Source organism: Alcanivorax sp., assembly GCF_014762765.1.
Classification (GTDB): domain Bacteria; phylum Pseudomonadota; class Gammaproteobacteria; order Pseudomonadales; family Alcanivoracaceae; genus Alcanivorax.
The window spans coordinates 1-44,593 of record NZ_JABURH010000189.1 but is presented as its reverse complement, the minus strand read 5'-3'; the positions used below and the strand labels follow the sequence as shown (position 1 = coordinate 44,593).

General features: G+C 57.6%; 44 protein-coding genes, 4 tRNA genes and 1 pseudogene. 33 read left to right on the top strand and 16 right to left on the bottom strand.

Annotated features, from left to right (window positions below):
* Together mnmA and HUJ17_RS14625 are read right to left on the bottom strand one after the other, a co-directional pair.
* The coding region (mnmA, locus tag HUJ17_RS14630) for a tRNA 2-thiouridine(34) synthase MnmA (RefSeq protein WP_290511388.1) at nt 1–716 on the bottom strand (716 nt) is incomplete at its 3' end.
* Nucleotides 717–731: 15 nt separating this feature from the next.
* Complete coding sequence (locus tag HUJ17_RS14625) at nt 732–1,199, bottom strand: NUDIX hydrolase (protein ID WP_290511387.1); 468 nt, start codon at nt 1,197–1,199, stop codon at nt 732–734.
* Nucleotides 1,200–1,296: 97 nt separating this feature from the next.
* Here HUJ17_RS14625 and moaC point away from each other — a divergent pair, with 97 nt between their 5' ends.
* The 3 genes from moaC to HUJ17_RS14610 are packed head-to-tail and all read left to right on the top strand — an operon-like array spanning nt 1,297 to nt 2,518.
* Nucleotides 1,297–1,797 (top strand): cyclic pyranopterin monophosphate synthase MoaC, encoded by a 501-nt coding sequence (gene moaC / locus HUJ17_RS14620; protein ID WP_290511386.1) that lies wholly within the window; start codon nt 1,297–1,299, stop codon nt 1,795–1,797.
* Nucleotides 1,794–2,048, top strand: coding sequence for a molybdopterin converting factor subunit 1 (gene moaD / locus HUJ17_RS14615; RefSeq protein WP_290511385.1), 255 nt, complete (start codon nt 1,794–1,796; stop codon nt 2,046–2,048). The genes moaC and moaD overlap by 4 nt, the downstream gene beginning before the upstream one ends.
* Nucleotides 2,045–2,518, top strand: a complete 474-nt coding sequence (locus tag HUJ17_RS14610) for a molybdenum cofactor biosynthesis protein MoaE (protein ID WP_290511384.1) — start codon at nt 2,045–2,047, stop codon at nt 2,516–2,518. Before moaD ends, HUJ17_RS14610 begins: the two co-directional genes overlap by 4 nt.
* Here the strand turns inward: HUJ17_RS14610 and HUJ17_RS14605 are convergent.
* Entirely contained in the window at nt 2,421–3,044 is a 624-nt protein-coding gene (locus HUJ17_RS14605) for a pseudouridine synthase (protein WP_290511383.1), read from the bottom strand. The genes HUJ17_RS14610 and HUJ17_RS14605 overlap by 98 nt on opposite strands.
* Before the next feature lie 202 nt (nt 3,045–3,246).
* Between HUJ17_RS14605 and HUJ17_RS14600 the strand changes: the two genes are divergently transcribed.
* Both HUJ17_RS14600 and icd read left to right on the top strand, forming a co-directional pair.
* Nucleotides 3,247–5,469 carry an NADP-dependent isocitrate dehydrogenase gene (locus HUJ17_RS14600; RefSeq protein ID WP_290511382.1) on the top strand — a complete coding sequence of 741 codons (2,223 nt, stop codon included), beginning with the start codon at nt 3,247–3,249 and terminating at the stop codon, nt 5,467–5,469.
* Between the two features lie 312 nt (nt 5,470–5,781).
* The gene (gene icd / locus HUJ17_RS14595) at nt 5,782–7,044 is read left to right on the top strand and encodes an NADP-dependent isocitrate dehydrogenase (RefSeq protein ID WP_290511381.1); all 1,263 of its coding nucleotides are present in this window, start codon (nt 5,782–5,784) and stop codon (nt 7,042–7,044) included.
* 28 nt (nt 7,045–7,072) lie between these two features.
* Here icd and HUJ17_RS14590 read toward each other — a convergent pair whose 3' ends face one another.
* Nucleotides 7,073–7,339: a cold-shock protein gene (locus HUJ17_RS14590; protein WP_290511380.1), complete on the bottom strand. Its 267-nt coding sequence runs from the start codon at nt 7,337–7,339 to the stop codon at nt 7,073–7,075.
* Nucleotides 7,340–7,594: 255 nt separating this feature from the next.
* On the opposite strand from HUJ17_RS14590, the gene clpS reads away from it, so the two are divergent.
* Entirely contained in the window at nt 7,595–7,951 is a 357-nt protein-coding gene (gene clpS, locus HUJ17_RS14585; protein ID WP_052042425.1) for an ATP-dependent Clp protease adapter ClpS, read from the top strand.
* Between the two features lie 47 nt (nt 7,952–7,998).
* Complete coding sequence (gene clpA, locus HUJ17_RS14580; protein WP_290511379.1) at nt 7,999–10,263, top strand: ATP-dependent Clp protease ATP-binding subunit ClpA; 2,265 nt, start codon at nt 7,999–8,001, stop codon at nt 10,261–10,263.
* Nucleotides 10,264–10,387: 124 nt separating this feature from the next.
* Here the strand turns inward: clpA and infA are convergent, their stop codons facing one another.
* The 4 genes from infA to trxB form a co-directional block, all read right to left on the bottom strand.
* Nucleotides 10,388–10,606 (bottom strand): translation initiation factor IF-1, encoded by a 219-nt coding sequence (gene infA, locus HUJ17_RS14575; protein WP_008929746.1) that lies wholly within the window; start codon nt 10,604–10,606, stop codon nt 10,388–10,390.
* A gap of 133 nt (nt 10,607–10,739) precedes the next feature.
* Entirely contained in the window at nt 10,740–11,453 is a 714-nt protein-coding gene (locus tag HUJ17_RS14570) for an arginyltransferase (RefSeq protein ID WP_290511378.1), read from the bottom strand.
* Nucleotides 11,454–11,567: 114 nt separating this feature from the next.
* Nucleotides 11,568–12,311 (bottom strand): leucyl/phenylalanyl-tRNA--protein transferase, encoded by a 744-nt coding sequence (gene aat, locus HUJ17_RS14565; RefSeq protein ID WP_290511377.1) that lies wholly within the window; start codon nt 12,309–12,311, stop codon nt 11,568–11,570.
* A gap of 3 nt (nt 12,312–12,314) precedes the next feature.
* A complete protein-coding gene (gene trxB / locus HUJ17_RS14560) occupies nt 12,315–13,262 on the bottom strand; it encodes a thioredoxin-disulfide reductase (RefSeq protein ID WP_290511376.1) in 948 nt (315 codons plus the stop codon).
* Nucleotides 13,263–13,571: 309 nt separating this feature from the next.
* Here trxB and HUJ17_RS14555 point away from each other — a divergent pair, with 309 nt between their 5' ends.
* From HUJ17_RS14555 to cysG, 6 genes are all read left to right on the top strand, one after another.
* The gene (locus HUJ17_RS14555; protein ID WP_290511375.1) at nt 13,572–15,887 is read left to right on the top strand and encodes a DNA translocase FtsK; all 2,316 of its coding nucleotides are present in this window, start codon (nt 13,572–13,574) and stop codon (nt 15,885–15,887) included.
* Nucleotides 15,888–15,899: 12 nt separating this feature from the next.
* Complete coding sequence (lolA, locus tag HUJ17_RS14550; RefSeq protein WP_290511374.1) at nt 15,900–16,514, top strand: outer membrane lipoprotein chaperone LolA; 615 nt, start codon at nt 15,900–15,902, stop codon at nt 16,512–16,514.
* Nucleotides 16,511–17,842 carry a replication-associated recombination protein A gene (locus tag HUJ17_RS14545; RefSeq protein ID WP_290511373.1) on the top strand — a complete coding sequence of 444 codons (1,332 nt, stop codon included), beginning with the start codon at nt 16,511–16,513 and terminating at the stop codon, nt 17,840–17,842. The genes lolA and HUJ17_RS14545 overlap by 4 nt, the downstream gene beginning before the upstream one ends.
* Entirely contained in the window at nt 17,839–18,231 is a 393-nt protein-coding gene (locus HUJ17_RS14540) for a CrcB family protein (RefSeq protein WP_290511372.1), read from the top strand. The genes HUJ17_RS14545 and HUJ17_RS14540 overlap by 4 nt, the downstream gene beginning before the upstream one ends.
* 172 nt (nt 18,232–18,403) lie before the next feature.
* Nucleotides 18,404–19,696: a serine--tRNA ligase gene (gene serS / locus HUJ17_RS14535; RefSeq protein ID WP_290511371.1), complete on the top strand. Its 1,293-nt coding sequence runs from the start codon at nt 18,404–18,406 to the stop codon at nt 19,694–19,696.
* Between the two features lie 32 nt (nt 19,697–19,728).
* Nucleotides 19,729–21,120 carry a siroheme synthase CysG gene (gene cysG, locus HUJ17_RS14530; protein ID WP_290511370.1) on the top strand — a complete coding sequence of 464 codons (1,392 nt, stop codon included), beginning with the start codon at nt 19,729–19,731 and terminating at the stop codon, nt 21,118–21,120.
* Between the two features lie 133 nt (nt 21,121–21,253).
* Here cysG and HUJ17_RS14525 read toward each other — a convergent pair whose 3' ends face one another.
* From HUJ17_RS14525 to HUJ17_RS14505, 5 genes are all read right to left on the bottom strand, one after another.
* Nucleotides 21,254–22,255, bottom strand: a complete 1,002-nt coding sequence (locus HUJ17_RS14525) for a glycosyl transferase family protein (protein WP_290511369.1) — start codon at nt 22,253–22,255, stop codon at nt 21,254–21,256.
* Between the two features lie 67 nt (nt 22,256–22,322).
* Nucleotides 22,323–22,574: a hypothetical protein gene (locus HUJ17_RS14520; protein WP_290511368.1), complete on the bottom strand. Its 252-nt coding sequence runs from the start codon at nt 22,572–22,574 to the stop codon at nt 22,323–22,325.
* Nucleotides 22,575–22,584: 10 nt separating this feature from the next.
* Entirely contained in the window at nt 22,585–22,887 is a 303-nt protein-coding gene (locus tag HUJ17_RS14515) for a hypothetical protein (RefSeq protein WP_290511367.1), read from the bottom strand.
* The gene (tusD, locus tag HUJ17_RS14510; RefSeq protein ID WP_290511366.1) at nt 22,880–23,239 is read right to left on the bottom strand and encodes a sulfurtransferase complex subunit TusD; all 360 of its coding nucleotides are present in this window, start codon (nt 23,237–23,239) and stop codon (nt 22,880–22,882) included. Before tusD ends, HUJ17_RS14515 begins: the two co-directional genes overlap by 8 nt.
* Nucleotides 23,239–23,919 (bottom strand): Bax inhibitor-1/YccA family protein, encoded by a 681-nt coding sequence (locus HUJ17_RS14505; RefSeq protein ID WP_290511365.1) that lies wholly within the window; start codon nt 23,917–23,919, stop codon nt 23,239–23,241. The genes tusD and HUJ17_RS14505 overlap by 1 nt, the downstream gene beginning before the upstream one ends.
* 176 nt (nt 23,920–24,095) lie before the next feature.
* On the opposite strand from HUJ17_RS14505, the gene HUJ17_RS14500 reads away from it, so the two are divergent.
* Both HUJ17_RS14500 and HUJ17_RS14495 read left to right on the top strand, forming a co-directional pair.
* Nucleotides 24,096–24,845, top strand: coding sequence for a hypothetical protein (locus tag HUJ17_RS14500; RefSeq protein WP_290511364.1), 750 nt, complete (start codon nt 24,096–24,098; stop codon nt 24,843–24,845).
* 78 nt (nt 24,846–24,923) lie between these two features.
* Nucleotides 24,924–25,011 (top strand) — tRNA-Ser (locus HUJ17_RS14495).
* A gap of 221 nt (nt 25,012–25,232) precedes the next feature.
* Here the strand turns inward: HUJ17_RS14495 and HUJ17_RS14490 are convergent.
* From HUJ17_RS14490 to HUJ17_RS14480, 3 genes are read right to left on the bottom strand one after another with little or no spacing between them, the layout of a single operon-like run.
* Entirely contained in the window at nt 25,233–26,252 is a 1,020-nt protein-coding gene (locus HUJ17_RS14490; protein WP_290511363.1) for an ArsA family ATPase, read from the bottom strand.
* The gene (locus HUJ17_RS14485; protein ID WP_290511362.1) at nt 26,252–26,521 is read right to left on the bottom strand and encodes a cory-CC-star protein; all 270 of its coding nucleotides are present in this window, start codon (nt 26,519–26,521) and stop codon (nt 26,252–26,254) included. The genes HUJ17_RS14490 and HUJ17_RS14485 overlap by 1 nt, the downstream gene beginning before the upstream one ends.
* Complete coding sequence (locus tag HUJ17_RS14480; RefSeq protein WP_290511361.1) at nt 26,521–28,194, bottom strand: carbon starvation protein A; 1,674 nt, start codon at nt 28,192–28,194, stop codon at nt 26,521–26,523. The genes HUJ17_RS14485 and HUJ17_RS14480 overlap by 1 nt, the downstream gene beginning before the upstream one ends.
* 315 nt (nt 28,195–28,509) lie before the next feature.
* Here HUJ17_RS14480 and uvrY point away from each other — a divergent pair, with 315 nt between their 5' ends.
* From uvrY to HUJ17_RS14390, 18 genes and pseudogenes are all read left to right on the top strand, one after another.
* A complete protein-coding gene (gene uvrY / locus HUJ17_RS14475) occupies nt 28,510–29,163 on the top strand; it encodes a UvrY/SirA/GacA family response regulator transcription factor (RefSeq protein WP_290511360.1) in 654 nt (217 codons plus the stop codon).
* Nucleotides 29,164–29,250: 87 nt separating this feature from the next.
* The gene (gene uvrC, locus HUJ17_RS14470) at nt 29,251–31,074 is read left to right on the top strand and encodes an excinuclease ABC subunit UvrC (protein WP_290511359.1); all 1,824 of its coding nucleotides are present in this window, start codon (nt 29,251–29,253) and stop codon (nt 31,072–31,074) included.
* A gap of 245 nt (nt 31,075–31,319) precedes the next feature.
* A complete protein-coding gene (gene pgsA / locus HUJ17_RS14465; RefSeq protein ID WP_290511358.1) occupies nt 31,320–31,919 on the top strand; it encodes a CDP-diacylglycerol--glycerol-3-phosphate 3-phosphatidyltransferase in 600 nt (199 codons plus the stop codon).
* A gap of 161 nt (nt 31,920–32,080) precedes the next feature.
* A tRNA-Gly gene (locus tag HUJ17_RS14460) sits at nt 32,081–32,156 on the top strand.
* Nucleotides 32,157–32,251: 95 nt separating this feature from the next.
* Nucleotides 32,252–32,325, top strand: a tRNA-Cys gene (locus HUJ17_RS14455).
* 22 nt (nt 32,326–32,347) lie between these two features.
* Nucleotides 32,348–32,433: transfer RNA gene (locus HUJ17_RS14450), tRNA-Leu, on the top strand.
* 261 nt (nt 32,434–32,694) lie between these two features.
* On the top strand, nt 32,695–36,366 hold the full coding sequence (locus HUJ17_RS14445) for a response regulator (RefSeq protein WP_290511357.1): 3,672 nt from the start codon (nt 32,695–32,697) through the stop codon (nt 36,364–36,366).
* An 18-nt stretch (nt 36,367–36,384) separates the two neighbouring features.
* A complete protein-coding gene (locus HUJ17_RS14440; RefSeq protein ID WP_290511356.1) occupies nt 36,385–37,248 on the top strand; it encodes a protein-glutamate O-methyltransferase CheR in 864 nt (287 codons plus the stop codon).
* A 13-nt stretch (nt 37,249–37,261) separates the two neighbouring features.
* Nucleotides 37,262–37,744, top strand: coding sequence for a response regulator (locus tag HUJ17_RS14435; RefSeq protein ID WP_290511355.1), 483 nt, complete (start codon nt 37,262–37,264; stop codon nt 37,742–37,744).
* A complete protein-coding gene (locus HUJ17_RS14430) occupies nt 37,744–38,322 on the top strand; it encodes a chemotaxis protein CheB (protein ID WP_290511391.1) in 579 nt (192 codons plus the stop codon). The genes HUJ17_RS14435 and HUJ17_RS14430 overlap by 1 nt, the downstream gene beginning before the upstream one ends.
* 7 nt (nt 38,323–38,329) lie before the next feature.
* Nucleotides 38,330–39,466: a response regulator gene (locus tag HUJ17_RS14425; RefSeq protein ID WP_290511354.1), complete on the top strand. Its 1,137-nt coding sequence runs from the start codon at nt 38,330–38,332 to the stop codon at nt 39,464–39,466.
* A gap of 1 nt (nt 39,467) precedes the next feature.
* The gene (gene gspE / locus HUJ17_RS14420) at nt 39,468–40,970 is read left to right on the top strand and encodes a type II secretion system ATPase GspE (protein WP_290511353.1); all 1,503 of its coding nucleotides are present in this window, start codon (nt 39,468–39,470) and stop codon (nt 40,968–40,970) included.
* Nucleotides 40,971–40,985: 15 nt separating this feature from the next.
* Nucleotides 40,986–42,206, top strand: a complete 1,221-nt coding sequence (gene gspF / locus HUJ17_RS14415; protein WP_290511352.1) for a type II secretion system inner membrane protein GspF — start codon at nt 40,986–40,988, stop codon at nt 42,204–42,206.
* 8 nt (nt 42,207–42,214) lie between these two features.
* Nucleotides 42,215–42,640 carry a type II secretion system major pseudopilin GspG gene (gspG, locus tag HUJ17_RS14410; protein WP_290511351.1) on the top strand — a complete coding sequence of 142 codons (426 nt, stop codon included), beginning with the start codon at nt 42,215–42,217 and terminating at the stop codon, nt 42,638–42,640.
* 1 nt (nt 42,641) lies between these two features.
* On the top strand, nt 42,642–43,271 hold the full coding sequence (gene gspH / locus HUJ17_RS14405; RefSeq protein ID WP_290511350.1) for a type II secretion system minor pseudopilin GspH: 630 nt from the start codon (nt 42,642–42,644) through the stop codon (nt 43,269–43,271).
* Nucleotides 43,268–43,651, top strand: a complete 384-nt coding sequence (gspI, locus tag HUJ17_RS14400; RefSeq protein WP_290511349.1) for a type II secretion system minor pseudopilin GspI — start codon at nt 43,268–43,270, stop codon at nt 43,649–43,651. Before gspH ends, gspI begins: the two co-directional genes overlap by 4 nt.
* The gene (gspJ, locus tag HUJ17_RS14395) at nt 43,651–44,286 is read left to right on the top strand and encodes a type II secretion system minor pseudopilin GspJ (RefSeq protein WP_290511348.1); all 636 of its coding nucleotides are present in this window, start codon (nt 43,651–43,653) and stop codon (nt 44,284–44,286) included. Before gspI ends, gspJ begins: the two co-directional genes overlap by 1 nt.
* Nucleotides 44,287–44,309: 23 nt before the next feature.
* Nucleotides 44,310–44,593, top strand: a pseudogene (locus HUJ17_RS14390) (type II secretion system protein GspK); the annotation flags it as partial.

Here is a 44,593-nt window from a genome sequence, read left to right as displayed (position 1 = left end):
AGCCCGTCGTGGTCGCCGATCACATTGCCATGGTCATCCTCGATCTTGCCGGGCTGGGCGGGCAGGTACTGTTCGAGAAAATCCTTGAAGCGTCGCTCACCAATGAAACAGATCCCGGTGGAATCCTTCTTCTTGTGGTTGGCGAAGCCCTTTTCTTCGGCGATGCGACGGACTTGCGGCTTTTCCAGGTCACCCAGCGGGAACAGGGTGCGCTCGAATTTGCGGTGATCCACGGCGTGGAGGAAGTAGGTCTGGTCCTTGTTGGTATCCACAGCGCGCAATAAACGCCCCTTACCATCGTGGCTCACCTGCGAATAGTGGCCGGTAGCAATGTAGTCCGCGCCCAAGGTGATGGCATGGTCCAGAAACGCCTGGAACTTGATTTCCTTGTTGCAGAGGATATCCGGGTTGGGGGTGCGTCCGGCCCGGTATTCGGCCAGGAAGTGCTCGAACACCCGGTCCCAGTATTCCGTTGCGAAATTGGCGGTATGCAGCTCGATGCCCAGCACCCCGGCCACCTGCATGGCATCCATCAGGTCTTCCCGGGCGGTGCAGTACTCGGTGCCGTCATCTTCGTCCCAGTTCTTCATGAACAAGCCTTCGACGCGATAGCCTGCATCCAGCAGCCGTGCAGCGGCCACCGAGGAATCAACGCCGCCGGACATGCCGACGATCACACGGGTATTTTGTGGGGCTTTTGCAGAAACTTGGCTCATGGTACTGCCTTCATCTCAGCCGCGCTGCAGCGGCCAGGGGTGCTGATAGATGGTGTCCAATGGCAGGCGCCGGCCTGACAGGTAGTCATCCAGGCATTTTTCCACCAGGGCGCTACGGTGTTGGGGGCGGCGGCTGCGTAGTTCGTCCGGTGTCAGCCATTCGGCGCCGAGAATACCGGTATCCAGTTTCTGGCCCGGGTCATGGCTCACCGGCCTGGCCACAAAACAGGTGCGGTAATAGACCCCGGCGCCGCGGAAGGGCTGGAAGATATACCAGCCCAGCAAATCCGTGATCTCCACCTGCCAGGCGGTTTCTTCCAGGGTTTCCCGGTAGGCCGCCTGCATCAGGTTTTCACCGAATTCCACATGCCCGGCGGGCTGGTTCAGCACTTCCTGGCCCTTGCTCATTTCCCGAACAAAGAGGAAGCGCCCGTCTTGTTCCACCACACAGGCCACAGTAATGTGCGGCTCAAAGCTGTTCATAGCAACCCTACCGATACCGGCCCCGTCCAAATGGAGCACAATGATAATAAAGGCGGGAATGGTAGCGCAGCAGCGCCACAGACAACAGGAGTGATCAATGCCCGGGGACCGGTTTACTCACCTGGATGACCAGGGACGCGCCCAGATGGTGGACGTGACCGACAAGGCGGAAACGCAGCGAGAGGCAACGGCCCGGGCGCGTATCCGTATGAAGCCGCAAACCTTGGCTATGATCCGTGACCAGCGACACCCCAAGGGGGATGTGCTGGCCACGGCGCGTATTGCCGGCATTCAGGCGGCCAAGAAAACCTGGGATCTGATTCCCATGTGCCACCCCTTGCTGCTCAGTAAGGTGACGGTGGCCATTGAGGAAACGGCCGAGGATAGCCTGGAAATTCTGGCCACTTGCAAGCTCAAAGGTGTCACCGGAGTGGAAATGGAGGCGCTGACGGCGGCTTCGGTGGCTGCGCTGACGCTTTACGACATGTGCAAGGCGGTGGATCGTGGCATGGTGATTGAAGAGGTCTGCCTGCTTGAGAAGAGTGGGGGGCGTAGTGGCCACTACCAGCGACAGGATCCGGAAACGGAAGATCAATGATGATAGAGGTACGTTTTTTCGCCGCTCTGCGTGAGCGTGTAGGTAGCGACAGGCTGGAAGTGTCCCCGCCGGATTCGGTAGATACGGTGGCAAAACTGGTGGCCTGGCTAGAGAGGGATCCCGACTTGGCGGATGCCCTGGCGGCGACGCCACGCCGTATGGTGGCAGTCAATGAGGTGTTGGGCTCGGAAGAATCCAGCATTTCTCAGGGTGATGTTGTGGCGCTGTTCCCCCCGGTGACAGGCGGATGAAAACCCGTATTGAAATTCGCAACGGGCCATTGGTAGCTGCTGAACCCTCTGATTGGCTTCGTGATGCTGGCCTGAGTGGCGCTCAGGTACAGTTTTGCGGGCAGGTCCGCGATGAGCAGGGAAGTGTGGAGGCGCTCCATCTGGAGCATTACCCAGGGATGACGGAGTCCGTTCTTGGCACCATCGTCGAGCAGGCGGGGCAGAAATGGCACCTTAATGGTGCCTGGGTGGTGCACCGGGTTGGCACCATGGCCCCCGGTGACGACATCGTTCAGGTGGCGGTCAGTGCGGGGCATCGGCAGGCGGCGTTCGAGGCCTGCGCCTTCATCATGGACCTGTTGAAAACCCGCGCACCATTCTGGAAGAAAGAGCTTATCGACGGCCACTGGTTTTGGGTCGAGGCCCGCCGGCGGGACGCCGAGGCCGCCGCTGCCTGGCTGCAGGCGCTTTCGGGGCATGAACTGCCATAGAGCGCCATTCTCCGGGAGCCAGGCCAGTCAAGTCCCAGTCGCCGATCTGCCAGCGAACGAGGCGCAGGGTGGGGTGGCCAATGGCGGCAGTCATGCGGCGTACCTGCCGGTTTCGACCTTCGTCTATGGTGAGTTTCAGCCAGCTATCCGTTACCGTTTTACGGGTCCTGACCGGGGGATGGCGCGGCCATAGATCAGGCGCCTTGACGGCTTCCACCTGGGCAGGCCGGCAGGGCCCATCCTTGAGAGTGATTCCCTGGCGCAGTTTTTGCAGTTCGTGTTCCCCGGGCTTGCCTTCCACTTGCACCAGATAGGTCTTGGGGAGATGGAAACGCGGGTCACTGATGCGTGCCTGCAAGGCGCCGTCATCAGTGAGCAACAGCAGGCCTTCAGAATCCCAGTCAAGCCGTCCGGCCGGGTAGACCCCAGGTACCGGTACGAACTCGCGCAGTGTTTGACGACCCTTGTCGTCGCTGAACTGGGACAGCGTATGAAAGGGTTTATTGAGCAATATCAGTTGTGCCATGGGTATGGGTTTCGATGGCTGTCGTTGAGGCAGTGGTGCCGGTTGAACTAACAAGGCTAAACGGTCGGTGCTATACTCGCCAGCTCATGCAGAATACGGTTATCTGGAGGGAGCACTCCTTTTAGGCTCGCTGATCTGACGGTCAAAAGCCGGCTCATATCGGGCGAGAAGCACTGCCAATACAATTGGGACCTGTAATTTTATGACCACCCCTAAAATTATCTACACCATTACCGATGAGGCGCCAGCGCTGGCGACCTATTCCTTTTTACCTATCATTGAGAAATTTACTTCGATCGCTGGAATTCAAGTTGAAAGCAGCGATATATCACTGGCTACACGTATTCTCGCGACGTTTCCTGAATATCTTTCAGACGAGCAGAAGGTGAGTGACACCCTCTCCGCGCTCGGGGAGTTGACCCAGGATCCAGACGCCAACATTATCAAACTTCCCAATATCAGTGCCTCCATACCTCAGCTCAGGGAAGCTATCGCTGAACTGAATGAGCATGGTTTTCCTGTGCCTGAATACCCGGATGATCCTCATAACCCGGAAGAAGAAGAGATCCAGGCTCGCTACACCAAAATTCTCGGTTCTGCGGTAAACCCTGTGCTTCGGGAAGGTAACTCGGATCGTCGTGCGCCTATTGCGGTGAAAAATTATGCTCGCAAGAACCCCCACAGCATGGGGTATTGGAGCCAGGCATCCCGGACCCATGTTGCTCACATGCGGGGGGGAGACTTCTTTTCCCATGAGACCTCCCTCACGATTGAGAAGGCATGCAAGGTCCGCATCGAATTTGAGGATACCAACGGCAAGATCACGGTCATGAAGCCGGAATTGCCGCTTCTTGATGGCGAAGTGATTGACGCCATGTACATGAGCAAAAAAGCGCTCTGTGATTTTTTTGACAAGCAAATCGATGATGCCAAAGAAACCGGCATCCTGTTCTCCTTGCATGTAAAAGCCACCATGATGAAGGTCTCACACCCCATTGTGTTCGGCTACGCGGTACGTCGTTTCTACAAAGAGCTATTCGACAAGCATGGCGACACGCTCGAGGAGATCGGCGCCAATCCGAATAATGGCTTGAGTCACATTTATCAGAAGATTGAAGAGTTGCCGATTTCCCAGCGTCTGGAAATCGAATCCACCATACGTGCCTGTTACCTGCATCGCCCCGAGCTGGCCATGGTTGATTCAGACCGCGGCATCTCAAATCTGCATGTGCCATCAGACGTTATTGTCGATGCCTCCATGCCCGCGATGATTCGGCAGGGCGGCAAGATGTATGGTGCTGACGGGAAGCTGAAAGACACCAAAGCCGTCATCCCTGAAAGCACCTATGCGACCATCTATCAGGAAGTCATCAACTTCTGCAAAACCCACGGTGCCTTCGATCCGGTCACCTGTGGCTCTGTGCCAAATGTGGGCCTTATGGCCCAGAAAGCCGAAGAATATGGCTCGCATGACAAGACCTTTGAAGTAGAAGCTGACGGAACCATGCGCATCGTCCGTGAAGATGGTGAAGTATTGCTGACCCATGATGTGGAGCAAGGTGATATCTGGCGCATGTGCCAGGCGAAAGACCTGCCCATTCGCGATTGGGTGAAGCTGGCTGTCAGCCGTGCCCGCCAAAGCGGTACCCCGGCGATTTTCTGGCTGGACAAAGAGCGAGCCCATGACGCCCAGCTCATTGTTAAGGTTAGAAAATACCTTAAAGACCATGATACCGAGGGGCTTGATATCCGCATCATGTCTCCGGTCCAGGCGATTCGTTATACCATGGAGCGCATGATTCGGGGTAAAGACACAATCTCGGTAACGGGGAATGTGTTGCGCGATTACCTGACTGACCTGTTCCCGATTCTGGAGCTCGGCACTAGCGCCAAGATGCTTTCCATTGTGCCTCTGATGGCAGGCGGTGGGCTTTATGAAACCGGTGCTGGCGGTTCCGCACCGAAGCATGTGCAGCAGTTCACTGAAGAGAATCACCTGCGTTGGGATTCGCTGGGCGAATTTCTCGCTCTGTCGGTCTCCATCGAAGAGCTGGGTGAAAAATATGGCAACGAGAAGGCCAAGGTTATTGCCGCCGCCCTGGATAAAGCCAATGAGCAGTATCTCGAGCAGAATAAATCGCCGTCACGCAAGGTGGGTGAGCCCGATAACCGGGTCAGTCATTTCTATGTGGCCATGTACTGGGCTCAGGCGCTTGCTGAACAGGATGATGATGCCGAGTTGAAGAGCAAATTCACAGCCATCGCATCTGCCCTTACCGAAAACGAAGATGCCATCGTCAAGGAAATGGTAGCAGTGCAGGGTTCGCCCGTTGATATCGGTGGTTATTATAACCCTGATTTCGGCAAGGTATCTGCCGCGATGCGGCCAAGCGCCACATTCAATAATATTCTCGATAAGCTGTAAGCTTCTGTTGCAAATAAAGGGCCGGCGCAAGCCGGCTTTTTTGTGGAAATCCTGGTCTGTTCTCCCGGCCAGAACTCCAGGAAACCGGTGCTCTCAGTGCTTATCCGCTCTGTCGGGAGTCCGGCATCTATGTTTTGCCATGAGCGCGAAGGGAAGCTGGCTTCTGCCGATGGACCGTCCCTACAGCAAGGGGGCTGCAGTGGGAAATAGCAGGGAAAAACCCGGCCTGGCCAAGATGTCCGCAGCCTGTAGGTCGGTGATATACTCGCCAGTAAATACCTGATTCGCTTTTATTCAGAGGGAGTAGTGTAGATGGGATACCAAAAGATCACGGTTCCCGCAGACGGTGACAAAATCACGGTTAATGCGGACCTGTCCCTGAATGTCCCCAATCACCCGATAATTCCTTATATCGAAGGGGACGGCATTGGTGTCGATATCACACCAGTGATGATGAAAGTCGTTAGTGCAGCAATCGAAAAAGCCTACGGTACCAAGCGCGCTATCACCTGGATGGAAGTCTACGCCGGGGAAAAAGCTACGGTGGTTTACGGGCCTGATGTCTGGCTGCCGGAAGAGACCCTGGAAGCATTGCGAGAATTTACCGTGGGCATCAAGGGTCCGCTGACCACCCCGGTAGGTGGTGGCATCCGCTCTCTGAACGTGGCCCTGCGTCAGGAACTCGACCTCTATACCTGTATGAGACCGGTTCGCTATTTCGAAGGGGTACCCAGCCCGGTGGTCCACCCTGAACTCACCGACATGATCATCTTCCGTGAGAACTCCGAAGATATTTACGCTGGCATCGAATGGGCTGCGGACAGCCCGGAAGCCACCAAACTGATCCGTTTCCTGCGCGAGGAGATGGGCGTTACCCAGATCCGCTTCCCGGAAGGCTGTGGCATCGGCATCAAGCCGGTGTCCCGCGAGGGGACCCAGCGTCTGGTACGCAAGGCCATTCAGTACGCCATCGACAATGACAAGGATTCCGTCACCCTGGTGCATAAAGGCAACATCATGAAGTACACCGAGGGGGCCTTTAAGGACTGGGGGTATCAGCTGGCCGGCGAGCGTTTCGGCGCTGAATTGCTCGATGGTGGTCCCTGGATGACCATGAAGAACCCGCGTACAGGCAAGCAAATCATCATCAAGGACGTGATCGCGGATGCGTTCCTCCAGCAGATCCTCATGCGTCCAGCCGACTACAGCGTGATTGCCACCCTGAACCTGAATGGTGACTACATTTCCGATGCGCTGGCAGCAGAAGTGGGCGGTATCGGCATCGCGCCGGGCGCCAATATTGGTGGGTCCGTGTCCCTGTTCGAGGCGACCCACGGTACCGCTCCAAAGTACGCCGGCCAGGACAAGGTGAACCCGGGCTCCCTGATTCTGTCAGCTGAAATGATGCTGCGTCACATGGGCTGGAACGATGCTGCCGACCTGATCATCAATGGTGTGGAAGGCGCCATTGCCGCCAAGACCGTGACTTATGATTTCGAACGGCTGATGCCGGACGCTACCTTGCTGAAGTGCTCCGAATTCGGAGATGCGGTGATTGAGCATATGGGTATCTGACCTATCAGACACCCGCTCATTTGCACTATCAGGAAGGCGTCGACTGGCTTGCAGCGGCGCCTTCTTCGTTATCGGCTTCGGCGGTGTACTCCCCGTCAGCACGCAAATTGACGGCGTGAAAGCCCTTGTTGGCCGGCTGCACCTCGTATTCCACGGGTTGCCCTGCCTTCAGGCTCTTGTAGCCCTCCATCTGGATGTAGGAGTAGTGGACAAACAGATCCTCCCCCCCTTCATCCGGCCTGACAAACCCGTACCCCTTGGCATTGTTAAACCACTTTACTCGTCCCGTTGCCATGGTCCTTCCCTCTTGCCTATCCAATGGCTGTCATTGTTTGTTGTTATCCCCGGGCCGACTGCTACGGTAAACTGGTAACCGGAGTTATCGTGCAACTTTTAAACATGCGTCGCAGGGTGTCAAGCCCGTGAAATATTCACGGGCAGGGATTGAAAAATCCGTTACCGCCCATCATTTCTTCATTGCCTGCTGACGCCAGCAGGGTTACAACGGTTTTGAGGCATTATGAACTGGCAACAACAAGGGCACTTGGTGATGGCTCACGGAAAAGATGATCTCCGTAACGGGCCTGCAGATACTCCCTCCGACCCGGATCGTCATGGGGATCTGGCGGTAGAGGAGGCCAGGCCGAAGTTGAAGCCCCCCTCCATGTACAAGGTGTTGATGCTCAATGATGACTACACCCCCATGGATTTTGTGGTAGAGATACTGGAAGACTTCTTCAATCTGGGCCGCGAGCAGGCAACCCGTGTGATGCTCACGGTCCATACCGAAGGAAAGGCGGTGTGCGGGGTGTATCCCCAGGATATCGCCGAAACGAAAGCCACTCAGGTGGTGGAATATGCCCGTGAAAATCAGCATCCGCTGATGTGTCAGGTGGAGAAGGCCTGATTCAGGCTCTCCAACTGAATGTCCGGGTACTGCAGTGAGGTAGCCTTATGCTCAGCAAAGAACTGGAAATGACGCTCAACGAAGCGTTCCGCCACGCACGTAGCCACCGGCATGAATTCATGACCGTTGAGCATTTGCTGCTGGCGCTGCTGGATAACGAGGCGGCCGTCGAGGTCTTGCGTGCCTGTAGCGCGGATCTGGAGGAACTGCGCGATGCGTTAAGCCAGTTTATCGAGGACTCCACCCCCCTGTTGCCGGAAAGTGATCCGGATCGTGATACCCAGCCAACCCTGGGGTTCCAGCGTGTGCTCCAGCGCGCCGTCTTCAGCGTGCAATCCTCCGGCAAGAAAGAGGTGACCGGCGCCAACGTGCTGGTGGCCATCTTCAACGAACAGGAAAGCCAGGCAGTCTATTTCCTCAACTGCCAGGATATCCATCGCCTGGACGTGGTGAATTTTATCGCCCACGGCATATCGCAGGTGCAGGATGCGGAACCGTCCATGGAGGCGGAACAGGACATGGAAAATGCCGGGGAGAGTGCGCCGGCCAGCGCCCTGGAAAACTATGCCAGCAACCTGAATGAGCTGGCCCGTGCGGACCGCATTGATCCGCTGGTGGGGCGTGCTTTCGAAATAGAGCGGGCGGCCCAGATACTCTGTCGTCGCCGCAAGAACAATCCGCTACTGGTGGGTGAGCCCGGTGTCGGCAAGACCGCCATTGCTGAAGGTCTGGCACGCATGATCGTGGAAGAGAAGGTGCCTGAGCCGCTGCTGGATGCCACCGTCTACTCGTTGGATCTTGGCGCCTTGCTGGCCGGCACCAAGTACCGGGGCGATTTCGAGAAGCGCCTGAAAGCGGTACTGGCCGAGCTGAAGAAAGACCCCAACTCGATCCTCTTTATCGATGAGATCCACACCATCATCGGAGCGGGCGCTGCGTCCGGTGGTGTCATGGATGCCTCCAATCTGCTCAAGCCCATGCTGGCCAGCGGTGAGTTGAAGTGCATGGGCTCGACCACTTTCCAGGAATACCGGGGTGTGTTCGAGAAGGACCGTGCCCTGTCTCGCCGGTTCCAGAAAATCGACGTGGTAGAGCCCTCCGTGGAAGATACCGTGGGCATTCTCAAGGGGCTGAAGAGCCGTTTCGAGAAGCACCACGACGTGAGCTACAGCGATGCCGCCCTGAAAGCGGCGGCGGAGCTGAGTGCCCGCTATATCAATGACCGCTACCTGCCGGACAAGGCCATCGATGTGATCGATGAAGTGGGTGCCTGGCAGCGCCTGCGCCCGGAAGACCAGCGCAAGCACACCATTGACGAATCCGATGTGGAAGACATGGTGGCCAAGATCGCCCGCATTCCGCCCAAGCAGGTGTCTTCGTCTGACAAGGAGCTGCTGCGCAACCTGGAGCGGGACCTGAAGATGACAGTGTTCGGCCAGGAAGAGGCCATCGACACCATCTCTGCGGCCATCAAGCTGTCCCGTGCGGGCCTCAAGGGCGAGCACAAGCCCATTGGCAGCTTCATGTTTGCCGGCCCCACCGGGGTGGGCAAGACCGAGGTCAGCCGGCAGCTGGCCCGGGCTCTTGGCGTGGAACTGGTGCGCTTTGACATGTCGGAGTACATGGAGCGTCATACCGTCAGCCGCTTGATCGGCGCACCTCCCGGCTATGTGGGTTATGACCAGGGCGGTCTGCTGACCGAGGCCGTGACCAAGACGCCTCACTGTGTGCTGCTTCTGGACGAAATCGAAAAGGCTCACCCGGAGGTGTTCAATATCCTGTTGCAGGTCATGGATAATGCCACGCTGACCGACAATAACGGTCGTAAGGCTGATTTCCGCAACGTGATTGTGATCATGACCACCAACGCAGGTGTGGAAGTGCTGAACAAGCGCACCATCGGTTTCACGGAGCAGGATAACAGCACCGATGGGATGGAGATGCTGAAAAAGGTCTTCACCCCCGAGTTCCGCAACCGCCTGGATGGCATTATCCAGTTCAAGCCACTGTCCACAGAGGTCATCCTCGGTGTGGTGGACAAGTTCCTGGTGGAGCTGCAGGCGCAGCTGGACGAGAAGGGAGTGGTGCTCAACGTGGACAAGGCCGCCCGCACCTGGCTGGCAGACAAGGGCTACGACAAGGATATGGGCGCCCGACCCATGGCGCGCCTGATCCAGGAGCAGCTCAAGAAGCCGCTAGCGGAAAAATTGCTGTTCGGTGAACTTTCCGAGAACGGTGGCCAGGTCGATGTGACCGAGAAGGATGGTCAGTTGTCGCTCACCGTGAAGGCAGCGGAACCGGAGCCAGCATAAAAAGCAGTGAATCATTGATAATGAGTAGTTAATAACGAAAAGTGCAAACAAAAATACCCCCGGCTCGAATGAGACGGGGGTATTTTTTTAGCTATTAACTATTAATTAATAACTGCTTTTCGGCTTATTTCATGCGGAACGTAATACGGCCCTTGCTCAGGTCATAGGGGGACATCTCCACCTTGACGCGGTCGCCGGTGAGAATGCGGATATAGAATTTACGCATCTTCCCGGAGATATGGGCGGTAATAACATGACCGTTGTCCAGCTTCACACGAAACATCGTGTTCGGCAGGGTTTCAACGATGACACCTTCTAGTTCAATCTGCTCTTCTTTCGCCATCCAACGAATACCTTGGGTTACCGGCTATTAGCGGGCGCAATTGTGCCGGAAAAGACGCCGGGCTGCAAAAGAAGTTGGGATACAGGGGAAAAGGGGGTTATCCGGCACGCTATAGAGTGCCTCTATGGACTGTCTAGTCCTTGTTGAATTCCTTCCAGGCACCACTGCGCAGGATTTCCAGAGGTTGATATTGGCTCTTGTACTCCATCTTCTGGCACTGATGAATCCAGTAGCCCAGGTAAAGATAGGGCAGTTCCAGACGTTGGCAATGACGAATCTGCCAGAGCAGGGCCATCACGCCCAGGCTGCGTTCAGGCAGTGTCGGATCGAAAAAAGTGTAGACGGCAGAAAGGCCATCCTCCAGTTGATCGGTCACCGCCACCGCCACCAGCTTGCCCTCCTGGCGAAAGCAGTAGAAGTGAGTATCTGCCCAGTCGCAGGTCAGGAAGTTGGTGAACTGCTCCTCCGAAGGGGGGTACATGTCACCGTCACCGTGACGTTGGTCAATATAGGCTGCATAGAGGGTGTAGAACTCACGGGTGTAGCGAGCTGGCTCGCGGTGAACAGTGAGATCCTGATTGGCCTTTTCAATGCGTCTATGGCGACGTCGGGCGCGGAAATCCGTAACGCGTACCCGCGCGGGTATACAAGCGTTGCAGCCGTCGCAGTGCGGGCGGTAGAGATAATCGCCGCTACGACGAAACCCCAGCAAGCTCAGTTCGCTATAGAGCTCCGGTGAGAGTTTGGCCTGTGGGTCCACAAACAGGGTAGATGCCTGGCGGTCTTCCAGGTAGCTGCAGCTGTGGGCCGGGGTGCGGAAGAACCGCAGCGTTGACAGATCGGTCATGCCTTCAGTGTAGCGAATATAACGGTGGAAACCATACGCCTGCCGAATTCAGGGTGACTCTGTTTGGGTGCAGGAGCCAGCCTTGCTGGCGATCAGGAAGGGGATTGCTATCCGCTATCGCCTGCAGGCAGGCTCCTGCGGTGTGTTGTCGAGCGGCAGAGATCGGTCCCATTCGGTATCAGGCCATTGCTCGGCCTTGGGAGCGTCAGGAACCAGCTGTTTCAGTAGCCCCTCGAAGGCGGGCCGGTCGATCAATTCGGCGCCCAGGCTGTGCAGGTGCGGGTTTTCCACTTGGGCATCAATCAGTTCGATACCCAGGGTTGGAGCCAGGGCTCGCAGGGCGGCAAAGGCAACCTTGGAGCCGTTCGGTCGAGGCGAGACCATGGATTCTCCGAAGAAGACTCCGCCCAGCTTGATGCCGTAGATACCACCGGCAATCTGCCCGTCCTGCCAGACCTCCAGGCTGTGGGCATAACCAAGCCTGTGCAGGTGCACATAGGCGTTGATCATTTCCTCGCTGATCCAGGTGCCCAGACCATCAGCCCGGGGGGCGGCGCACAGGCGCATCACCGATTCGAAAGCACGATCCAGTGTGACGGTAAAGTCGCTTCGACGCAGATGCCGAGCCAGGCTGCGGCTGATGTGTATGCGTCGCGGGTGAATTACACAGCGTGGGGCAGGGGACCACCACAGGATTGGCTGGTAGTCCGCATCGTACCAGGGAAAGATACCCAACGAATAAGCCCGGAGCAGTGTCTCCGGGCTTAGATCGGCCCCGGCGGCCAGCAAACCGTCCGGGTCGGTCAGGGCGGTGCGGGTATCCGGGAACGGGGTTCCCGGTTCCAGCCACGGCACCATGCTTTAGTGGTTCAGGTTGTCCAGATACTTCTCAGCATCCAGAGCGGCCATGCAGCCGGCACCGGCGGAGGTAACCGCCTGACGGTAGACGTGGTCCGCCACATCACCGGCCGCAAATACGCCCTCAACGGTGGTCGCAGTGGCATTGCCTTCGATACCGCTACGGATCTTGATGTAGCCGTCATTCATGTCCAGCTGACCTTCGAAGATATCCGTGTTCGGCTTGTGCCCGATGGCAATGAACACGCCCTGCAGTTCAATATCCTTGCTGCCTTCACCCTTGGTGGACTTGATACGCATCCCGGTCACGCCGCTGTCGTCGCCCAGCACTTCTTCCAGGGTGTGGTCCCACTCGACGCTGATGTTGTCCTTGGCGAGCAACTTGTCCTGGAGGATTTTCTCAGCGCGCAGGCTGTCGCGGCGATGTACCAGGGTCACGTGTTCAGCGATATGCGACAGATATAGCGCTTCCTCGACAGCAGTGTTGCCACCACCGATAACGGCTACGCGCTGGTTCTTGTAGAAAAAGCCATCACAAGTGGCACAGGCGGACACGCCTCGGCCCATAAAGGCTTCTTCGGATTCAAGACCCAGATACATGGCGGAGGCGCCGGTGGCGATGATCAGGGCGTCACAGGTGTAGGTGCCGCTGTCCCCCTTGAGGGTAAAGGGGCGATTACGGACATCCACCTCATTGATGTGGTCGTACACCATTTCCGTTTCGAAACGCTCGGCGTGCTGCTGCATACGCACCATCAGGTCCGGTCCCTGCAAGCCTTCCACGTCACCAGGCCAGTTATCCACCTCGGTGGTGGTGGTCAGCTGCCCACCTGGCTGAATCCCGGTAATCACCACCGGCTTCAGGTTGGCACGGGCGGCGTAAACGGCGGCGGTGTAACCCGCGGGGCCGGAACCGAGGATAATCAGGCGATGGTGCTGCACGTCGCTCATTGAGAACTCCAGTTGATAGGTAAGGGCAGGTTGTCACCCAGCTAATGGGGGTGCGGCGCTGCACATTCAAGGCGTGTGAAAACTACCGTAAAACCGGGGTGACGTGAAGCCTATAGGTCCTATAGATTTGCCCAACCGCACCCGGGTCGGGCAGGCAGTCAGCAGGATTTGTGCGATAATTCCCGCCGGCCCGCCAATGCCGTGGCGACAAAACTGGCTGCTCCCCGCGGGATTGACTACAATCGCAATAATTTCAATTCGTTATCGGCATTTTCTTAAGCTTAACTTTATGAATTCAAGGGGTAAGGCGTGAGTAAAACGGTTGCCGGGCAAGGACAGTCCGGGTTTTCCCGCCATCTCAAGCGCGGTTTGGTAGAGGGCATGGTGATCGCCCTGATCGCCCTGTCCCTGTATCTGCTGCTGGCGCTGATCAGTTTCGACAGCCGGGATCCGGGTTGGTCCTATGTGGGCAATGTGGACGCGGTGCGCAATGCTGCCGGCCGGGCTGGTGCGTTCAGCGCTGATCTTTTACTGGGCCTGTTTGGTTACATGGCGTACCTGTTTCCTGTGCTGGTAGGCTTCTGGGCCACCAAGGTGCTGCGTGAACGTCATGCTGGGCTGCCGGGCAGCTGGCCATTGTTCAGTCTGCGTCTGGTTGGTTTCATGCTGACTATGCTGGCGGGAACCGCACTGTCCTACATGCACTTCACCGTGGGGGAGGCGCTGCCGGAAGGTGCCGGAGGCATTCTCGGCCACGAGGTGGGCGCCGCAGCGCTGGACGGGTTCAACCCTCTGGGCGGTAGCCTGATCATGGTGGCTCTGTTCCTGATTGGGGTCACCATCTTTACCGATCTGTCCTGGATTGCCCTGGCAGAAGGGCTCGGCGCCATGGTGTTGGGCGCCTTCGAGAAAATTCCCGCCTGGTGGCAGGCGCGACGCAAGAAGCGTGAAGAAGCCCAGCAGAAGAAACAGGCCCATGAGAAACGCGCCAAGGTGATCAGCGAGGCCAAGAAAAAAGCGGAAACCCGCACACCACCCAAGATCGCCAAACCGGCCAAGCCCGTTGAGAAGAGTGCACGGGTGCACAAGGAGAAACAGCAGAAGTTGTTCACTACCGAGGTAAACGGTGAGCTGCCACCGCTGGTGCTGCTGGATCAGGTTGAGGAGTCCAAAGGCGGCTTTTCCGAGGAAGCGCTGGAAGGCATGTCTCGCCTGCTGGAAATCAAGCTCAAGGACTTCAATATCGAAGCGGAAGTGGTGGCGGTGCAGCCCGGCCCGGTGATCACCCGCTTCGAAATCCAGCCGGCGCCGGGCATCAAGGTGTCGCGGATCACCAACCTGGCGAAGGATCTGGCCCGTTCCCTGGCGGTGATCAGCGTGCGGGTGGTGGAAGTGATTCCCGGCAAGACCACCGTGGGCATCGAGATTCCCAACGAGCAGCGGGAAATGATCCGCTTTACCGAAGTGGTTGGCACGCAGATGTTCGACCAGTCCCCGTCGCCGTTGACCATGGCGCTGGGCAAGGACATTGCCGGCAACCCGGTGATGGCCGACCTGGCCAAGATGCCCCACCTGCTGGTGGCGGGTACCACCGGCTCCGGTAAGTCAGTGGGCGTGAACGCTATGCTGTTGTCCATGCTGTTCAAGTCGAACCCGGAAGACGTACGACTGATCCTGATTGATCCCAAGATGCTGGAATTGGCGGTCTACGACGGCATTCCCCATCTGCTGACCCCGGTAGTCACGGACATGAAGGAAGCCGCCGGCGCCCTGCGCTGGGGCGTGGGCGAAATGGAGCGGCGTTACCGGCTGATGGCATCCATGGGGGTGCGTAACCTCTCCGGCTATAACCGCAAGGTGGCGGACGCCAAGAAGGCGGGCCAGCCGCTCAAGGACCCCATGTGGAAGCCGGACGACCCCATGAATCTGGAGGAAGAGGCGCCACTGGCGGAGCATCTGCCCTACATCGTCATCGTGATCGATGAATTTGCCGACATGATGATGATCGTCGGCAAGAAGGTGGAAGAGCTGATCGCGCGTATTGCCCAGAAGGCCCGTGCCGCCGGTATCCACCTGATTCTTGCCACCCAGCGGCCATCCGTGGACGTGATCACCGGCCTGATCAAGGCCAACGTGCCGTCGCGGATCGGTTTCCAGGTGTCCTCCAAGATCGATTCCCGCACGGTGCTGGACCAGGGTGGGGCGGAGCAACTGCTCGGCCACGGTGACATGCTTTATTTGCCCGGCGGCAAAAGTGTTCCGGAACGTGTTCACGGCGCCTTTGTCTCAGATGAAGAGGTACACCGGGTCTGTGACGATTGGCGCAAACGCGGTGAGCCCAACTATCTGGACGAAATTCTGGATGGAGGCAGTGATCTCAATGCGCCCATGCCCGGTATGGAAAGTGCCGGTGGGGGGGGCGATGACGAAAACGACCCGCTTTACGATGAGGCGGTGGCCTATGTGACCCAGTCGCGCCGGGCCTCCATCTCTTCTGTGCAGCGGAAACTGAAAATCGGCTACAACCGTGCCGCCCGTCTGGTGGAAGCCATGGAGATGGCCGGGGTTGTCAGCGAGGCGGGGCACAACGGCCAGCGCGAAGTGCTGGCGCCGCCGCCGGTATAACAAGGAGTTTCAATGCGCAAGCTGTTAACGGGTTTACTGATTATGCCGTCCCTGTTGTGGGCGGCCCCCACCGATGAGCTGCTGTCCAAGCTGCAGAAGCTGGAATCCATGAAGGGCCAGTTTGAACAGATGGTGCTGGACCAAGGTGGTACCCACATGCAGGAAGCGGAAGGGGAGTTTCAGGTGGCCCGGGGCAACCGCTTCTACTGGTCCACGGCAATGCCCTTCGAGCAACTGGCGGTGTCCGATGGCAATACCGTCTGGGTCTATGACAAGGATCTGGAACAAGTGGTGGTGCGCCCCCTGAGTCAGGACCTTGGCCAGACCCCTGCGCTGCTGTTTGGCGGCAAACCTGCTGACGTGGCCGAGGCCTTCGCCATTTCCGAGCGCAGCCGGGAGGGAGAAAGCGTCACCTACCGTCTCAAGCCGAAAGGCAGCGATCCCTTGTTCGACCAGCTGGATGTGACTTTCGAGGGCGACAAGCCCCGTTCCATGCGTCTGCAGGATGCCCTGGGTCAGCAAACCGTGATCGATTTTCGCGACTTGATGATCAACACCGGCATTGATGCCTCGTTGTTCAACTTCGTGCCGCCGGAAGGCACGGATGTGATTCAGCAACAGCAATGAACGACCTGTTCGCCACCGATGCTGCCCAGCAGGCACAGCCCCTTGCGGCACGCCTGCGTCCCACCTCGCTGGACGAGTACGTGGGGCAGCAGCATCTGGTGGGCGAGGGTAAGCCTTTTCGCCAGGCCCTGGAGCGCGGACAGTTGCACTCCATGATTCTGTGGGGGCCGCCGGGTACCGGCAAGACCACTCTGGCGCTGATTCTGGCCCAGGCGGTGGACGCTGCCTTTATAACGCTTTCCGCAGTGCTGTCGGGTGTGAAGGATATCCGTGCCGCGGTGGAGCAGGCCCAGGTTCGCCTGGGGCAGGGCCGCCGTACAGTGTTGTTCGTGGACGAGGTGCACCGCTTCAACAAGGCCCAGCAGGACGCTTTCCTGCCCCATGTGGAAGAGGGCACCATCACCTTTATCGGCGCTACCACCGAAAATCCTTCCTTCGAGCTCAATAACGCCTTGCTGTCCCGGGCCCGGGTCTACCGGCTTCGCTCACTGACTGCGGACGACCTGCGTGGCCTGCTGGATCGTGCTCTGGCGGAACCGAGTCTGAAAGGCATGCGTCTGGACGATGAGGCTCGCGAGTTGCTGCTCAACTACGCCGATGGTGATGCCCGGCGTCTGCTCAACATGCTGGAAGTGGCGGCGGATCTGGCTGACGGCGAGGCGCCGGTGATTGATGCGGAGCTGATGCGTGAAGTCCTGCGCGATGCGGTACGACGCTTCGACAAGGGCGGCGACCTGTTCTACGACCAGATCAGCGCCCTGCACAAATCCGTGCGTGGGTCCGACCCGGATGCGGCGCTGTACTGGTTTGCGCGCATGCTGGACGGTGGCTGTGACCCCCTGTACATTGCCCGCCGCGTGGTGCGCATGGCCAGTGAAGAAGTGGCCAATGCTGACCCCAGAGCGCTGACGCTTTGCCTTCAGGCCTGGGATGTGCAGGAGCGGCTGGGCAGCCCGGAAGGGGAGCTGGCCATTGCCCAGGCCATTGCCTATTTGGCCGTGGCGCCGAAGAGCAACGCGGTCTACAAGGCCTACAACCAGGCCAGGGCGCTGGTGCGTGAGCACCCCACCGACGAGGTGCCGCTGCATTTGCGTAACGCGCCCACCCAGTTGATGAAAGACGAAGGCTTCGGGGCCGAGTACCATTACGCCCACGATTTTCCGGATGCCTTTGTGGCTGGCGAGAACTACTTTCCGGCCAGCCTCAGCGGGACCCGCTTGTACGAACCGGTGAACCGGGGGCTGGAGATCAAGGTGGCGGAAAAGCTGGCGCGTCTGCGCGAACTGAACCAGCAAAGTGACTGGCAACGCTACGGGGACGAGTCATGAATATGGCAACCCTGGCGCCCTGGCTGGCTGTTGCCGGCGGCGGAGCTCTTGGGGCCAGCCTGCGTTTTGCCACTACGCTGTGGATCGGTGTGCCAACCATGCCGACCTGGCCCTGGGCCACCTTCGGGGTGAATCTGGTGGGCAGTTTTTTGTTCGGCTTTCTGGCGGTGGCTCTGGCCAGCCTGCCGGTGGGTGAGCTCTGGCGGCTGGCGCTGATGACCGGCATGCTCGGCGCGTTGACCACGTTTTCCACCTTTTCCTTCGAACTGGTTCGATTGGTGGAAGTGAAAGCCTACGGCATGGCGGCTGGCTATGCCCTGGCCTCGGTGATGGTCTGTTTTTGTCTCGGTGGGCTGGGGTTGCTGCTGGGACGGTTGGTGTTTGAATAACGACCGCCGAAACAATACACCGTAGGAGCCATGCTCCCATGGCGAACCGCCCGTCAGGGCACTCTCGCGAGCAGGTTCGCCATGCAAGCATGGCTCCTACGGGAAAGAATCTTATCAGCGTCTTGCGTCAGGCATCTGGCGTCGGGCGTTTTTTGCCTGGAGTGAAACAAACATGCTGGATATTCGTGCCCTGCGTCAGGACGGTGAAGCCATCAAGGCAGCACTGGCCAAGCGTGGTTTTGACCTGGATCTGGATGCCTTTGCCGCCCTGGATGCTCGCCGCAAACAGGCCGACGTGCGATCACAGGATCTGCAGGCCGAGCGCAAGAAAGCGTCCAAGCAGGTGGGCCAGCTGATCCAGTCCGGCATGGATGTGGAGCAGGCCAAGGCCCAGGTGGCCGAATCCCTGAAGACCATTGACCAGGAACTGGATCAGGAGGTGGCCAACGCCAAGGCAATTCAGGAAGAAATCCGTGATTTCCTGATGGGCATTCCCAATGTGCCTCAGGACGCCGTGCCTGCCGGCAATGACGAAGACGACAACGTGGAAGTGCGTCAGTGGGGCACACCGAAGACCTTTACCTTCGAGCCCAAGGACCACGTGGATGTAGGCGAGGCGCTGGGGCAGGGCGGTCTCGATTTCGAGCGTGCCGCCAAACTCTCCGGCAGCCGCTTTGCGGTGATGACTGGTGGCTTGGCCCGTCTGCATCGTGCGCTGATCGATTTTATGCTCGATATTCATAGCAGCGAACACGGCTATGAAGAAGTCTATGTGCCTTACCTGGTGGGTCCGGAAGCCCTGCGCGGCACCGGTCAGCTGCCCAAGTTCGCGGATGACCTGTTCAAGATGGAAGGTGAGCGCGAGCTGTATCTGATTCCCACCGCTGAGGTGCCGGTGACCAATCTGGCGGCGGACGAGATCATTGACGCCGAGGCGCTGCCACGACGTTATACCTGTCATACCCCCTGTTTCCGCTCCGAAGCCGGCAGCCATGGCAAGGACACCCGCGGCATGATCCGCCAGCACCAGTTCGAGAAGGTGGAGCTGGTGCAGCTGGTGCGCCCGGAAGAGTCGGATGCGGCCCTGGAAGCCCTGACCGGCCATGCGGAGGCGATTCTGCAGAAGCTGGATTTACCCTATCGGGTAGTGATCCTGTGTGGCGGCGATCTGGGCTTTTCTTCCTCCAAGACCTATGACATTGAGGTATGGCTGCCCAGCCAGCAGCGCTACCGGGAAATCTCCTCCTGTTCCAATTTCCGTGACTATCAGGCCCGCCGCATGCAGGCCCGCTGGCGTAACCCGGAAACCGGCAAGCCCGAACTGGTACACACTTTGAATGGGTCAGGTCTGGCAGTAGGGCGTACACTGGTGGCTATCCTGGAGAACTATCAGAATGATGATGGTTCCGTGACTGTGCCGGAAGCATTGCGCCCTTACATGAGAGGCCTGGAGCGGCTGCAGTAGCACGCTCCTGCTCATTGAAACCGGGAGCATTGATGGAATTCCTACCAATCAGCTGGCGACTGCAGGGCAAATCGGCCCTGCTTGTGGGGGGCGGAGAAGTGGCCCTGCGCAAAGGGCGTCTACTGCACCGATCAGGTGCAAAGGTGAGTGTTGTTGCTCCCGAAGTGTGCGCAGAACTGCGCGACATTGCGGTGCAAAGTCAGGGTGTCATCCATGAGCGGGTTTTTGAAAGTAGCGATTTGACCGGACAGACACTGGTTGTCTGCGCCACCAATGACCCGGCGGTGAATGCTGCAGTGGCGCAGCAGGCCCAGGCTCGGGGGCTGCCGGTCAATGTGGTGGACAACCCGTCTCTGGGTGACTTCATTTTCCCGGCCATCGTGGATCGTTCGCCGGTACTAATCAGTATTAGTTCCTCTGGCGCCTCGCCGGTACTGGCGCGCAAACTGCGCAGTCAGCTTGAGTCCATGTTGCCGGCTCGCTGGGGCCGTCTGGCCGACCTGATGGCCAGGTTTCGCCAGCCCCTCAAGGACAAGCTCAACAACGTGGGCGCCCGCCGTCTGTTCTGGGAGCAGGCCCTGGAAGGGCCGCTGGTCGAGAAGGTCATGGCTGGCAAGGACAGCGAAGCCGAAGCCATGCTCAGCGAAGCCATCGAGCAGGCCGATGCAGCCCGCTTGAGCCGTGGCGAGGTCTACCTGGTGGGGGCCGGTCCCGGCGACCCTGACCTGCTGACCTTCCGCGCCCTGCGCCTGTTGCAGAAAGCCGATGTGGTCCTCTATGACCGTCTGGTAGGACAGGGCATCGTGGATCTGGCCCGGCGGGATGCGGAGCTGGTCTACGTGGGCAAGGCCCGTGACAAGCACGCCTTGCCACAGGACAACATCAACGAACTGCTGGTTCACTACGCCAAACAGGGCAAGAAGGTCTGTCGGTTGAAAGGCGGGGACCCCTTCATCTTCGGTCGCGGCGGAGAGGAAATCGACCTGATCGTGGCCGAGGGCATCGACTTTCAGGTGGTGCCGGGTATCACCGCCGCCAGTGGTTGTGCGGCCTACGCCGGCATACCGCTGACCCACCGGGACCATGCCCAGTCCGTGCGCTTCGTCACCGGCCACCGCAAAGACGGCACGGTGGATCTGGACTGGCAACATCTGGTCAGTGAAACGGAAACGGTGGTGTTCTACATGGGGTTGGTGGGCCTGCGGCAGATCTGCACAAAGCTCATGGAACACGGCCGTTCCGGTGAAACGCCGATAGCCCTGGTGTCCAGGGGCACCACCAATCTTCAGGAAGTGATCACCGGGACCCTGGACAGCCTGGCGGACCAGATCGAAGGGCGGGAGATCCATGCGCCAACGTTGATCATTGTTGGCAGTGTGGTGAGTCTGCATTCGCAGTTTGAATGGTTCGGGAAAGGCAATTAATAATTAATAATGAATAATTAATAACGACGCGAGATGGCCCGTCTGTTTTGAAAGCAAGAAGCCGCGACCATGGCTGTGGTCGCGGCTTCTTTGTCTGAAAACCCAATACGCTTGACCGCGTAACTATTAACTATTAACTATTAACTATTAATTGCCTTTCCCTGTTCTGCCACAACTCGCGTGCCAGCTCCTGTGCTTCTTCCAGCGAAGCCGCCCGGTCCAGTCCCCATAGCGCTACCGCTACGGTCTGGATCACTGCATTTTCGCCATAGTCATCGCTCTGCTCGCCACGCCATACCGCCAGCAACGTTTGTGCATCCGGCTCACCAGGGGGGCTTTGCCGTGGCATGACGTTGTCCAGGACGGCTGCGCCTTCCAGATGTTCACCGTGGCGGATGCCGGTGATCTGGGTGCGCGCATCCGGGCGGATTTCCAGTTCGCCGCCTTCACCCTTGAATAGCAGCAGGTCCTGATCGCCGGCCAGGTCCGCGGCACCCTGGTGCAGCTCGATGTAGGCGGGGTGGAAGACGCTCTGCATGGACAGAGGAGCTCTGGCTGGATTGAGACTGCGTGCCAGAGTGTTGATGGGGGAGCGGAGACCAAGGAAGTAGCGCAGGGTGAGCAGGCGCGACAGTGGCGCGCAGAAAGTCTCCAGCGGCAGATACGCCAGGCCATGCTGATCCAGATGGACGGCGGCCTCCTGTGGGGAGCTGGCCACTGGCAGGCCAAGTTGTGGCAGAAGCTGATCGCTGTAGACCCGGTTGGGGGTATGGGCGGGGCCACCGTGGAGCAGGGTGCGGATGCCCTGGTTGGCCAGCAACAGCGCTGCCAGCAGGTACCAGGGGTGGTGTTTCTTCTTGCCCGCATAGCTGGGCCAGTCCAGGTGCACGTCGGGCAAGCTTTCCAGCGCCTGGTAGCAAACCGGGCGGCAGGCATCCAGAAAACCGGCCAGCTCTTCCGGGGTTTCTTCCTTCACCCGTAGCAACATCAGGAAAGCGCCAAGCTGAATGTCTTCCACCTGGCCATCGAGAATTGCCTGCATGGCGTCGTGGGCTTCCTCCCGGGTGAGGCTGCGCCGTGCCCTTTTACCGCGGCCAAGCGTGCGTACAAAGGGAGCAAAAGCATGTTCAGTCATGGTCAACCTCGTAGATGCCCGCCATTTCGCGCTTGTATGGGGCATGTTGCTGCGTGTGGGCGTTATATCAATACCAGCTGGTACAGGGACCGTGTTCGGCGACCAGCTCCAGCAGCTGGGCATGATCGATAACGGGCAGCACGCCGGTCGGCAAAGCCAGCGCAGGGTGTTGCAGCAGGTAGCCGTCGCCTTTCAGCGATAACCGTGAAGCAACCAGCAACCCGGCATCAGTGAAGACGCAGATATCGCCTTCCTGGTACAGGGCGTCGAATGACTGGCGCTGGGGGCTATCGGGGGAAAAACCTATCAGATGAATCATTGCGCGCCTCTCAGAACACCAGAACCTGGCTGCAATCGTCGCGCAGGGCCAGCAGCTTCTGGTCATCCAGCGTTTCCAGCGGGATCTGGGCGGCCGGTGCTGGGGCGTTTGTCACACAGCGTACGCCGAAATCCGGCAACTGAGCCAGGATGTCGCTGGGCATCAATTGCAGCTGGTCCAGGCAGGCGGTTGTCAGCCACAGGGTGGTCGGCTGCCCGAACGCTGCCCCGGTAAGCAGCATATCCAGGGTTTCCTGGAACTGGCTGGACAGCGGAGCACTGCCACTGGCGATATAGAGAATCTGATTAGCCAAACTGTAGCACCCGGTCGCTGTTGATCAGGGCATCCGCCCACTGGCCCAGCCCAGCCAGGGTGAAGCCATCGGCCAAGGTGTCTGGCACTACGCCCCGGCGCTGGGCGGCACCAACGCAGACCACAGCATCCACCGGGTTGTCCCCGAGCCATTGCTGCCATTGCTGGGCTGCATTGGCCTGGTTGCCGTCAGCGCTCCAGGCATGACGTTGTGCCAAGTGCACGGCATCCCGGTAGAAAAAGAGGCGATAGAGCTGGTGATCTGGATGGGCGGTCAGGGCCCTGGCTGCGTGGAGAGCGGTCAATGCGGCAGAGGAATCCGCTGCCGCATTGACCAGAAGGGCAAACTGCATCAATCGTCGCCGCTGAGGGCGGTAAGCAAGTGCAGCAGGGACATGAAGAGGTTATACAGGGACACGAACAGGGTCACCGTGGCCATGATGTAGTTGGTCTCGCCGCCGTGGATGATGGCGCTGGTCTGCCACATGATCAGCATTGAAGACAGCAGTACAAAAGCGGCGGAAATGGCCAGAGCCAGTGCCGGGATAGCGAAGAAGATATTCGCGATTGCCGCGACGAAAGCCACCAGAATACCGACCATGATGAAATTAGTCAGGAAGCTGAAGTCCTTCTTGGTTACCAGAGCAATGGCAGACATGGCCACGAAGATACCTGCGGTGCCGCCCAGGGCGAGGGTCACGATTTCCATGCCACCCTGCATTTGCGCGTACATGTTGATGATCGGGCCGGTGGTAAAGCCCAGCCAGCCGGTCAGGCCGAACACTGCCAGGATGCCCCAGGCGCTGTTGCGAAGCATGTTGGTGGCGAAAAGAAGACCAAAGTAGACGCCGAGGGTCAGCCAGACGTTCACAAAGCCAATGTTGCTGGCCATGGCAAACCAGGATGCGCCGGTAGCCACGATCAGTGACAGCCCCAGCAGCATATAGGTGTTCTTGAGTACCTGGGCCGCACGTTCCCCGGTGACGGCAGCGCCGTGCGAGGAGACGGAATAGGGGTTGGTCTGGTTATTCATGTGTTTGCACTCATCCTTGCGAATTGTTCCTGTGATAATAAGGGCGGTAACGCCAAAATCAAGCGAAGAAACATGGGAAAAAGCCTTATTTTTTGCGGCTCGTCGAGCTTTCGGCCCTGTGGGCGCTTTTGTGAAGCAAATCGCGGGCGCGAGGCAAATATTGTCATACCCTCGTAATGAATAACGAGTGGCTTGCGATAGCCACCACGGGGGAAACAATGGCAACACTCAGTCTGGCTCCGAAAGGCGAGTCGATACAGATTCACGCCGTCAGTACCGGTGCTGATATCCATCAAACATTGCTGGCGGTGCCTGCCGAGTCGGACTGGAAACCGGAAATGGTTTTCCTGCAGGCGCCAGGCTGGTGGCGTCCCGGGCGTCAGATCACGCTTTTTAATGGTCGTTATCTGGAGTGGCGAGAGAAAAAGGGGCGAAGTGACTGCACCAGGGTAATCAATCTGGCGTTCGTGAAGCCGGAGCCGGTACTTCAGCGAACAGTTGCCTGGCGGTCGATGACGGTCATGGCGTTATCCCTGTTGGTAACTGGCCTGTCTGTTTATACAGCCTGGTTGCCCGGAGTGCTCACAGGAGTTCTGTTGGCGTTGTTGTCCGGGCTTAACAGTTTGCGTTGTTCCAGTGCGAGCTTTCAGTTTGTCACCCGCCATGGCGGGGTTCCAATATTTGCATTATACCGCCAGCGGCGTGACCGCGAGCGTGTGGAAAAAGTGCTCAAGGCCATTGGCATACGTGGACGGAAAGCCTGGACTTTGTTGCCCAAAGGTAAAGCCCGGCTGGCCGCCGAGGTGGCGGAGCACCGACGACTGGCAGATTCCGGCTGTTTGTCACAGGGTGCCTACGAGGCTGCCAAGCAACGTATTTTCTCCCGTTATGCGAAAGCAAAGCCTGTTCATTCCCCAACTGATTAAGTTTCAACCAGTTGCAGGGCGTATTTGCGTAGCGCGATTGACTGACCTTATTGCTCATGTATTATTGCTGGCCTGTCCGGAGGGGTGGCAGAGTGGCCGAATGCACCGGTCTTGAAAACCGGCGACGGGAGACCGTCCGTGGGTTCAAATCCCACCCCCTCCGCCAAACAAAAAGCCCGCGCTCGAAAGAGCGTGGGCTTTTTTATGGCGAGCGGGTTGTGTTGACACCACGAGACCTACCGACCAAGCCGCTATAGGAGGCGGCTTGCGGCTGAAACGGCTTTCCTGAATCTCCTGGGGAGGGTTCGCCTGCAAGTGAAGGTTCTTTGCTTCACTCACCCCTCAGGTCGCACGTGACCTGGTGCGCTACTCCGCTGCGCTACGTTTCTACAGCGGCTCAGCCCCCAGCAAGGCGGCAAAATCCTGTAGCCCTTCCAGCTCCTGAATATCGTCTTCCAGTAACGGTAACTGGATTCTGGGTAGCCCTTTTAGCGCCTCATCCAGTTCGACCATGTGTCGTTGCTGACGCGCCAGCCTGGCGGCGAAGAAGGCGCTGTCTGCGGCATCCGGCAGTACCCGGTTAACGATGGCGCCAGCTATAGGGATATGGCTGTCGCGCAAAGTGGCAACCGCCCGGGCAGTTTCCAGTATGGGCAAGCGTTCAGGGGTCAGCACAAACAGGAAGGCAGTTTGGTCCGGGTTGCTGAGCTGCCGTCGGGTGCGGTGGAACAGGCGTTGCCTGGCCATCAGTGTCTCTGCTACTTCCCGGCTGCGTGGGTCCAGGTCGGCAGTGGCGTGTTGTGTAGGGTCCTGCATCGGGCTGTCCAGATCTTTGCCAGGGGTCAGGTGGTCGAGCACCTTTCCCAGCTTGCGGGCCTTTTGGTTGTGGCGAAGCAGGCCATCGGTCCAGGCGGCCATCACTTCCGGCAGGCTTAGCAGTCGTAGCGTATGGCCGGTGGGGGCAGTGTCGAAAATCAACAGGTCATAGTCGCGGCTGTCTTCATCAATGATGCGGGCGATTCGCTCCAGCAGGGCGGCTTCCTGGGCACCGGGAGACTGGCTGCTCAGGCGTAGCTGTTTTTCCAGTTCGCGAACCTGATCCGGGCCGGCAAAACGGCGCATCTGGGCGCTGACCCGGTCCAGGTAGGCATCCACTTCCTGGTCCGGGTCCATCTCCAGGGCCACCAGGTTGGGGGCCAAGCGGGTAGGGTGGTTGCCGATGGGGCGGGCGAAGGCATCTGCCAGGCTGTGAGCCGGGTCGGTGGACACCAGCAGCACCCGGCGTCCCTGGTCGGCGGCGCGCAGGGCCAGGGCGGAGGCGGTGGTGGTCTTTCCCACGCCGCCCTTGCCGCCGACCATCAGCAGGGATTTTTCCGCCAGCAGTTTATCCAGATTCAGTGAAGGCATCAGCAGCAGCGGAAATGGTCGAGCGGTGAGCGTTCCATGCCCATGCGGGTATGCCATTCGTGAAAACGGTCCATCAGTAATGGCTGCAGCTCCAGGGTACTCCAGGCCGCCGGGTTGGGTACCCCCATCATTTCCGCAAACACCAGCAGCATGAACAGGTCTTCCTCGTCTCGTTTGGCGCGGGCAATGGCCGCACGGTAGGGGGCGTTGTAGTACTGGGTCCCCAGCTCGCCCAGGCGGCGGAAAAACAGCCGGGTCTTGCCGGGCATCAGATTCTCTCCGGTGGGGCGTTGAAGGCCCGTTTCAGGGCGGCGGCGCACTCCAGTGTGACCAGCAGGGCCGCCACCAGGACCACCAGATCCAGCCCCAGCAAAAACCAGTCGGACTTGTCATAGAAGCTCTTTAGCTGGATCAGCAGGGCGTACAGGGTCATTACCAGTAGAAACACCAGTGGCGCCAGAGTGTAAATGGCGGGGCGCCCCCGTTTGACCAGCATGATGGTGATCACCAGCAGAGTCAGGCCGGCAAGCAACTGGTTGGTGGTGCCGAACAAGGGCCAGATCAGCAGGCCTCCGGAGCCATCTGCGCCGCCGGCCCCGAAGGCCAGCAGCAGGCAGCTGGCAACCGCCAGCAGGGTGGCGGGCAGCGGCCGGGTCAGCCATTTCTGCTGATAAATTTCTCCCCATTCCTGGAAGATGTAGCGCTGCAGACGTAAGCCTGTGTCCATGGTGGTGCCGGCAAACAGCGCGGCCATGACGGTCAGCAGGGTGGCAGCCACGCCCACATCCATACCGGTACCGCCGGCAAGAATGTTGGCGCCACCGTTGACGAAGGCGGTGAGGCTGCCATCCCCAAAAGCGGTGTAAACGGCCTGCCAGTCAGCCAGAGTGGCGAAGCCTGCGGTAGCAGCGATGATGGCCGCCAGAGCGAGAGCGCCTTCACCTACGGCCCCGAAATAGCCGACAAAGCGGGCATCCGGTTCCTTGTCCAGCTGTTTGGAACTGGTGCCGGAGGCCACCAGGCCATGGAAGCCGGAAATGGCACCACAGGCGATGGTGACGAACAGCAGAGGCAACAATGATGGTGTGCCGGCGGGTACATCGTTGTTAATCATGGGGGCGACCACCTGCGGGTTGCCAATCAGTACAGCACCATAGAGCAGGATAAGACCCACGAACAGTTGCAGGCCATTGATGTAATCACGGGGCTGCAGCAGGACCCACACGGGTAATAGGGAGGCGATGGCCGCATAGGCGAACAGCAGCAGAATCCAGCTCGCATTGGCGGACAGGCCCATGACCTGCTGCGGCAATTCCACGGGCACCTGCGGACCGATGTAGATCAGGCTGTACAGGGCAATGACACCCACCACGGAAACCACCCCGAGGCCAATAACCCGGCGGTAGATCAACTGTCCGATCACCAGCGCCACAGCGATGGCGCCCCATACCGGTACCACGGCCCCCGGGTTGTTGATCAAAAGCTTGGCGATGACCACCCCGAAAACCGCGTTGACCATCAGCAACACCAGGAAGATGACGATCATGAACACCGTGCGGGCACGACGTCCGACGACTTCACCGGTCAGGGAGCCAACGGACTTTGCCCGGTTGCGCACACTGGCCCAGAGGGCGCCACTGTCGTGGACACCGGCAAAGAAAACGGTGCCCAGCACCACCCACAGAAAGGCGGGCAGCCAGCCCCAGATCACCGCGATCGCCGGGCCGACAATGGGCGCGGCGCCAGCCACGGAGGTGAAATGATGCCCCCACAGCACAAAGCGATTGGTGGGCACAAAGTCCACGCCATCCTCATATTCATGGGCGGGGGTACGGAAATTGGGGTCCAGCTTGTAGATGCGTGTAGCGATAAAGCGGGAGTACAATAAATATCCGGCGGCCATGCCACCCAGGCCGAGCAGAAGCAGAACGATTGCGCTCATGGGGTGCCTTTTGTCATTGTCGCTGTTGGAGCCCGATTGGGACGTATACAGGGCATATGGTTAGTGCTTTTGATGCGGGCGTCAACGCGACCAATGGCTAATGAATAACGCTTCATGTGTTTGCATGGCTGTAGAATGATTCGGGAAATCACCGTGCAGAGCGGATACTGAGCAGGCATTCAATAAAAATTTCGAGGTGGCGTGAGATATGTCATCGTTTGTTAACAAGGCCCTATGCATGCGGGTGCACAGACGCTACCCTTCGGGCCTTACTGAAAAAGAAGTGGGTAAAGGAATTACCCGGGGGAAGCAGTAATGATCAAAGTATTGGTAGTGGACGACCATGATCTGGTCAGAACCGGCATTGCCAGAATGCTGGATGAAGTGGACGGCTTGCGGGTGGTTGGCGAAGCCAGTTCCGGTGAGCAGGCTGTACAGATGGCCAAGGATACGGTGCCGGATGTGGTGCTGATGGATATCAAGATGCCTGGCATCGGCGGCCTTGAAGCAACCCGTAAACTATTGCGTGTGGATGAGGGCATCCGTGTGATTGCCGTGACCATGTGCGAGGAAGAGCCGTTTCCCTCCCGTTTGATGAAGGCCGGTGCCGCCGGCTACATGACCAAGGGCGCTGACCTGGAAGAAATGGTCCGGGCCATCAAGATTGTCACCACCGGGCAGCGCTATATCAGCCCGGAAATTGCCCAGGCCATGGCTCTCAAGCCGTACACCGGTGACGATGCCTCCTTGCTGGATATGCTCTCTGAGCGCGAGTTGCAGATCATGATGATGATCGTCAACTGCCACAAGGTGCAGGATGTGGCTGACAAACTGTGCCTGTCGCCAAAAACCGTTAATACCTACCGTTACCGTATCTTCGACAAGCTGGGCGTGACCAGCGATGTGGAAATGGCATTGCTGGCGGTTCGCCATGGGATGCTGGACGCGGTGGAGAACACGGTTCCCTGATCGCAATTTAAGGTGTCACGGGAAACAGGCAACAGGCCGTGCGAAGCTGTTACACTTTCGCAGCAGTAACTGGTCGAGACGTTTCCCTTGTCAGAGTTTGACTCCCAACATTTTCTGGATCATTGCGCCCGCAAGCCGGGCGTCTACCGCATGCTCAATGAAGAGGGTGATGTCCTCTATGTGGGCAAGGCGCGTAATTTACAGGCCCGACTGAGCAGCTATTTCCAGAAAAACATTACCAGCCCCAAGACCCGTGCCCTGGTGGCACGTATTGCCAGTGTCCAGACCACGGTCACCGGCAGTGAAGCGGAGGCTCTGCTGCTGGAGCAATCGCTGATCAAGGAGCTGCGGCCGCCCTATAATATTCTGCTTCGCGACGACAAGTCCTATCCCTATATCCGTATTACTACCTCGGACCGGTTCCCGCGCATTACCTTTCACCGCGGTAGTCGCCGTAGCGGCAGCCACTACTTTGGCCCTTACCCCAGCGGAGGTGCCGTGCGCGAAGCGCTTTCACTGGTGGAAAAGGTGTTCCAGGTGCGCAACTGCAGCGACAGCTATTTTCGCAATCGGACACGACCCTGCCTGCAGCATCAAATCAATCGTTGTACTGCTCCCTGTGTGGGGCTGGTCAGTGAGGAGGCCTATGCGCATCAGGTGAAGCTTGCCATGGATTTCCTGGATGGGCGCAGCAGAGAGGTAGTAGAGCAGCTCAGTGCAGAAATGGATGCTGCTGCTCAGGCCCTGGATTTCGAGCGGGCAGCCATCATTCGCGATCAACTCGCGGCGATCCAATCTGTTCAGCAAAAACAGTACGCGGAAACAGGGCAGGGCAATCTGGATGTGGTGGCCATTGATAGCCGCCATGGTCTGGCAGTGGTGGAAGTGTTGATGATTCGCGGTGGCAGGATTCTCGGCCATCGCACTTTCCGGCCGGATACTCGGGGCGAAGAGGATCAAAACGAAATTTTGGAGGCGTTCCTGGCCCAATATTATTTGGGTGACCGGGAAGATCCGGTGTTGCCCCAGGAAATTCTGCTGGGCCTGGAGCCGGTGAGTGCCGAGGCATTGCAGCAAGCGTTGAGCCGCCATTGGGGCAAGAAGGTGCGTTTGGCATGGCGAGTCCGAGGGGAGCGAGCTGCCTGGATCGACATGGCACAGACCAATGCCCAGCAATCCCTGGCGGCGGAGCTGGCGGCTCGCGAGCACATGGAGCAGCGCTTCCTGGCCCTGGAGGCTCTGCTTGGGGCGGATCAACCCGTCCGCCGCATTGAGTGCTTCGATATCAGTCATACCCAGGGGGAAAAGGCAGTGGCGTCCTGTGTGGTATTTGACCAACAGGGCGCCAGGAAAACCGATTATCGCCATTTCAATGTGGCGCCGGCCCATGCTGGTGATGATTACGAGGCACTGGAAGAGGCCGTGCGGCGTCGCTATCAACGAGTGCTCAAGGAGCAGGCCAGGCTGCCGGATCTTCTGTTGATTGATGGCGGCAAGGGCCAGATGCAGCGCGCCTGGGATGTGATGCAAGAGCTGGCATTGCAGGGCCGTGTTCGGGTAATGGGCATCGGCAAGGGCCCCAGCAGACGGCCCGGCTTTGAAGTGTTGTATCTGCCTGACGGTCAGGAGCTGGTGCCGGGGCCTTCGCATTCTGCTCTGCACCTGTTGCAGCAGGTCCGCGATGAGGCTCACCGTTTCGCACTCACCGGTCACCGGGCGAGGCGGGGCAAGACTCGAAAGCAGTCCTCCCTGGACGAAATCCCCGGTATCGGGCCGAAGCGCCGTAAAGCGCTTCTGACCCATTTTGGTGGCCTCAAGCAGTTACGCAATGCCTCGGCTGGCGAGCTGGCCAGGGTGCCGGGGATCAACGCCCAGATGGCACAAACCCTTTATGACTGGTTTCATGACTAGGGGATGGTGAGGGTGGTGCCGAAAACCCGGTGACTCGGACTGACGCGGCAGTGGTCGCAAAATGGGCAATGAGTCACACCGGGCTTTCCGTTATACTGGCTCTTTCGGCCTGTTAGAGTCTGCTTAGCCCATTATGGCAGATGTTTATGCTGGCCATGCCCTGCATCCGTGTCTTTTCGAGGCTTTTCAGGCATCGTGGCGGAGCAGCGGGGTATCAACAGGCCCTTATTTTGGCGGTAGTACCTATGCAGAAAACGAGCCCGATCCTGAATTTGCCCAATATCCTTACCATGATTCGTGTGTTGGCAATTCCCGTTCTGGTTCTGGTGTTCTACTTGCCCTTCAAGTGGAGCGATATGTGCGCGGCGGCGCTGTTTCTGGCCGCTGGCGTCACGGACTGGCTCGATGGGTACCTGGCTCGTCGCCTGAATCAGACCAGCCCCCTGGGAGCCTTTCTGGACCCGGTGGCAGATAAGCTGATCGTCGGCGTGGCTTTGGTCATGCTGGTGCAGGTTCATGCAACGGCCTGGTTGGCAGTGCCAGCCATGGTGATTGTGTCCCGTGAAATTGCGGTGTCCGCTCTGCGTGAATGGATGGCGGAACTGGGTCAGCGGGGCAGGGTGGCGGTGAGTCAGCTTGGCAAGATAAAGACGGTAACCCAGATGACGGCGATCACCTTGTTGCTGGCGCAGAAGCCCGGTTTTGATGCGCTGGGAGATATCGTCATGACCCCCTGGCTGTGGCTCAGCTACGGGCTGCTCTATCTGGCTACGGCGTTGACGCTGTGGTCCATGGGCTCTTATCTGCGTGCCGCCGCCCCGGAGTTACTGAAAAGCGGAGACTGAGTCGTCTTCATCGGGGGGCTGTAAGTCCAGGTCAGGGTAGAATCGAAGGTTTTTTAGTCAAAGTGCTGAAAAATCAGAAAAAACCATCAGGCTCGGGTTGACAGTGAGGGGGTGATGGGTAGAATTCTCCCCGCAACGAAGCATGCTTCGCGGCAAAAAAAGCGGGAATAGCTCAGCTGGTAGAGCACAACCTTGCCAAGGTTGGGGTCGCGAGTTCGAATCTCGTTTCCCGCTCCAATTTCTCTCCGGTTTCGCCGGTTGGAAATCAAAACCCAAGTCTCTCACAGCCCACCTGAGAGCATGAAAGTCCTCGATCTCCACGGACTTTTCCCGGCGCGGTGGCAGAGTGGTTATGCAGCGGACTGCAACTCCGTGTACGCCGGTTCGATTCCGACCCGCGCCTCCAATTATTGACCCGCACGGTCACCGCCCGGGTGGCGAAATTGGTAGACGCAACGGACTTAAAATCCGTTGACCTTTGGTCGTGCGGGTTCAAGTCCCGCCCCGGGCACCAGCTTTTCCCGTCAGCACTTCTCCCAAGTTTCCTGTTGTCTCCCTCCATGGCCTTAGGCCATCACCGCTAGTCGGAAAAAATTTCAGTCAAATCAAGCATCTGGTTACGCAACTTCAGGCACTTTATTGCCGTATTGCCAGGCTTTCTGGTAGCCTCACACTTTAGTCTTAGCCTGAACCCACCATGAAGTCACGGTTTCAGGCCTGGCCCTTTCGGGGGGCACCGAGAACAAAAAGCCGGAAAGGCGAGAGGGCTATCTGAATGAACTGGTTCCAGAACCTGTCTGTGCGGCTGAAGATTTTGTCTGTAGCCGGGCTGGGCATTGTGTTGTTTGTCGTCTATGCGGCCTACAGCTTCTACATTGCCGAAACCAATATTGATCACCTCAAGCGTATCGAGAAGCAGGATTTTCCGGTTCTTGAGCTTGTTAACGCTAATAATGTGGATTTCATCGCCATTAGTGAATCCTTCATTGCGGCGATCACCCAGGCCGACCCGGACCTTCTGCAGGAAGCACAGAGTCGTGCCGCCGAATTTGAGCAACGGCTGGCGGATATTCGCCGCACCGACCCGAGCCTGTCAGACGGTGTGGAGAACTTGCGTCGCAGTTTCAGTGCGTATATCAGTGAGGCCACCACCCTGGCCCGAGGCCTGATCAACAACAATGCAGCCTCGGACGATCTTTATCAGCGCATCAGCCATGTTCGTGGCCTCCAGGATGCCTACGAAACGCACCAGAAAGTGTTTGAAAAACAGCGTTATGAAGCGTTCCGTGAAACGCTGAATTCAAGCCGTTCGGATAATCTCAGTACCCAGAAAATAGGCCTTTTTCTGGGGCTGGTAGCCTTTACCCTGCTTGCTCTGATCGCTTTGCGAGTCACCCGCGCTATTACCTTGCCGCTGGAGGGGGCAGTTAACGCGGCGGACAATATTGCCAATGGAAAATGGGATACCAAGATCGAGAAGGGCGGCCGTGATGAAACCGGTCACCTTCTGCATGCCATTCGCAAGATGCGTGATTCACTGATAAAGCGTCATACCGAGGATCGCCGCCAGGAAACTATCAAGAATCATCTTGCCGAGCTAAATAACCGCATGCGTGGTGAGATGAGTTTCGAGCAACTCGGCAACAATATGCTCAGCTTCCTGGTGCCGGTTCTGGAAGCTCAGGTGGGAGCATTTTACAGCTTCGACCCGGCTACAGAGCAGCTCACTCTGAGCAGCTCTTATGCCATGCAGCGTCGCAAGCATCTGGCGAATACGTTCAAGCTGGGCGAATCCCTGGTTGGCCAGTGTGCTCTGGAGCGTAAAAGTATTCTGCTTGAGCAGGTGCCAGAGGATTACATCAGTATCTCGTCGGGTACCGGCACCGGTCAGGCCCGCAATGTGATGGTGATGCCGGTTGTCCATGATGATGAAATCAAGGGCGTTCTCGAAATCGGCGCTTTCCGTGAATTCAGTGATGAAGACCTGACATTCCTGGAGCAGTGCGTGTCAGTGATAGCGGTATCTGTTCATAGCGTGCAAAGTCGCATGCGTCTGGCACAGATGCTTGAACAAACCCAGGAACAGGCGGTGGCCCTGGAGCGGCAGAAAGAGGAAATGGCCCAGGTCAACGAGGACCTGGAAGAACAGGCCATGGAGCTTTCCGCCTCTGAATCGCGTCTACAGCAGCAGCAGGAAGAGCTCAAGGCGATCAACGAAGAACTGGAATCCCAGACCCAGGCCCTGCGTGCCTCGGAAGAAAGCCTCCAGGCCCAGCAGGAAGAATTGCGCGTCACCAATGAGGAGCTGGAAGCTCAGGCCCGTTTGCTCACCGAACAGAAGAGCGAGATGGCGCAGAAGAATGATGAGCTCGAATTATTGCGCCATGAACTGGAAGACAAGATCCGTGAGCTGGAAATGTCCTCCAAGTACAAATCCGAGTTTCTCTCGACCATGAGTCATGAGTTGCGCACACCGCTCAACTCCATCCTGATCCTCTCCAATGCCCTGGGCCAGAACAAGAAAGGCAATCTTGATGACAAGCAGGTGGAGCATGCACAGGTTATCCATTCCGCGGGCTCTGATCTGCTCAGCCTGATCAACGATATTCTCGATATTTCCAAGATCGAGGAAGGCAAGATGGATGTCATCATTGATGATCTGTCTGCCCAGGAAATCGGTGAGCATTTCCGGCGCAACTTTGCGCATGTGGCAGAAAGCCGAAATCTGGATTTCCATGTCAATCTTGGTGAAAACCTGCCGGATTATTTCTACACCGATCGCCAGCGCCTTGAGCAGATTATCAAGAATCTGCTGTCCAATGCTCTGAAGTTCACCGAGCAAGGCTCGGTGACCCTGACCATTGCACGCCCAGAGGAAGACGAAACCCTGCCGTCCCGTCACCTGTTGCGAGACAAGACTATCAAGTTCGCCGTTACCGACACGGGGGCAGGGATCCCGGCCGAAAAGCAGAAGCTTATTTTCGAAGCTTTCCAGCAGGCTGATGGCACTACCAGCCGCAAATATGGCGGTACCGGCCTGGGACTGACAATTTCCCGTGAGTTGGCACGTCTGCTTGGCGGCGAAATCAGCCTTTACAGTGACGGTGAAGGCGCTGGATCCACTTTCATGCTTTATTTGCCGGAAGGAACTGCAGAATCCATGGATGCCCCTGCTGGAGAGGCACCCAGTGCAGCGGATATTGGCAGTAATGCAGAAGCGCATACTGCCGCGCTGACCCAGACAGAAGCCGGTCGCGATGATTTTGTGGTACGGGAAAAAACTGTTCTGATCGTTGAAGACGATAGCGAATTTGCCACGGTTCTGCTTGATCTGGCCGCTGATTATGGCCTTGAAGGACATATCTGCTCTGACGGTGAGGCTGGGCTGGAATACGCCAGCCATTACCGACCGAGTGCGATAATTCTGGATATCGGGCTCCCCGGTATCGACGGTTGGCAAGTAATGGAGAAGCTCAAGGCCGACCCCCGCACCAAGGACATCCCGGTACACTTCCTGTCTGGCCGGGATGAGCGCAAGAAAGCCCTGGAGCTGGGGGCCATCGACTTCCTCACCAAGCCGGCCAAGCAGGACGACATTCTCTCAGCTTTTGCCAAGATCGAAGGGGCTATCGAGACCAATGTGCGCCGGTTGTTGGTAGTGGAAGACAGCGAGATCCAGCACGAAAGCATCCGTGAGCTGTTTGACCAGAAAGGGGTGGAAATTACAGCAGCGACCAGCGGCGAGGAAGCTCTGAAGGCTCTCCGTGAAACAGTATTCGATTGCATGATTCTGGATCTGACTCTGCCCGACATGAGTGGCTTCGAGCTGCTGGAAACCCTCCATGCCAGTGAGAGTTACGACAGCGTTCCGGTGGTAATCTATACCGGCAAGGACATGACGCGGGAAGAGGAAGCAAAACTGCGTAAATACGCTGACCGCATCATCCTCAAGACGGAGCGCTCCCATGAACGCCTGCTGAACGAGGCGTCTCTGTTCCTGCACTGGCTGGAATCCACGTTGCCAGCCAACCGTCGTCCCAGCACCGATGCGATTGAGCATCGCGATGATATCTTCGAAGGCAAACAGCTGTTGTTGGTGGACGATGACATGCGCAATATCTACGCGCTGTCAGCCCAACTGGAAGAGCTGGGCTTTGATATCACCATCGCCAATAATGGCCGCGAGGCGCTGGACGTTCTTGAGGAGCATCCGGAGATGGATATCGTGCTGATGGACATCATGATGCCGGAAATGGATGGCTACGAAGCCATGACGCATATCCGCGAACAGGCCCGTTTCCAGAAGTTACCCATCCTGGCACTTACGGCCAAGGCCATGAAAGATGACCGCGCCAAGTGTATCCAGGCGGGCGCCAATGATTACTGCTCAAAACCGATTGATATGGCGAAACTCACCTCGCTTTTGCGGGTCTGGCTTCATAAATAGGCGCTTGAGGATCGATGAATGGCTGAGCCTTACCCCATCGACGATGACGAGATCAGTGTCGAGGACATTGAGATCCGGCTATTGCTGGAGGCGATCTACCAGATGTATGGGTATGATTTTCGCTCCTACAGTAAGGCCTCCATTCGTCGTCGGGTCATGCACCGAATGACCATGTCTGGTTTTGCTTCTATTATGGAAATGACAGATAAGGTGCTGCGGGACCGGCCGTTTTTCGTAACCTTGCTCAATGATCTGACCGTCAATGTGACCGAGATGTACCGGGATCCTGAGTTCTATCGTGCCTTCCGTGACGAGGTGGTACCGGTATTGAAGACCTTCCCCTTCATCAAGATATGGCATGCCGGTTGCTCAACTGGCGAGGAAATTTACTCCATGGCCATACTTCTGGAGGAAGAGGGTCTCTACGATCGCGCCATGATCTATGCCACCGATATCGACAAGAATGTACTGGCCTCGGCCAAAAAGGGCATTTATTCCATTGAGGCGGTAAAGCAGTATGGTGACAATTATCGCCGGGCAGGAGGTCGACACTCCCTGTCAGACTACTTCACCGCACGCTATGACAGTGTGATCATGGAGCAGCGCCTCAAGCGCAATATCGTTTTTGCCGACCATGACCTGGCTACGGATCAGGTTTTTGGTGAAATGCACGTTATCCTGTGCCGCAATGTGCTGATCTACTTTGACCGTGCCCTGCAGGCCAGGGTAATCCGGCTGTTCAGTGATAGCCTGGACATGGGCGGCTATCTCTGCCTGGGCACCAAGGAGAGCCTGCGTTTTAGTGGTCAGGAAGAAACTTTTGATGTGATTAACAAACCGCTGCGGATTTTCCGCAAACGGCAATTACTTCACCACGCATGACTAGAGACAACCGATGATAGAGCAGAAACTGCTACTCGTGGATGACCAACCCGCCAACCTGGTGTCGCTAGAGGCAGTCCTGGAAGGCGAGGGGCGCACCCTTATCAAGGCGCATTCCGGCCAGGAAGCATTGAAGATTCTGCTTAAGGAAGATATTTCCCTGGTGCTGCTGGATGTGCAGATGCCGGGTATGGATGGCTTTGAAGTCGCGGAATTGATGCGTCAGCGCAAGGACACGCAAACCATCCCCATTATTTTTGTTACCGCCATCAGCAAGGAAAAGAAATATGTATTCAAAGGCTATCAGGCCGGCGCTGTAGATTATCTTTTCAAGCCCCTCGATCCATTGATTCTAAAGAGCAAAGTGGATTTCTTCCTGAGCCTGGACAAACAGCGGCGTGAGTTGCAGCAAAAGCTGCGTGAAGCACAGGCCCATCGAGCTGCCTATGAGGCCGGTAAGACCCAGCGCGGGGAGGGTAGTGGTAACTCATCGTGATGGACAGGATCGGGCCGGTAAAGGCGATTGTCATGGGAGCCTCCTGGGGAGGCCTTAATGCGTATACACGCATCCTGTCAGCATTGCCTGTGGGCTTTCCGGCCGCAATTCTGCTGGTTCAGCATCAACATGCCAGCGCAGAAAATCGTCTGCCCTGGTTGCTGGCTCGGTACTGTCAGTTGCCGGTGATAGCGCCGGAAGACAAAGAAGAAATTCAACCTGGCTGTGTATATGTGGCACCTCCGGGTTATCACATGCTGGTGGAAGAGGATGAGACACTGGCATTTTCTGCCGGAAGGCCCGTGCTGTTTTCCCGGCCATCGGTAGACGAGTTGTTTCTTTCGGCAGGGGCGGTATACGGAAAACAGCTGGCAGCGGTTATTCTTACTGGCGCCAATGAAGATGGAGCAAAAGGGATTGACTATATTCGCCGTCGTGGCGGATTTACCATCGCTCAGTCACCGGTAAGCGCAGAAGCACCGGCAATGCCCGAAGCGGCAATAAAAACAGGTGCAGTTTCCAGAGTGCTCGATCTCGAAGCAATCGGGCCCTTTCTGGCAGAACAGGTTGCAGGGTAGTAGACCTATGAAGCAAAACATTTTGGTTGTGGATGACCACAGGGAAAATCTTATTGCCCTCGAAGCAATTCTCGATGGGGAAGGGCGTAATCTCGTCATGGCGCAATCGGGCAATGAAGCCCTCTCATTGGCGCTCAAATACGATTTTGCGCTGGTGCTGCTGGATGTGCAGATGCCGGAAATGGACGGCTTTGAAGTCGCCGAGCTGATGCGCAAGAACAAGAAGACTCACCATATTCCCATCATTTTCGTTACCGCCATTTCGAAAGAGCAGAAATACGTTTTCAAGGGTTACGAATGTGGCGCCGTGGACTATCTGTTCAAGCCCATTGATCAGAAGATACTCGAAGCCAAGGTTAACGTCTTTCTTGAGCTGGATCGTCAGCGCAAGAAACTGCAGCAGGCCGTGATCCAGATGAAACGGCTGAAAGACGAGAATGAGCGTCTGTTGCATGCATTGGGCGAGGCTCTCATCGGTGCCGATGCCCGAGGTAAGGTGTCTTTCTGCAATGAAGCGGCCTGTGCTTTGCTGCGCAGTCCTCGTGATGAGCTGGTCGGTAAGGATATCGCTGCGCTGATCTTCAACGATGATACTGGCAGGCGTCGCTGGGAGTGGAAGGATTCACCGCTACGGCAGGCCTGCCAGCAGGGTGAAGGCTGGAAAAACGAACACAGTCTCTACACACAGGACGAAGATGGGCTGGTAGCCTTGTCAGTAAGGGGCAACGCGATTACCGATGATGCCGGTAATTTTACCGGTGTTGTTATTGTGCTGCGCAAGGCTGACGATGAAAATGATGTAAGAGACAGCCGCAAGGACCATCGTCGCCACCCCCGCAAGAAACTGTTTAGGGAAATGGTGGTGTTTGATCGCAGCACTGGTGGTAACGTGGGGCGGCTGATGAATATCAGTCTTGACGGGTTCAAATTGTTTACCCGCAGGGAGCTTCCCCAAGGCGAGGTTTTACAGATGGGCATGGTGCTTCCGGACCAGATTGCCGGGGTTAATACCATCAGCTTTGATGCCCGGGTGGTGTGGTCGGAAATTCTGGATGCGCCAGGGGAATACCAGGTGGGTTTCCAGTTCATGGAGCTGACAGAGATCACAGCGAATGTGATCGAGAATTTGATGGACAAATACTGAAATGAGCGAGCACATCGAGACGCAGGAAAATCAGGACCTTCCCCCGTCATTGCTGCCTTATGGCTTTGCCAGGCGCTATGGTGTGCTGCTGCGTGAGAAAGGCGGTCGTCGTGAATTATGCTATCGAAAGGACGTGCCGCTTTCTGCCCTCAGTGAGGTACAGCGTCATATTGGCAGGTTGCCAGCGTTGGTGCCCATGGATGATGCGGCGTTTGCTTCTGCCATGGCCATTGCTTACGAGCAGCAGCGCGGGGCCGCTGCGGAAGCAGCCGATGACCTTGAAGGACTGGATCTGGCCAGTTTGGCAGATTCTCTACCGGAAACCTCGGACCTGCTTGAGCAGGAAGACGATGCACCAATCATCCGACTGATCAATGCTTTGTTGCAGGAGGCGATCCGCGAGGACGCTTCTGATATACACATTGAAACGTTCGAGCGCCGCCTGGTTGTTCGTCTTCGGGTGGATGGGGTGCTTCGTGAAATCCTTACTCCAAAACGGGAACTGGCACCGTTGTTGGTTTCACGGATCAAGGTAATGGCACGGCTGGATATCGCCGAAAAACGGATTCCCCAGGATGGGCGTATTTCCCTGAGAATCGGCGGTCGTGATGTGGATGTGCGGGTATCGACCATGCCATCCAGTAATGGAGAGCGGGTGGTGTTGCGTCTGCTGGACAAGCAGGCAGGGCGCCTCCAGTTGTCCCATCTGGGCATGGGGGACGTGTGTGACCAGCAGATGCGTGAGCTTATTCATAAGCCCCACGGCATTATCCTGGTTACCGGGCCCACAGGTTCCGGTAAAACCACCACCCTGTATGCCTCACTGGCGGATCTCAACGATAGCACCCGCAATATCTTGACCGTGGAAGATCCCATCGAATACCAGCTTGAAGGTATCGGTCAAACTCAGGTCAATACCAAGGTGGACATGACCTTTGCCCGTGGGTTGCGCGCGATTCTTCGTCAGGATCCAGATGTGGTAATGGTAGGTGAGATCCGGGATCTGGAAACTGCAGAAATTGCCGTACAGGCATCACTGACCGGTCATCTGGTGCTGTCCACTCTGCATACCAATACCGCCGTTGGCGCGGTTACCCGCCTGCAAGACATGGGCATCGAGCCATTTCTGCTTTCCAGCTCATTGCTTGGCGCACTGGCGCAAAGGCTGGTGCGGGTCCTGTGTGATGATTGCAAAACGCCCTACCAGCCCAGCGCCAGCGAGCTGAAAATGATGGGGTTGCCGGAAGACGAATCCTGCACGCTTTATCACCCCAAGGGCTGCGATGCCTGTAATCAGCAAGGCTACCGGGGGCGAACCGGTATCTACGAGCTGGTGCTGGTTGATGAGACCATGCGTCAGCTGATTCACGATCGGGCCGGTGAGCTGGAATTGAACCGACACGCCCGTACCCTTACCAGTGGCATCCGTGAGGATGGCTGGCGTAAAGTACTGGCTGGACACACCAGTGTGGAAGAAGTGCTGCGTGTGACCCGCGAGGACTGACCGGACCCCTGATCCATGCCTGCATTCGAATATCGATCCCTGGATCACAGGGGAAAAATTAAAAAAGGCACTCTGGAAGCAGATAGTGCTCGCCAGGTGCGTCAACAGCTCCGTGACAAGGGCTGGGTACCCATTGAAGTCAATGAAGCCCAGGACAGCAGCAGCTCCGCGGGTCTGGGACGCTTTTCCGCGTCCGGTAAGCTCAACGGTGCAGAACAGGCGCTGCTGACTCGCCAGCTTGCTACCCTCCTAAAATCTGGCCTGCCCGTAGAACAGGCACTGTCTGCAGTGGCCAAGCAGGCCTCCAATGATCGTATCGAACGGATTATTCTGGCGGTGCGCGCCAAGGTACGCGAGGGTTTCAGCCTGGCTCACAGCTTTGAGTCCTTTCCTCGTGCCTTCCCGGAGATGTACCGGGCAACGGTGTCTGCGGGGGAGCAAAGCGGGCACCTTGAGCAGGTTCTGGAACAACTGGCCGATTATCTGGAAACCCGACATGACACCGGTCGTTCGGTGGCTCAGGCCATGATCTACCCGGCGTTCATAATGGTGTTTGCTACCATCGTCATCATGTTGATGATGACCTTTGTAGTGCCCAAACTGGTGGCGGTCTTCGAAGGCCGCGACCAGGCACTGCCTATGCTGACCCGCATTGTCATGGCACTCAGTGACTTCGCCCGCGACTGGGGCTGGCTGCTGATGTTGCTTGTTATTGTGGCGGTGGTGGCCTTCATGCGCGCCATGCGTGACCCCGGGTTTCGCCTGCGGGTACACCGAAAACTGGTTACCACGCCCATGATTGGCACCATGCTGCGGGCTGCTGACAGCGCCCGCCTGGCCAGTACACTGGGCATTCTTGGCCGGTCTGGTGTTCCACTTGTTGATGCACTGTTTATCGCCGCGCAAGTGGTGGGTAATCTTGAGGTAAGGAACGCGGTCAAGAATGCCGCCGCCAAGGTCCGCGAGGGCGGTAGCCTGAGTCGGGCACTGGATGCCAGCGGTTACTTTCCGCCCATGCTGGTGCAGATGATTGCCAGTGGTGAAGCCAGTGGTGAACTGGATCATATGCTCACCCGGGCAGCGGATTACCAGGAACGGGAACTGAGTAGTACGGTCAATACTATGGTGGGGCTTCTGGGCCCCATCATGCTGCTGTTCATGGCCGGTGTGGTGGTGCTTATCGTGCTGTCGGTCATGTTGCCCATCATGCAGATGAACAATTTACTAGCCGGATAGGTGAAGGAATGAAAACGAAAGGCGCCATGTCGGGGTTTACCCTGCTGGAAATTATGGTGGTTGTGGCCATTATCGGTCTGTTGGCCGCGGTCATCGTCCCCAATGTGATCGGGCAGGGTGAAGGGGCCAAAGTAGACCTGACGAAGGCCAACATGGGCAAGATTGTCCAGCAGCTGGACCTCTACAAGTTTAATAACGGCAGTTATCCCACCAGTGAAGAAGGTCTCAATGCATTGGTTGAGCGCCCCGCGTCTGCCCGAAAATGGCCTGATGGCGGTTATCTTTCCAGCGTGCCCGAAGACGCCTGGAATAATGACTACGTCTATATAAGCCCCGGCGTTGAAGGCCCCTTCGATCTGCTTTCCCTTGGCGCCGACGGCGTTGAGGGTGGTGAAGGCTCCGATGCGGACATCAACTGGCGCGACATTCAGTAGTATGCGCATACGCCCCGTCGATCAGGCCGGATTCACGCTGCTGGAAATCATGGTAGTGGTGATGTTGATGGGGCTACTAACGGCGGTGCTGGTATCCCAGGGAAACTGGACCAGTGATGACCGGCAGCTCGAAGAGGAAGCGGCCCGCCTGGAAGATACTCTGGCACTGCTCAATGAGCGCAGCCTGTTCTCCGGTCAATTGCTGGCGCTGCGCCTGCAAACTACTGGCTGGACCCCTCTGGCCTACGACAGAATCGAAGGTGACTTTCTGCCGGTGGATGACACGGCGCTGAAGGCCCATCGGCTGCCGCCTTCACTGGAACTTGTTTGGGAACTGGATGATCTGGGCGAAGATCAGGCCAGACTGAGCGATGTGGCCGAAACCCTGGTTCAGGACGATGTCATGGCCGGGACCGGTGAAGGGTTGCTCGACGGAGAGGAAGGGGATGAATCTGATCAGGATGATGAGGTTTTTCCCCAGGTGTTTTTCTTTCCCAGTGGCGAGGTCTCGCCGCTGACCCTGACGCTTCGCGCCTATGACGATGTTGAGGCCGAACAACGTTTGCGTGTGTCTGCCCTGGGCCAGTTCAGTGATCCGGATGCAGAGAATGACGAGGAGAACGAGCCGTGAGCAGAGTGCAGAGGGGCTTTACCCTGGTGGAGGTGCTGGTCGCCGTGTCCATCCTGGCGCTGGTCATGGTTACCCTTGGCCAGAGCATGGGGGCTACTGCCCGGGCCTATACCAACATCAACGAGACCCATCTGGGGTTCCTGGTGGCGTCTGACAAGCTGGTGGAGATGCAGGTATATCAGCAATGGCCATCCACTGGCACCTCCGACAGCGAAGTTTCACGCGATGGGCGTGACTGGTGGATTGAAACCACCGTTAGCGAAGGCCCTTATCCTGATACCCGGCGTGTAGATATTGAGGTCGGGCCGCTACTGCAGGGCGATGACAAGGGTGGTATGGCCTACCGCCTGGCAAGTCTGATCGGCAAGCCTGCCTCATAATGTCAGGGCGCACTACGATCAAGGGATTCACTCTGCTGGAGATGGTTGTCACCATCGCCATTTTCGCCTTTATCTATGTGTGGGTGGCCAGTTTCCTCGGTAGTGCCCTGCAGGGTCGCGAGCAACTCAACACCAACGCCGGCATCATGGAGCGCAACCAGCGCGCCATTACCTACCTGACCCTGGATTTCGAGCAACTGATCAGCCGCCCGGTCAGGGATCCCTATGGGGACCCGCAGCCTGCCATTGTTGGCCGTGACAACTACGTGGAATTTTCCCGCCTTGGCTGGTCCAATCCCTTCGGCTTGCGCCAGCGAAGCGAAATGCAGCGGGTGATCTATGCCCTGGAAGATGGCAAGCTCTATCGCCGTTACTGGCCGGTACTGGATACCAATGTGGCCACCGAGTATCAGCAAGACGTACTTATCGACAAGGTGGCCCGCTTTACTGTGCGCTATCTGGATCGTACCCCGCAGGGCGAGTGGCAGTGGTTGGAACTCTGGCCGGATGTAGCGCTGGCAGCAGTACCTGTCTGGCAGCAGAGGTTGCCGAAAAGTATTGAGGTGGAAATTGAGCTGGAAGATGGCGACATCATTCATCGTTTCTACCGCACGGTGGTGAATCCATGGTCCTGACGGCGAAAGGAAAGCAGCAGGGTGTGGCTTTGATTATCGTGTTGATGCTATTCGCGATCCTCACCACCATTACACTGGAAATTGTTTTCCGCCAGGACCGTTTTCTGACCCGGGCGGACAACCTGCTGCAGTGGGACAAGCGCTATCAATACGCCATGGCAGCGGAAGTGGTAGCTCAGCAGGGCCTGATTGACGATCTGGATGATGATCGTAACAACAATGCCATGGTAGACGACTGTGTCGAAGAGCAGTGGGCTGTGCAGTTGCCGCCCACCCCCTATGACGATGCCATGCTCAGCGCCAGCGT

Excerpts from the sequence above, each read along its gene's own strand:
- HUJ17_RS14625 (WP_290511387.1), bottom strand. The coding sequence starts at position 1,199 with ATGAACAGCTTTGAGCCGCACATTACTGTGGCCTGTGTGGTGGAACAA.
- moaC (WP_290511386.1), top strand. The coding sequence starts at position 1,297 with ATGCCCGGGGACCGGTTTACTCACCTGGATGACCAGGGACGCGCCCAG.
- moaD (WP_290511385.1), top strand. The coding sequence starts at position 1,794 with ATGATGATAGAGGTACGTTTTTTCGCCGCTCTGCGTGAGCGTGTAGGT.
- HUJ17_RS14610 (WP_290511384.1), top strand. The coding sequence starts at position 2,045 with ATGAAAACCCGTATTGAAATTCGCAACGGGCCATTGGTAGCTGCTGAA.
- HUJ17_RS14605 (WP_290511383.1), bottom strand. The coding sequence starts at position 3,044 with ATGGCACAACTGATATTGCTCAATAAACCCTTTCATACGCTGTCCCAG.
- HUJ17_RS14600 (WP_290511382.1), top strand. The coding sequence starts at position 3,247 with ATGACCACCCCTAAAATTATCTACACCATTACCGATGAGGCGCCAGCG.
- icd (WP_290511381.1), top strand. The coding sequence starts at position 5,782 with ATGGGATACCAAAAGATCACGGTTCCCGCAGACGGTGACAAAATCACG.
- HUJ17_RS14590 (WP_290511380.1), bottom strand. The coding sequence starts at position 7,339 with ATGGCAACGGGACGAGTAAAGTGGTTTAACAATGCCAAGGGGTACGGG.
- clpS (WP_052042425.1), top strand. The coding sequence starts at position 7,595 with ATGGCTCACGGAAAAGATGATCTCCGTAACGGGCCTGCAGATACTCCC.
- clpA (WP_290511379.1), top strand. The coding sequence starts at position 7,999 with ATGCTCAGCAAAGAACTGGAAATGACGCTCAACGAAGCGTTCCGCCAC.
- infA (WP_008929746.1), bottom strand. The coding sequence starts at position 10,606 with ATGGCGAAAGAAGAGCAGATTGAACTAGAAGGTGTCATCGTTGAAACC.
- HUJ17_RS14570 (WP_290511378.1), bottom strand. The coding sequence starts at position 11,453 with ATGACCGATCTGTCAACGCTGCGGTTCTTCCGCACCCCGGCCCACAGC.
- aat (WP_290511377.1), bottom strand. The coding sequence starts at position 12,311 with ATGGTGCCGTGGCTGGAACCGGGAACCCCGTTCCCGGATACCCGCACC.
- trxB (WP_290511376.1), bottom strand. The coding sequence starts at position 13,262 with ATGAGCGACGTGCAGCACCATCGCCTGATTATCCTCGGTTCCGGCCCC.
- lolA (WP_290511374.1), top strand. The coding sequence starts at position 15,900 with ATGCGCAAGCTGTTAACGGGTTTACTGATTATGCCGTCCCTGTTGTGG.
- HUJ17_RS14545 (WP_290511373.1), top strand. The coding sequence starts at position 16,511 with ATGAACGACCTGTTCGCCACCGATGCTGCCCAGCAGGCACAGCCCCTT.
- HUJ17_RS14540 (WP_290511372.1), top strand. The coding sequence starts at position 17,839 with ATGAATATGGCAACCCTGGCGCCCTGGCTGGCTGTTGCCGGCGGCGGA.
- serS (WP_290511371.1), top strand. The coding sequence starts at position 18,404 with ATGCTGGATATTCGTGCCCTGCGTCAGGACGGTGAAGCCATCAAGGCA.
- cysG (WP_290511370.1), top strand. The coding sequence starts at position 19,729 with ATGGAATTCCTACCAATCAGCTGGCGACTGCAGGGCAAATCGGCCCTG.
- HUJ17_RS14525 (WP_290511369.1), bottom strand. The coding sequence starts at position 22,255 with ATGACTGAACATGCTTTTGCTCCCTTTGTACGCACGCTTGGCCGCGGT.
- HUJ17_RS14520 (WP_290511368.1), bottom strand. The coding sequence starts at position 22,574 with ATGATTCATCTGATAGGTTTTTCCCCCGATAGCCCCCAGCGCCAGTCA.
- tusD (WP_290511366.1), bottom strand. The coding sequence starts at position 23,239 with ATGCAGTTTGCCCTTCTGGTCAATGCGGCAGCGGATTCCTCTGCCGCA.
- HUJ17_RS14505 (WP_290511365.1), bottom strand. The coding sequence starts at position 23,919 with ATGAATAACCAGACCAACCCCTATTCCGTCTCCTCGCACGGCGCTGCC.
- HUJ17_RS14500 (WP_290511364.1), top strand. The coding sequence starts at position 24,096 with ATGAATAACGAGTGGCTTGCGATAGCCACCACGGGGGAAACAATGGCA.
- HUJ17_RS14490 (WP_290511363.1), bottom strand. The coding sequence starts at position 26,252 with ATGCCTTCACTGAATCTGGATAAACTGCTGGCGGAAAAATCCCTGCTG.
- HUJ17_RS14485 (WP_290511362.1), bottom strand. The coding sequence starts at position 26,521 with ATGCCCGGCAAGACCCGGCTGTTTTTCCGCCGCCTGGGCGAGCTGGGG.
- HUJ17_RS14480 (WP_290511361.1), bottom strand. The coding sequence starts at position 28,194 with ATGAGCGCAATCGTTCTGCTTCTGCTCGGCCTGGGTGGCATGGCCGCC.
- uvrY (WP_290511360.1), top strand. The coding sequence starts at position 28,510 with ATGATCAAAGTATTGGTAGTGGACGACCATGATCTGGTCAGAACCGGC.
- pgsA (WP_290511358.1), top strand. The coding sequence starts at position 31,320 with ATGCAGAAAACGAGCCCGATCCTGAATTTGCCCAATATCCTTACCATG.
- HUJ17_RS14445 (WP_290511357.1), top strand. The coding sequence starts at position 32,695 with ATGAACTGGTTCCAGAACCTGTCTGTGCGGCTGAAGATTTTGTCTGTA.
- HUJ17_RS14440 (WP_290511356.1), top strand. The coding sequence starts at position 36,385 with ATGGCTGAGCCTTACCCCATCGACGATGACGAGATCAGTGTCGAGGAC.
- HUJ17_RS14435 (WP_290511355.1), top strand. The coding sequence starts at position 37,262 with ATGATAGAGCAGAAACTGCTACTCGTGGATGACCAACCCGCCAACCTG.
- HUJ17_RS14430 (WP_290511391.1), top strand. The coding sequence starts at position 37,744 with ATGGACAGGATCGGGCCGGTAAAGGCGATTGTCATGGGAGCCTCCTGG.
- HUJ17_RS14425 (WP_290511354.1), top strand. The coding sequence starts at position 38,330 with ATGAAGCAAAACATTTTGGTTGTGGATGACCACAGGGAAAATCTTATT.
- gspE (WP_290511353.1), top strand. The coding sequence starts at position 39,468 with ATGAGCGAGCACATCGAGACGCAGGAAAATCAGGACCTTCCCCCGTCA.
- gspF (WP_290511352.1), top strand. The coding sequence starts at position 40,986 with ATGCCTGCATTCGAATATCGATCCCTGGATCACAGGGGAAAAATTAAA.
- gspG (WP_290511351.1), top strand. The coding sequence starts at position 42,215 with ATGAAAACGAAAGGCGCCATGTCGGGGTTTACCCTGCTGGAAATTATG.
- gspH (WP_290511350.1), top strand. The coding sequence starts at position 42,642 with ATGCGCATACGCCCCGTCGATCAGGCCGGATTCACGCTGCTGGAAATC.
- gspJ (WP_290511348.1), top strand. The coding sequence starts at position 43,651 with ATGTCAGGGCGCACTACGATCAAGGGATTCACTCTGCTGGAGATGGTT.